The following is a 57,303-nucleotide window of genomic DNA, read 5'->3' on the forward strand; positions in this document are numbered from 1 at the left end:
TAAAATCTATTATTCGGTATGATTTGTATCTAAAATATGAAGCCATCGCGTGAGCATCCGGGTACACCCCGACGGTCCGGACGCAGTCTGCCGCCGTCCGGTTGGACGCAACGGCGGCGGCCCCGGCACAATGCTGAGTCGTGCACCACGCTGCGCCGCGCCCGGTCGAAATCGACTCACGCGCTTTTTCGTCTTACTTTTTCGTCTTACCTTTGCGATCTGACTTCGGACGGAACTTCATGTCTCATTTCAAGCCTGCCGCGCCATTCGAAACCGAAACGGGCGATCCGATTCTTCTGACCCCCGGCCCGCTGACCACCTCGCGCTCCGTCAAGGCAGCGATGCTGCACGACTGGGGCTCGCGCGACGCGAACTTCGTCGCAACGAACAAGGCCGTGCTCGCGCAGCTCTGCGAGATAGCAAATGGCGGCGAGGATTTCGTGACGGTGCCGATGCAGGGCTCCGGCACCTTCGCCGTCGAGGCCATGCTGACGAGCCTCGTGCCGCGCAAGGGCAAGGTGCTTGTCCTCGTGAACGGCGCGTATGGCCTGCGCGCGAAACGCATTCTCGATATCGCCGCGCGCAAGACGGTCGTGCACCAGACCGCCGAAGACGCCCCGCCGGACCTGAAGAAGATCGAGGCGATCCTGAAGCGCACGCCCTCCATCACACACATCTTCGCGGTGCATTGCGAGACGACCTCGGGCATTCTCAACCCGGTCGAGGAGATCGGCGCCCTCGCCGCGAAATACGGAAAGGGCTATCTGATCGACTCGATGAGCGCCTTCGGCGCCCTGCCGCTCGATGCCCGCGCGGTGCATGCCGATGCGGTCGCGGCTTCGTCGAACAAGTGCATCGAGGGCGTGCCGGGCCTCGGCTTCGTGATTTGCCGGCGCGACGTGCTCGCCGCTTCGCAGGGCAACGCGACGACGCTCGTGCTCGACCTGCACGACCAGTGGTCGAATTTCGGGAAGACGGGGCAGTACCGCTTCACGCCGCCGACGCACGTGATCGTCGCGCTGCATCAGGCGCTCAGGGAGTTCGCGGCGGAGGGCGGGGTGAGCGGCCGCGGCGGGCGCTACCGCGAGAATTGCCGCATCCTGCTCGACGGCATGACGGCGCTTGGATTCAGGCCCTTGCTGCCGGAAGCCTTGCAGGCGCCGATCATCGTGACGTTCCACATGCTCGACGATCCGCGCTTTGATTTTCAGCGTTTCTACGACGGCCTGAAGGAGCGCGGCTTCGTCATCTATCCGGGCAAGCTGACGGTCGCCGACTCGTTCCGCATGGGATGCATCGGGCGGATCGGCGAGCGCGAGATGCGCGGCGCGCTCGATGCCGTGCGCGAGATGCTCGAAGTGATGGGCGTGGAGGCGGTTCCGGCGCAGGCGTGAGTGTTCGGCGGTGCGCGGAGCGGCTTTGGGGCACGCTCCGCGAGTTGCATCGATGCTTTCTTTGGCAGGGCTGCCGGACGTGGGTCTGCCGCTGCTCTTGCGCCCGGCTGCTGTGTGTGCAACGCGCAGCCCGTCAGTCGATCAGCCGCCGGACGCCTGAATCACGCTCCGTTCACCGCGGGCCTGCCTGCGCAGATCTTCCGTCGTTTCGCTCGCACCGTCCGCGCGCCAGCCGGGCGGCCGAAGCACGTAGGAAACCGCCGAGGAGACATCTTTGGCCGACGCGACGTCGCGTGCCAGGCTCACCCAGTGCTCGAATTCGACCACGAGCGGATTGTGCGAGCGCGTCGGGGTGACGAGGCCGTAGCGGCACGGCTCTTCGGCGCGTTCCTCCAGGTAGGTGCCGAACAGGCGGTCGAATACGATCAGCACGCCGCCGTAGTTCGCGTCCAGATAATTCACATTCGACGCGTGATGCACCCGGTGCGCGGACGGCGTGTTGAACACGTACTCGAGCCAGCCGAGCTTGGGCATCCACGTGTTGTGCAGCCAGAATTGATACAGCAGGTTGATCGAGAGTGTCGCGAGCACGACTTCCGGGCGCAGGCCGAGCCACACGAGCGGTGCGAAGAACATCGCGCTGCCGGTCAGCTTGCCCGTCCAGCCGAGCCGGTACGCGGAAGCGAGCGTCAGCTGGTTCGGCGAGTGGTGGACTGCGTGCGTCGCCCAGAAGAAGCGGATGCGGTGCGACGCGCGGTGGTACCAGTAGTAGAAGAACTCCTGGCCGATGAAGAGCAGGAACACGGCCAGCGCGCTGTCGATCGTGACCGTATGGATGCGATGTTCCCAGGCGAACGCGAAGATCGGCGTCGCGAGCGAGAGCGGCAGGAGCGCGAGCAGCTTGCGCCCGGCCATATCGGCGAGCGAGAGCCACACTTCGTGCCAGTCGAAGGGCGTGGCGCTGTTCCGGTTTTTCCGGCTGAGCACCCATGCCTCGATCAGCGAGGCACCCACGACGAACAACGATGCGTAGAGCGCGATTCTGGTTAAGGATTCCATGATGAGGAGATGACCGGTTGGTTGCGGGACGCATCGTGTCCGGCGAAGGGTGCCGTCGCGTTGCATGAACCCACTTTAACGAGCGGCCCTGTTAATAAATATGTGGAAGTTATGTCGCGATGTTTCATCGCGGCGCGGCGTGGCGTGGTGCGGCGGGTAACATGGCGGGTCGGCACGTCTGGAAGCACGCAGCATTCTCCAGGCTTCATCAAACAGGAAAACAGGTGCAAATGAAGTCCGCGCGATGGCCCGGGGTGTTCTTTTTATTGGTGACTGCAACCGGCTGGGCCCTCAACTGGCCCGCGATGAAAATCCTGCTGCGGGAGTGGCCCCCGCTGTTCTCGCGCGGCGTGGCGGGTGTGGCGGCCTCGATGCTGCTCGCGGTCATCGCCGTCTGCGCCGGCGAACAGACGCGCGTTCCGCGTCAGCTGATGCCGCGCATGCTCCTCTCCGCCTGCACGAATGTCTTCGCGTGGATGGGCTTCTCGACGCTGTCGATGAAGTGGCTGAGCGTGAGCGAAGGCGCATTGCTCGTCTACACGATGCCCATCTGGGCGATGCTGCTCGCCTGGCCCGTGCTGTCGCGACGCCCGTCCGCGGCGGGTTTCATCGCGTTGCTTCTGGGGCTTGCCGGCGTGGTCGTTCTGCTTGGCGGCCGTGGATTCGCGTTCGATGCCGGGAAGCTCACGGGCATCCTGTTCGCCTTGCTGGCGGCCGTGCTCTTTGCACTCGGGACCGTCATCCAGACGCCGGTTCCCGTATCGCCGATCACGCTCGTGGCGTGGCAGGTGGGGCTGGGATGCGTGCCGATGGTGGTCGCGGGCCTGCTGATCGAACACCCGGATTTCGGCGCACTGAAGGCGGACGGCTGGGCCGTCCTCGTCTACATGACCGTGGTCCCGATGGGCGTCTGCTACCTCGCGTGGTTCGCGACCTTGCGCTATCTCGCGCCGGAGATCGCGTCCATCGGCATGCTGCTCGTGCCGATCATGGGCATCGTCGCTGCGGCGCTCGCGCTGGGTGAGCCGCTCGGCCTTCAGGAGATCGCTGCGATGGCGCTGACGCTGAGCGGCGTCGCGCTTGCCCTGCGGCGCAAGGGCGAGAGCAAAACGGCGGGATAGAGGCTGCCCCGGCGGGACGAATGGCGCCGCTCGCCTTCACTTCGGACGAATGAGCCGGGGTGACGCCGGAAGCGATGTGAAGGCGCCTTCACCGACCCTGTGCGCGATCGAACGCGGGTATGCTGAGAAATCTTTCATTTATCTTTCAAATACGGTTTAATGCACGTTCATTCACATTTTGTCAGGTCCCCATGTCTCCGTTCATGCAAAGCGTGGCAACGCTCGGTGGTTGTGTCGGCATCTTTACGCTGGTCGTCAGCCTGATCGAAGTAATCGGCTGAACGCCCTTCGACGCGCGGGCGGCGCCGCCCGCGCGAGTACCCCCATCGCTTCCGACATGACGGAGAAGAACGAGGATCGCCGATGAGGCGCCGCCTCCCCGCTGACACCTCGAAGCGACGCAACGGCCACGTGTTTTCACGACACCTTCGCGCCGTTCCAATCCGATTGCGGAGCGCGATCGACGAACGCCTTCAGCTAATCGGTTTCCGCATCCGTCTCCCGCGTCCCGACAAAATCTGCCCGGCGATGCTCTTTTTGCCGGGCCGCACTAGCGTGACTGGCATTCGGTCCGCAGGGCGGACGTCGTCCGCGCGCGGCCATCGCGCCCGATAAGGCAATACCACGTTGAGCCGCCATTGATAAAGCGGCTGAAGCACAGCGCGTCCCGCCGACCTTGGGCGCAAGCGGCATTTCTTCGACGGGCACCCTGCCGCGAACCCTTCAAGAAGCAGTCCGCAGAGCATCCGTCCCGCTTGACGGACGAACCCGTTTCGCTCCGCCCGATAGCCAAACCTCGCAGAACGCCTCATCTCAGCTTCCGAATCTTAATGCAATGTTATATCATTTCAGAAAATTCTGATTGTGCCCTTTGCGCTTTCGTGCTCGACGGGCGAACTCAGGTCTCTCCCGTCCATAAGAACTCCAACTTCGGCTGCCAACTGTGATCTCGTCGATCAACGTCCCACGACTTTCCTCCGCCTTTCGACTACTCCCCATTCCGCTCGCGCTCGTTACCGCACTGGCTCACGGCGAGACCAGCCAGACCCCGGACGCCGCCACGAGAACCCTGATACCGGGCGCCGCACTCGAACCCGTGTTCGTGACGGCCAATCCCTTGCGTGACAACGAACTCTTCGCCCCTGCCACCGCGCTGTATGGCGACGCACTCGCGCTTCGCGGCGCCGATTCGCTGGGCGCCACCCTCAACGGGCTGCCGGGCGTGTCGACCACGACCTACGGCCCAATGGTCGGACGCCCCATCATTCGCGGGATGGATGGCGACAGAATCCGCTTGCTGCAAAACGGTGTCGCTTCTTTCGACGCATCGTCGCTTTCCTACGATCACGCCGTCCCGCAGGATCCGCTGTCGATCGAGCGCGTCGAGATCGTGCGGGGACCCGCCGCGTTGCTTTATGGCGGCAATGCAATCGGCGGCGTGGTCAACACGATCGACAACCGCATTCCGCGTGAGCCGATCAAGGGCGTGACGGGCACCGTCGATGCGAACTATGGCGGCGCAAACGACGCCCGCGCCGGTGCGGCCCAGGTCGAAGGGGGAAATGGTCAGTTCGCTTTTCACGTCGACGCCTTCGACCGCGAAACGAGCAAGCTTCGTGTGCCCGGATTCGTGCGCTCCGACCGCCAGCGCGCGCTCGACGGACCTGACGCTCCCCAGCCCGTCGGCAGCATTCCCAATAGCGACGGCCGCTGGCACGGCGGCGCGGTGGGCACGTCGTACACGTGGGCCGACGGCTATGCAGGCGTGTCGTACAACGGCTACGAGGCGAACTACGGGTCCGTCGCCGAAGACGATGTCCGCTTGAGGATGCATCAGGACCACGTGGCCGTCGCGTCCGAAGTCCGCAATCTGCAGGGCCCGTTCAGCCAGCTCGATTTCGATTTCGGCTACACGGACTATGAGCACAGGGAAATCGATAACGGCGAAACCGGCACCACCTTCCGCAATCACGGCTATGAGGCGCGTCTCGAGGCACGTCACAGGAAGCTCGGGCCGCTCGACGGCGCGCTCGGCGTGCAGGTCAGCCAGAACACGTTCTCGGCGCTGGGGGACGAAGCACTCGTGCCTACCTCTCAAACGACGAACGTGGCGCTCTTCGGCCTGGAAGAATGGGCCGTCAACGATGCGCTGAAGCTGAGTGCAGGTGCCCGTTACGAGTACGTGAAACTGGAGCCCACTGCTGGCGGCAACGAGAAGTTCGCGGGCGCGCCCGAGCGCGACTTCAATGCCGGCAGCGTTTCCGCGGGCGCGCGTTACAGGCTCGACCCCGCATGGTCGATCGTGGGCAATGTGGCCTACACGGAACGCGCGCCGACGTTCTACGAACTCTATTCGAACGGGCCACACGACGCGACCGGCCAGTACCTCATCGGCAACCCCGACGCGCAGAAGGAGAAGGCCGTCTCGACCGATCTGTCGCTGCGCTTTGCGAGCGGGCCGAACAAGGGCAGTGTCGGCGTGTTCTACAGCCGGTTCAGCAATTACCTCACCGAGTTCAACACGGGCCGCCTCGTCGATGACAACGACCACGAGGTCCCGGCGGGCACCGATGACGCGCTCAACGAGGCGGTCTACCGGGGCGTGCGCGCGGAATTCTATGGCGTGGAAGCGGACGGCAAGTGGCGGATCTTCGAGAAGGGCGCGCATCTCGTGGACGTCGAACTCGTTGCCGACTACACGCATGCCCGCAACGTCGATACCGGGGAAGCACTCCCGCGCATTTCTCCGTTGCGCACGACCGTGGCCGCCGATTACGGCTACGGCCCGTTCGGCGCCCGCGCGGAAATGGTCCATGCCTGGGCGCAGCACCGCGTCCCGGAAAACGATCTGCCGACCGGAAGCTACACCACGCTCGGCCTGACCCTGACCTACGCATTTCACGCCGGTGCCTCGCACTGGCTCGCCTATGTGCGAGGCGAGAATCTGACCAACCAGGAAGTGCGGTACGCGAGTTCCGTCGTGCGCGATATCGCGCCGGAGGGCGGTCGCAGCGTCATGGTCGGTTTGCGCACCACCTTTTGAGGAGAGTTTCCATGGACAAGCTGCCAGTCACCGTTTTATCCGGCTTTCTCGGCGCGGGAAAGACGACGCTGCTCAATCACGTGCTGAACAACCGCGAGGGCCGGCGCGTCGCGGTGATCGTGAACGACATGAGCGAAGTCAATATCGACGCCCGTCTCGTGCGCGATGGCGGCGCCGAGCTTTCACGCTCGGAGGAGCGCCTCGTCGAGATGAGCAATGGCTGCATCTGCTGCACGCTGCGCGAGGACCTGCTCGTCGAAATCCGGCGCCTGGCGGGCGAGCGGCGTTTCGACTATCTACTGATCGAATCGACGGGCATTTCCGAGCCTTTGCCGGTCGCGGAGACCTTCACGTTCCGCGACGAGCAGGGCCAGAGCCTTTCCGATGTGGCACGCCTCGACACCATGGTTACGGTCGTCGATGCGCACAACTTCGTGCTCGATTTCGGATCTCATGACCATCTGGCCGACCGCGGCGAAACGATGGGCAGCGAGGATCGGCGCACCGTGGTCGATCTGCTGACCGAGCAGGTCGAATTCGCGGATGTCATCGTGCTCAACAAGGCCGATCTCGTAAGCGGGGAGGCGCTGGGAAATCTCAAGGGGATCGTCCGGGGCCTGAACGCGAGCGCGAAGATCATCGAGACGGCATTCGGAGAGGTGCCGCTCGGCGAAGTGCTCGATACGGGCCGCTTCGATCTGGAGGCCGCATCGCAGGCGCCCGGCTAGTTGAGGGAGATGCGCGGTGAACGCATTCCGGAAAGCCAGGAATACGGCATCACGAGCTTTGTCTACCGGGCCCGGCGCCCGTTTCATCCGGCCCGGTACGGGGCATGGATCCAGCAGGAATGGACCGGCGTGGTTCGCTCGAAAGGATACTTCTGGCTGGCGTCGCGGCACGACCGTGTCGGCGGCTGGTCACAGGCGGGCGCCATCTCCCGGCATGGGCTGGCAGGTGTCTGGTGGGCGGCCGTCGATGCACGTCAGCGGCCGAAGGACCCCGAGAGCCGGGCCATGATCGAATCGCGCTGGGAGGAGCCGTATGGTGATCGTCAGCAGGAGCTGGTGTTGATCGGCATAGGGATGGACGAGGCCGCGCTTCGCCGCGGCTTTGACCACTGCCTGCTCACCGATGAGGAAATGCGCGCCGGGCCATCGGCCTGGAAGAATTACGACGATCCGTTTCCCGAATGGAGAACGATTGAAGCGGAAGCTGAATCCGACTAGCGGCGCCGCGCTTCATCGCTAACGGCGTTCCTCGTCAATCGACGTTTGAGGGATCATTCGGGGGCCGGCGCGCGCGCACCGGCCCGCTTTCCTTATTCCGCCGCCGTTTTCTGCGGCCACAGCGTGCGGCCGAGGAAAGTCAGCGTGCGGTCCCACGCGAGCTGCGCCCAGACGGGATCGAACTGCGTGCCCGCAATGCGGCCCGGCCCGACGGCGGTCTCGTTGGCAAACGCATGGTGGGCGAGGTAGCGATGGAATTCCGCATCGACGTTCGCCTCGCGCAGCTTGGCCTCGAGCGCATCGACCGTGGCAGCCGGAAAGAACGCATCCTGCGTGGCCCAGTGACCAAGCAGCGGCGCCTTGATCTTCGTGGCGTCGATGTACTCCAGCGGAGGGCACCCGTACCACACCACGCCCGCCGACACGCCGGGGTCCTGGCTCAGCGCCAGCAGCGTGAGCGCGCCGCCCATGCAGAAGCCGGTCACGCCGACGCGTTCCGTGCGCTGCTTCAGGTATTGCACGGCGCCGCGAATGTCCTGACTGGCAGCGTCGCCGAAGTCGAGCCCGGTCATCAGATGGTGCGCCTCTTCTTCTTCGGCCGTCGCCTTTCCCCGGTAGAGATCGGGGACCAGCGCCAGATAACCGGACTGTGCGAGCCGGTCCGCCACCCCGAGAATCTGGTCGTTGAGCCCCCACCATTCCTGAATGACGACGATGGCAGGCGCGCCTTCGGCATTGTGCGGCGTGGCGAGATAGCCGCTGACTTCCTGGCCGTCAGGGCGGCGAAAGGTGATCATCGATCCGGGTGTCGGTTTCATGAGAGGGTCCTTGAATAGACGGAAGCAGTAGCATAGCGCCACTGAGACGCGCACGCTGAAGCGCGGCATCGCGCAGGATGCGCGCTCGAAAACATCGCGGCGTTCATGCGCGACGCATCACTGGATGCCGGGCGTGCGCGTCGGTGTGCAATACCGTATGCGCTTCGTCAGAACGGTTCCTTGAATGGACGCAGATCGATTTCCTGCGTCCATGCGCTGCGATGCTGAACGTGGAGTTGCCAGTACGTTTCGGCGATGGCATCGGCTTGCAGCAGACCGTCGTCGCCCATCTGCTGCACGCGCTGCGGTGCGGCCTGACGCAGCCGCTCGCCATCGATCCCTCCGTCGATCACGATATGCGCGACGTGTATGCCTTCTCGCCCGAACTCGCGCGCGAAGCTCTGCGCGAGCGAACGCAGCGCCGCCTTGGCTGCGGCGAACGCGGCGAACGGCGGGCGGCCGCGCAACGCTGCGGTCGCTCCGGTGAATAACAGCGTGCCGCGGCCGTCCGGCGCAGCCGCGTCGCGGCCGTTTTCGAACATGGCGCGCAGCGCGGCCTGCCCGAACAGGAAGCCGCCGATCGCATTGGTGCGAAGCGCCTGTTCAAGTTGATCCGCGGTCAGTTCGAGCGCCGGAGCACGGACGGCGTTGCCCGCATTAAAGATGGCGGCCCGAAGCGTGCCAATCTCGCGAATGCGCGCGGCAAGGCTGGCGATTGACGTTTCATCGGACACGTCACCCGGCAGCGCGTGAGCCGTGCCGCCCGCTGCGCGGATTTCCGAGGCAAGCGCTTCGATGCGTGCCGCGGTGCGCCCGGTGAGCGCGACTGCGAAGCCGCCTTGTGCAAAGCGGCGCGCGAGCGCGGCGCCCAGGCCCGCGCTCGCGCCGACGCCGGCGATCCACACGATGGGGGAGGAGGAATCAGAAGGGGAATTCATGAGGTAATCCTGGAGCGGGCAGACGGCCCATTCGCAACATGATAGGCAATAAGCAGGTTGGCGTCGCGCGCCCTCACAGACGCTTCACCCGGCAGGCAGCGCGGTCTGCCGCAGGCGCTCGCCGAGAAACTTCACGAAGGTGCGTAATTTTGCCGAAAGCCTGTGACGTTCGAGATAGATCGCGTGAATGTCGGCGTTGGGTTGAGCCCAGTTGCCGAGCAGTGCGACGAGCGAGCCGTCGGCGAGATGCTTCGCCGTCTCCCACTGCGAGCGCACGGCGATGCCGCGGCCTTTCAGCGCCCATGACAGAACGGTGCTTCCGTCATTGCTGCTGAGCGGACCGTCGACCTTCACCGTTTCCGCCTTTTTCCAATGTGTATTCGCGCACCAGGTCGGCGGCCGATAGGGGAGCCGCATTGATGGCGCGGCTGACTTCCCGCAAGACAGTGTTCGTGAGAAGTACGACCGCGGTTCCCGCCGCAGCGGGACCAAAGTGTCCGGCACCGCACAAGACGCCGACTGCCACCGAACACCAGAGCGTGGCAGCCGTGTTGATGCCTTGTATCGAGCCCTTGTCGCGCATGATGACGCCGCCGCCGAGGAAGCCCACGCCCGACACGACGTAAGACGCAATCTGCGTCAGCCCCGTTGTTCCGTTTCCCGTCAGTACACCCAGAGTGACGAACAGGCAGGCGCCGCTAGCCACGAGAGTAATGGTCCGCAGTCCCGCCGTGCGTTGACGCATCTGGCGTTCAAGACCGATGACCACGCCACAGGAAAATGCGGCGAGCAGCCGTAGAACAGACTCCACCATCATTTTTGGCTCTTCGTTTCGTGTAACGGATAATCCTGCTTGTGGTCGGTGCACATTAGGTTCATGCCAGTCCGCCCCATCTGCAAAGGGCGGGCACTGACAAAGGGATGGCGCGCATCCACATAGCGCAAATGGCACCTACCGATTTGACTGAGGGCATGTGCGCATTGCTCTTGAGCGAACAGCCGGAAAGTACCGACCGCGCCGGCGTATGAGCTATCCAAGGAACGTCATCTGCACGACCTTCACGATAACCAGCGCTACAGCCACCAGCAGATAGCCGCGCAACACGCCCATCCAGACACGCTTGGTCAGCGTGAGGTTCGGAGGAGGCAGTTCGCCTAGCGGTGGCATGCGCCACGTGTCGCGCGCGAATTTCGGATACGTCCGTACTTCGTTATCCGCCGTCTCACCTCGAAGCTTGCGAATCCCAGCTGTTGTGGCATAACCAGCGACGGCGAGCAATGTGCCTCCGGCAAGCACCTCGAGAATCGATTTGCCCTCGATGTCCGGGTACATCACCGAAGCAGTCAGGATGACAGACAGCATCACCAGCACCCAGACCACCGCACCTGTGAACAGATTGAGCTTCTTCGAGTTGACCCACGGACCAAGCACGGCCTTGTCGTTGCACAGCAGCAGCAAAAATACGGTAGCGCTGGGAAGCAGTACGCCTGCAAGTGTTTGTACCGCTTCGGTTAGCAGACCAAGCGGGCTACCTGGAATCAATACCAGAGCTGCTGCAGTGGCGATAATGCCGAAGTACACTAGATAGAAGCCTTTCGCATCCGTCACACTGCGGTGGAGCGAGTGACGCATCCCGAACACATCGCCAATGGCATACGCGGTGGCCAGCGACACCGCAGCGGCACCGATAATGCACGCGTCGAGCAGCGCCACGGCGAAGAGAACGGCTGGCGTGCGGCCCGCATACTTCTCCAGGCCGGCGATGACGCCGCCCGCGTCCGTGAAATTGCCGAACTCGGGTTTCCCTGCGTAAAGCGCGGCACAGAGTGAAATCATCGCCACCGCGCCAATCATCACGAACACAATGCCAATCAGCAGGTCAGCCCTTTCATACTTCATGAAGCGCGGGGTGATGCGTTTATCGACGATGTAGCTTTGCTGGAAAAACAGCTGCCACGGTGCGACGGTGGTGCCGACGATGCCGATGACGAGCAGCATCACGTCGCTGAGCTTCGAGTGTGCAGGCCAGTTGGGAATCAGGAAGTTGTGTGCCATCTGGCCAACCGGCGGGTGAATAGACACCAGCACGGGCACAAGCAATAGGCTCAGTAGACAAAGCACCACGGCGAATCGTTCGAAGCGCCTGAAATTTCCTGTACTGACTGCGGCCATGGTCAGAGCCGCTGCAATGCAGACCCCCAGGACCTTGGAGACACCGAAGAAGTCGAGGACGAACGTGATGCCGATGAACTCGGTCACGATGGTCAACGCGTTGAGAATGAACAAATCGACAACGCTGAACGCACCCCAGAATTTGCCGAATCGTTCAAAAATGAGGCGCGCGTGGCCGACGCCGGTCACGGCACCCAACCGCAGCACCATCTCCTGATTGACGAAGAGGACAGGTACCAGCAGCATCAAGGTCCATAGCAATGTGGTTCCATAGTTCTGCCCCGCCTGGGTGTAGGTACCGAAGGCGCCAGCATCGTTGTCGCCGACCATCACGATGAGGCCGGGGCCGAGGATGGCCAGCATCGTCCGAAAGCGCGCCCACCAGTTGGTGCGCGGTGCGGTGTCGTGGTGGGCGATGGTGCCGAGAGCGCCCTTGATGTCGCCGATGTGTGCCGAGTCAAGAACGGCACTCCGCTTTGATGAGACTTGCGTTGGAATAGACATTTCGCTTTCTTCTCTAGTCCGGCTTTTGAAAGGAAAATGCGCACCTCCGTCATACGTAAGCGCATGTGCCGTCGGATGACGGTGTCGCTTGCATATGGTGGAAAGAGGGCGCGATTATGAAAAGAGAATCTTGAGGCGCTGCCAGAACGCTGCGAATTTGTGTGGTTCGTGGGCGTGCAGCGCGAGCATGCCGTCGTAGTGGACGCGCGATTCACGGACGCGAGGCAGTTGGGACAGGAGGAGACCAAAGGTCATGATATTTCTCCGGGGCGTCTGGCTTGACGCGGTTCGCGGGAAGCCAGCAGACACGGAGCGCGGGCGCATCATGCGCGCAGCGACGAAGGTCTACGCGCTTCCCTCAGGCACAGGTAAAGGTGAACGGCGTATGGGATGACTGTCACTGTCTGGCATGGCGGCTCCTTATCGGCGTTTGCTACGAACGTGTTCAATCCACGCGTCGGCGCACGCCCATCATCCGAAAGGGCGCGCGAACGGACGCAGCAGCGAGCTGACGCTCGCGACGAGGTGCCATACGGACGCACGCAATCGTGTGTCCGTATGGCGCTGATCAAGGTGCACGAAGAGAGTTACTACGGCGCGCACCGTCTGCCTGCTGGCAAGACGGCGGCTGAGAGAAGATAGCGCGGACGTCCTGCGGTCAGGCAGCGAAACTATTCGAAGGTCGACTACTGCAGGTATCCAAGGCATCAGCCCGTTTTGTGGTGACGGGCGAATTTTAGGCACTCCCTGAATAGGAAGTCAACATGCTTCTTAAGCAGAGCAAATATAAGTTTCAAGCCGTGCGTCGAGTTGCATGGCCAGCGCCAGAGCGCAAGCGTCTTTCAGAATGACAGGAAGGAAAGGCGGATGAAGGGCGTCGATACGGCTGGGAAAGTGAAGCAGGTTTCGTTTGCCCGCTGACATCGTCAGGCGATTCGGTGTGCGATATCTTTTATGCTTTATTTACTTGCCGTTTGTCACGCATGCCGAATACAATCCGCCCGTCTCATCAAACGGAGTCCCTTGTGGACACATGCTCTAGTAGCGGAAGTCTGATGCCGGCCTGCGCCGGCGACATAACCGCGAGATAGCCGCCGCAGGACCACTCCTTCGCCGCTAACTCGCTTGGTTCGGGTTAGCGCGCTTCATTACTGACTGGTTTTCTACCGGTCTGTCAGTAGCACGCTCCCTCTGCTTGACCGCCCCTTCGCAGATCCATTTGCGAGGCGCAGTCACGTCTTCATACGTCGCCCGAATTCGTCGGGCTGGACGGGAGTGGGCTTATGGTCGTCAAAGCTTTTGCTACGTCTTTCGGTGGCGCGGTGCAGGCGTCACGCCCGATGGCTCCTGCAACCCGGGCGCCGTCGTCGCCCATTGCCGGGAGAGCCGGGCGGTGCGAGTTGCCGCATGTGCGGACGAAACGCATTTTCTTGTCGCGCAATCTGATGGTCGCGCGAGGTGCTGCGAGTTCCCTATGTGGCTGGTCGATTAACGCCAGCCGGCTACGCCATTCCGACGATTGCGGTCGCCGCGATGTTATTCACCTCGTCGGTCGATAGTGAACTGAGCCAAGCCTTGCGGTTGAGCCGGGGACTTCACTGAACCGGGACCGGTTTATGGTCCGGACCACCTTTCACGCCCCACTTCCGACTGGGCGGCCGCCTGGCATGCCAGCAATTTGGTTATCTAATAACGTAGGCCCCGTACGTCATGAAGAAAAACCTGCAGACCAAGCTGCTGATGTCCAGTGCTCCCATCAGCCTGGTGTTTCTGTTTTCTCTCGGCGTCGTGCCCCCTGCTCTCGCTCAAGGGGTGCCTGCCGCCACTCCGGCTCAAACTGCGCCGTCAACGTCGCCGGTCGGGACAGACAATGCGGCGGAGGCAAATCAGACGCCTGCTGCACCGACTGAGCTCTGGAACCGTTCGAACCTGTTCGGCGACATGGCGGGAATACGTCCCTGGCTCGCCAACTATGGTGTAACGGTTAGCCTGCAGGAAACCAGCGAGTATCTGAACAACCTGTCTGGCGGAGTGAAACGCGGTGGCGCATACGATGGAGTGACCCAGTTCGGTCTGGTCGTTGATACAGAAAAGGCGTTCGGGCTGTCAGGCGGCACGTTCAACGCGTCGGGGCTGCAGATTCACGGTAGTAGTTTGAGTCAACGAAACCTGCTGACCCTGCAGAGTGTGAGCGGCATCGAAGCCGACGACACGACGCGACTGTGGGAACTCTGGTATCAGCAATCCCTTCCCGGTGGGAAGATGGATGTGAAGGTCGGACAGCAAAGTCTCGACCAGGAGTTCATGGTGAGCCAGTATGCGAACCTGTTCATGAACGCGACCTTCGGATGGTCTGTCCTCCCATCGATTGACCTGCCGGCGGGTGGCCCTGCGTATCCGCTCTCATCCCTCGGCGTGCGCGTCCGCACGAGGATCTCGGATGCGTTGACCGTGCTGGCTGGCGTGTTCGACGGCAATCCGGCAGGCAGTGATGGGGGCGACCCGCAGAAACAGAACGCCCACGGTACGAATTTCAACCTGCACAATGGCGCGCTGTTCATCGGCGAGGTCCAGTATGCAATCAATCAGCCGCCGGCCACTCGGTCGGATGCGCAACCGGCCGGCTTACCCGGAACATACAAACTGGGCGTCTGGTACAACACGCAACGATTTGCGGACCAGCGGTTCGACAACACCGGCCTGTCGCTCGCGAATCCAGCGAGCACGGGCATCGCGCAGAGCCACACTGGCAATTACAGTTTCTATGCCGTTGCCGACCAGATGGTCTGGCGACCGGGAGCAGAGAGTCCGAAATCGCTTGGCGTGTTTGCAAGAGTCATGGGCGCGCCGGGCGACCGTAACCTCATCGACCTTGGCGTGAACGCAGGTGTCACGTTAAAGGCCCCATTGAAGGGCCGCGACAATGACGTGGTCGGGGTGGCGGTCGGTTACGCGAAGATTGGCTCGCATGCGCGAGGACTCGACGGCGACACTGGCACTTTCACCACGCCTGGGTTTCCGGTGCGCAGCGCTGAGACCATTCTCGAGGCAACGTACCAGTATCAGGTCGCGCCGTGGTGGCAGTTGCAGGCCGATTTCCAGTACGTCTTCCATCCGGCCGGCGGCATTCCGAATCCGAATGACCCGTCCGAGCGCGTGCGCAATGAAGCCGTCGTTGGCGTGCGAACCAATATCACGTTCTGAGCACTCTGCTTCCCTAAACACGATACGCAGTGTCCGCTTTGACGAGTTCGAGCGCGTGCCCATTCTTTAAGCGCGTGCCACTCGTTCTCGTTGAGGCCATCCTCTCGGCATCTTGGGCTTCCCATGAAGCCGATTGCAGTCTTGCTTTGTCTCTGGGACGACCACACCCGGTCCGGCACAGAGGTCAAAAACGTCTTGCGAATTAGCATATTGCCGATTTGAACCTGCGCATTCAGGAACTGACGGACAAACAGTCGCGTCTTGTGACGGAGTGGTTTCTGCGTCGCCTTGAGATGAATTTCTTCAGTCCCGAGGCCGGGCGCTGTATTTCCGGCCGCGGCATCAGTCGGCTGCCGTAAGCTCGACTCGTCCCGGGTCCAGCTCAATATGTCATGGCCAGTAACCGGAACCCACTGACCCGGTTCTGTCACAGTATGTAATCCCTTCCATGACACTGTGATTCAGGGCGCCGGGCCGCATCGCCGCCAAGCCTTCGAATTATCTCTACCATTGGGGTCGCGGTCAGGTCGGCACGCCTTGTGCGTGCGCGCCTTCGGGTACCTCGTAATTCGTGTTCAGATACCGAATCCACGAGTCGCAAAGGCACGAATCGAAAAAACGACAAACCATGGCATCGGAAAATGAACTCGAGGACTGGCGTCGCGACGCATTGAGGATGGAGGACGCGGTCGCGACGGCGGTCATTGGTCAAACAGAAACCATACATCTCATCAATGTAGCCCTCTTTGCCCGGGGACATGTCCTTCTTGAAGGCGGCGTCGGAGTCGGCAAGACGACTTTGCTGAGGGCGTTCGCACGCTCAACTGGTGGCGATTTCGAACGGGTTGAAGGGACCATCGACCTGATGCCCGGCGATCTCGTCTATCACACGTTCGTTGACGCTGACGGCAAACCGAGAATCGACGCTGGTCCTCTGCTGCGTCATGGCGAACGACTGACCACGTTCTTCTTTAATGAAATAAATCGTTCTCGCCCTCAAGTCCAGTCGCTGCTGCTTCGCGCGATGGCCGAGCGCACGGTCTACGCTTTCGACCGCGAATACCGCTTTCCGCACATGACAGTATTCGCGGACAGAAACAAGGTCGAAAAGGAAGAGACCTTCGAACTTGCTTCCGCCGCGCGTGACCGATTCCTGTTCGAATTGAACATGCCCACACCGGCCGCTTCAGAGGTTCGCCGCGCGCTGGTTTTCGACCCAATGTTCCACGACGTAGAAACGCTTCTCGACAGGGTTCCGTCGGCAATACTCGACCCAACCCGCTTGAATGCGATTGGGGCTGAGATTCAGCGAAGTGTTACGGTGAGTCCGAGCATCGAAACCTATATTTTGAAGATTTGGGAAGCCACCGGGGCGCCTCAGCGCTTCGGCATCGAACTAGACGATGTCGACATGGAGCGACTCATTCTCGTGGGTGCAAGCCCCCGTGGCATGAGTGCGTTGGTACGAGCAGTCCGTGTAATTGCATGGCTTGACGGACGTCTGCACGTAGTACCAGAAGACGTTCACCTCGCGCTTTTTCCGGCACTCGGCCACCGGATTTTCTTCACGCCAGTCTATGAATTGCGCAGACATGAACTCGCAGAGGCGCTGACCACAATGATTGTCCGGAAGATATCCGTACCCTGACATCATGAGACCGCCGGTCGAATTCCATTATCGACTACCGACGCGCGCTCGCGGATTTCGGCACGGCTCGCATCCAGGCGCAAGCTTCGGCGCTGGCCAGGAATTCGCGCTACATGCGCGTCTGTTCGACCATCCTGACCCACGGCGGCTGGATTTGCGCGCAAGTCAGTGTGCGGTGCCGCCAGAGTGGCTAGTGCGACTCCACTTGCAGCGTGTAGCCGTGCCCGTCTATGTCGTGGTGGATGTGTCCGCATCAATGCTCTTCGGAGGGGAACGACCGAAGCTTCATCTCGCCGCAGATTTCGTCGAAGCATTGGGCTACAGCGCGTTTCGCGCGGGCGACCGGGTGGGGATGCTGGCTTTTGACTCTGAGGAACGGGGCGACCTCTTCGTTCCTGCACGGCATGGTCGCGGCGTCGGTGACGAGATGGCGACGATGCTCCGTCGATTCTCGAACACTTCCGGAATGACTGCAGGGATTGAAGGCCTGGAGCGGACGTTGTACAGGCTGGCAGGGCGCCACAGCCTGGTCTTTGTCGTTTCCGATTTTCATTGGCCGCTTGGTCGGCTGGGCTCAGCTCTCGAAACCCTGGTTAATGCCCAAGTTGTGCCGATGGTCGTGTGGGATCGTGCGGAAATCGAGCCACCGAGTGCCGGCACGATGCTCGTGGTCAGCGACGTTGAGACAGGCAAAGCGCGGAGATTGTGGCTGCGCCGCAGGTTGCTTGAACAATGGCGGGATAACGTCGCGCGTCGGCGTCGCGAATTGGCTGAGCTCTTCGGCAAGCGCGGCATCAAGCCTTTTTACGTCGAAGGGACATTCGATGCCGAATCGTTGTCGCGCTATTTTCTGGAAGCTGTCGTATGAGGCGATGCACTGTTCGCGCGAGTTCGATGGCGGTGCGTCCGAACGGTAGAGCCTTCGCGTTCCTGGCTGCCATAGCCCTCGCTTGTTCGTGCTCGGTCCACGCGGAACAATCGGTGACAGCGACTGTGGAACAACCACGGGCATTCGGTCATGTTCTGGGCGACGTGCTGAGTCAACGAGTTCTGCTGGAAATCAATGGCCGCGACGCAGGAGAGGTCACACCTCCGTCGAACGGCCGTATCAACGTCTGGTTCGAGCGCCGCAAGCCTCACGTAGAAATAGACGGCGAGGGTCGTCGCTGGATGGTCATCGACTATCAAATAGCCAACGCATCTGAAACGCTCACGGAAATCAGATTACCCTCGCTCAGACTGACGTCCGAGGCAGGCGCGTCGTTGCAAGTTGCCGAGTGGCCAATCAGCCTCGGACCGCTGACACCGCGCACCGCGTTCGACGCAGGCGACTTGCGGGCACTCAGGCCAGACCGATTGGTCTCGTCTCCACAATTGGCATCAACTGAACGTCGACTGTTTTCAATGCTCGCTCTTTTGACGGCGACTCTGCTGGCTTGGGTCGGCTGGTGGTTTTGGAGTAATCGTCGCGACGCACGCCGGCTTCCATTCGCAATCGCCTGGCGGAAAATACAGAGCCTGAAAACGCCTGAAGTCGATGCGAACGCTGATGCCTGGCTCTGCGTGCATCTAGCGCTAAATGAAACCGCAGGTCAGGTCGTGCATGCCGGTTCGCTGTCCGCTCTGTTGGCCCGTGCCCCTTACCTCGAGCCATTGCGGCCGCTGCTCGAGAATTTCTACATGAAGTCGCGAGAGCGCTTTTTCAGCGCTGACGGGGTCCGGGAGAGCTTTGCATTGCGTGATTTCAGCCGAGCGCTCTATCGTGCCGAAAGGCGGCAGCGATGACCATGTCGGTTGATCTTGTCAGACCCTGGCTACTCCTGATGCTCCCACTGGCGTTGCTGCCGCTGATACCTCGGCGGAGTGAGGCGCTCAGTTTTTCGTTTGTCGACTGGCTACCAATCGATTCTGTCGGCACAGGTGTCGAATACTTCGGGCGCGGCTGCGCAGTGCTGGCGATCTTAGCTATCGTCCTGGGCCTGGCTGGGCCTGGCCGCTCTCACCTACAGGCCATGCGTGCCAGCACCGGCGCCGAAATCGTGATTTTGATGGACCGCAGTTCCAGCATGGATGACGTCATGGGAAAGTCGCCCGTTATCGAACCGGGAGGCATGTCCAAGAACGAGGTGGCCCGTCGCTCGCTTGGGCGTTTCATCAGCGCGCGCCCTGATGACCGTCTAGCATTTTTAATGTTCGGCATCAGCCCCGTGCTCGTCGTGCCTTTCACCCGCAATCAACGGATTATTCAGGATGCTATCGAAGGCACGTCGGTCGGTCGCGGGATGCCGGATACGCGGCTTGACCGGGGGCTCCTCGCTGCAATCAGACAGTTCGACGGGCAGCCCTATGCGGGGCGGCGCGCCATTGTGCTGGTCTCCGATGGAGGCGCGAGACTTAACGCCAAGGCACGCGGGGACATCAGGGCAGGTCTTGCACGAAACGCGATTTCGCTTTACTTCATCTATCTACGAACCAGCGACTACACCAGTCCCGACTTGACCGACATTGCGCCTTCTTACCAGTCCTCGGCCGAGGCTGAACTGCATCATTACTTCGAGACCCTGGAAACATCGTATCGACTGTATCAAGCAAACGACGCCACGGCGATGGCAGCTGCCATGGCCGAGATTGATAAACAGCAAAAGTCTTCCATCTCGTTCGTGGAACATCTGCCGCGACAAGATTGCAGCGTCCTTTGTTTCGCTGTGGCGTTGGCATGTTGCGCGTGCTTGCTGGGATTGCGCCTCATCCACGTGCGGAGCTGGTCATGAGGCGAGCGTTTCTTCATCTGGCATTTGGAACCTTGGCTTTCAGCTTCGCCGGAATAGCGATGTATGACTGGTCAACGCTGAGATATGAACGCTCTGTGGCGCAGGCAGTCGCCGTCGCGGCAGTTGCGGGGGGAAACAAGCCAGAAATGAAGGGAAAAGTCGATGGTGCGGCCGAGGTGCGGCTTGCTCGCGCGGTGTCCATGTCGAAGGCGGGCGACTATGTCGGGGCTCAGAGACTCTACGACGGGCTGGTAACGGACGATAACGACAAGACAATACAGACAGCGGCGCTGTTTGACCTTGGCAACATGCATCTCCGCGAGGCGACTCGCAGCGGCGCGCCAACATCAATTCAGTCCCTGCCGATGCTTGAGCAGGCCAAAGAACGTTATCGGTCGGTATTGCGGATTGCACCCGAGGACTGGGACGCCCGATACAACCTCGAACGGGCGCTATGGCTAGCACCTGAGGCGGCGACGGACTCGAACGAGCCCGACATCAAGAAGCAGAGGAATGTTAAGGTGCGCGGAGCCCAGAGTGAGGACCTGCCATGAATTTCGCGGCTCTGACGCTCGGTTTATTTGAGCGGCGCAATTGGGCGACTGTTGCGGCAGTGCCGTTGCTGGCCGCTGCTGTTTGGATGCCGGGCTTGACGCTGCAACGGAGCGTGTTCAGTTACATCGTCACCTTCGATATCACGCAGAGTATGGACGTCGAGGACGTCAGCCTGGGCGCCGCACCGATAAGCCGACTAAACTTTGCGCGGGCGGTGATGCGCGACAGTCTGGAGCGATTACCCTGCGGCTCGAAAATCGGCTGGAGCGTTTTCACTGGGCAGAGCACGCTGCTCCTGCTGCCTCCCATTGAGGTTTGCAGCAACTATGACGCGCTACTCGCTTCTCTTGACAGCATTGATGGCCAGATGCGTTGGACCAACTGGAGCCGGATTGCCGAGGGCGGCGTCTATTCGGCTGTCCGCACAGCCCAGAGTGTGGGGCACGACACTGCGGTCATTTTTTTCACGGATGGACAGGAAGCGCCACCTGTGTTGCCTTCCGACGAACGGGTGCATGACATTGCTCGCGGTCAGGTGAAGGGCTGGTTGATTGGCGTGGGCGGCGACCAACCCGCTGTCATCCCGCGAACCGATGAGAACGGCAATCGCATCGGCTATTGGCGCGCCGAAGACGTGTTACAGGTCCCGCCGCAACGAGGTGCGAGCGTCTCCGTCGAAAGCCACGAAGAACTTTCCGAACTGCGCGGTCAATATCTGGCATCAGTTGCGAAGCGAATTGGCTTTGAGTATCGACGCATTGGTGTTCCGGAAGACGCGGTCGGAGCAGTGCTTGACGTGCGCCTCGCGCATCGAGAGTTCGTGCTGACCGATTTAAACTGGCTACCTGCCGCCGTGGCGCTGCTCCTCTTGACATGGCGCTTCCTGCCGGAACGCTGGGCAGCCCGTCGGCGTGTCTCGCAATTGCGCTCGCGTGTCTGATGCGGGCATCGGAATAGAAGGGATTCCTCGCCTCGATACTGTCGGCAATCGCCTTCTTTGTTGCTGTCCGGATAAGTCCCGCCGCATGGCTATTAGCGCGGCTTGATACCGTCGTGCTCGTTGACCAACACAGACAAATTCACTATGAAGATACGTGCAGCTCGAAGCGATGACCTGGATGTCATCAAGGCACTGCTCGCAGAGAACGAACTGCCGGGCACTGACGTCCGTGCTGCGTTGCTCAGCGACTTTCTGGTGGCCGAGGATGCCAGCGGTGCCGTCGTAGGCAGCGTAGGACTTGAACGGTTCGGACAAAGTGCGCTGCTTCGTTCACTCTGCGTCGCACGACATGTTCGTAACGCCGGCCTGGGTACGACTCTGCTGTCCTGCGCGGAAGCGACCGCTCGCTCAGCAGGGGTGTTTGAGCTTTGGCTGCTGACAACATCGGCCGCCGGCTTCTTCCGGTCGATGGAGTACGTGGAGGTCGACCGATGCAGTGCACCGGCCGAAGTTCGGCAGACCCGTCAATTTGCGCAGTTGTGTCCAGCGAACGCGAGTTGTCTGAAGAAGCAGCTTTAGGTATCTGTTCGCCGGGTTATTGGCGGTGGCGAAATCCAGCTATTGCTGCACATCCACGAGTTCCGCACACGCTGCTTGCACATCACGTGCAAACAATGCCGATTCTCAGCGCGCAGCGTCTCGTAGCCGATTATCGTTTCTTGCTCACGTCTCCAACCGCGGTCCCAATCGGATTCGAAGTCGTGCGGTTGTCCAAGTTGAGCTTTCACCGTTGCCTTGTATTCAGAAACGTCGGCCGGAGTAAAGCCACAGAACCTGCTCCCGAATCGCTCACGAGACCCCGCAGGGGCGTGTCAGCGTCCCTCGTCTGGGAATCGTGGGGCTCGTGCCGCCCGCCGGGAAGCCGATTACGGTGGTAGGCATGCTTAACGCGTCAAATAGCGCTCGGTACTTCATCATCCATCGCAACTCTAAGTGGTGCCACCCAAGGTCAGCCTTGGCACCGAATTAGAATCGACGGCACCTGATACAGAGCGCTCCGGCTACCGTGACGAGGCCTCAGATGCGCGAGACGACCGTTGCGGTAGGTTGCAGCGTTGATGAAGGCATGAGCCGCTGCCGCAATAGCACCGGACGCAGCAGCGATAGCGGGTGCCGGTCGAGCGTAAGGCCGGTCGACTTTTAGTCGCTCACGATGCTTTTCGGCTTCGGACGGTGCGGTCCAGACCCGTGTTGCTGTGGATTGTCGATTTCCACGGGGAATCAACAGACAGTTTTTGCGCAAGCAAGAGCTATGCACACCCAACGCCGCTTCATTTGCGGCTGCCTATCGAAGAAGGCGGGCGGCACCGAAATCTGTGGTCTTCCTCCACGCCTTGTGTTGGCGATTTGCAGTCTGTGAAGCTCGGGCATCGACGACAAACCGCCTCATTCTCAAACCTGGTAGAGGCTGGCGCGAGGCCGGCAGTTACGGAAGACTGTAACTGCCGGTCTTCGTGCCAACAAAATTGAATGAGCCCTTCTCTGCAGGGAGGGTAAGCACTTGCTGCCAGTCAACTTGCCCCTCTATGCCCTTGTATTTGCCGGTACCCCAGCCTAGCGTCCCTTTTCCCGCTGACGCCCCCTTGGGGTGGCTAGTGGCTTCGACGAACCTGTCGCCATCTTTGTCGGTGAACACGCAGTACCCATTTCCAGGACCTGCATTGAAGCCGGCTTCGACGCAGTGCGCCTCAAAGCCTTGGTTTCAAAGCCCGAGCCTGCTGGTGATCATCGCGTCCCCGCGCTGCCGATCGAATGCGCACAGTTTGGGACGCACGCGAGGCGGAGTCGCTGCACGCTGCCGGCTCATCCCCGCGCCGCCGCGCTGAGACGGCATCAGCACACAAACCCCACTTCAGTAGTCGCTGCTTAAAGAGTAGTCTCCGCACTTGCGTCGCATCAACCGATTGCAAACTGGAGGAGACACCGATGGAGATCGAAACTCGTACCATGACGCGCGTGATGGTCAGGCTCGTGCCGTTCCTGATCCTCTGCTATTTCGTTGCTTACCTCGACCGTGTCAACGTTGGCTTTGCTGCATTGCAAATGAATCAGGCGCTCGGCTTTTCCGCGAGCGCGTACGGCTTCGGCGCCGGCATTTTCTTCATCGCCTATTTCTTCTTCGAAGTCCCGTCCAATCTGCTGCTCGAACGCTTCGGCGCACGACGATGGATCGCTCGCATCATGTTCACGTGGGGCATCCTCGCTGGCGCGATGGCGTATATCCCGCACATTTCCCAATATACGGGCATGTCCGCCGCGCACGTCTTTTACGGCCTGCGGATACTGCTGGGCATTGCCGAGGCGGGCTTCTTTCCCGGCATCATCTTTCTGCTGACGCTGTGGTTTCCCGCCGCATATCGCGGGCGCGTCGTCGGCTATTTCATGGCGGCCATTCCGCTTTCCACGGTGATCGGCGGACCGATCTCCGGAGCGCTTCTCTCGATGGACGGCATGGCCGGAATGGCCGGCTGGCAATGGCTGTACCTCATTGAAGCGCTGCCGGCGCTGCTGCTCGCGTTCGTGGTGTATTTCTACCTGACCGACAAACCCGCCGATGCACACTGGCTCGCGCCCGAAGAGCGCAAATGGCTGGTCGCGCGCCAGGCGCACGAGCGCGAGCATCGCGAAGCGGTGCACACGTTCAGCGTGAAGGAAGCGCTGTTCAACCGTCGCGTGCTTGCGATCGCGCTGATCTATTTCGGCGCCAATGCTACGAACTACGGGCTGAGCTTCTTCCTGCCGCAGATCGTGAAGGCATTCGGCCTGACCAACGTGCAGACGGGATTCGTGACGTCGTTGCCCTACATCGTCGGCGTGATCAGCATGGTGGTGTGGGGGCGTCATTCGGACCGCAAGCTCGAACGCAGATGGCATGTCGCGATCGCGCTGCTCGTCGCGGCCGGTGGCATCGCGGCGGCGGCCGCACTCGATCAGCCGGTGCTCAAGATGATCGCGCTGTCGATTGCGGGCTTCGGCATCTTCGGCTGCCTCCCCGTGATCTGGACGCTTCCCGCGTCGTTCCTGTCCGGTGCGGCCGCAGCGGGCGGGATCGCCGCGATCAATTCGCTGGGCAACCTCGCCGGGTTCTTCGGACCGTACGCGATGGGCTGGATCAAGGACAGCACGGGCGGCTTCGGAGCCGGGTTGCTGTGCCTTGCGGGAGCCGGTCTGGTCGGCGTCGCGGCCGTGCTTCTGCTGCACCACGATCCGGCGCTGGAAGCTTCGTCGAGTCCACGCGATCTGGATGTGGCCGATCACGGGAACGCCGTAAGCTCGTAGCGGATTTCGCGTCTGGCTCCTCTCCGGTCTGTCACGGCAGGCCGGAGACGGGCGCGCCAGTCGCTTCCTGCCCGATGTGCGCCGCGAAGCCGGACTGCTCCGGAGAAACGTCAGGCCGCAGCGTGAGCGCGGGAATCTCGTAGGCGCCGGCATTCTGCGGGCGAAACGGTATCGGCGGCGTCTTCCACAGGTCATCGAGACGTCGTCCGAGCGCGTCGCAAATCCCCGAGAATCGGGCTTCGTCGATCCGGCTCGTCCGATAGATCACGAAGGGTGGCAGGACGTCGAAGCCGGGGTAGTAAAGAATGCCGTGCTGGATCGGAAACAGCACGTCATCGATCGGCCCGTTGATGCCTCGCGGGCCGTAGTGGGACTCCCATCCGCCCGCGGTCACGACGAGCATCGCCCGCTTGCCTGCGAGCGTGCCTTCTCCGTAGCGGTCGCCCCAGCGTGCATCGGAATGTTCCCCGACGCCGTAGGCGAAGCCATACGCGTAGACGCGCTCCACCCAGCCTTTCAGGATCGCCGGCATGGAGAACCACCAGAGAGGAAACTGGAGGATGAGCGCATCGGCCCACAGCAGCTTGTCCTGTTCGAGTGCGATATCCCTGCTTTGCAGGCCGCTTTCGAACGCACGCCGGGAGTCGAGCGAAGGATCGAAGCGGGCATCGGCTTGCCGGGCCGTGCTGTCGCCGGCATCGAGCGATGCCTTCCACTTCATCGCATACAGGTCCGATACGCGGACGACGTGTCCTGCACCTTCGAGGCGCCCGACCGAAAAATTCCTGAGCGAGCCATTCAGCGACCTGGGCTCGGGATGGGCATAGACGAGAAGAACATGCATTGGCGGGCCTCCGTGACTGGAAGGGATCAGCGTAGGCCCCTGTGAGCTATATTGAAAATGAATATCCAATATCACAGGTATACCGATGAATAATCTCAGGCGGCTGGACCTCAACCTGCTCTTGACGCTCGATGTGCTTCTCTCGGAGCACAACGTGACCCGCGCAGCGGAGCGGCTGAACTTCTCGCAGCCATCGGTGAGCGTCCATCTTGCGAAGCTGAGGGATATTTTCGGAGACCCGCTGCTGTTGCCGGGGCCGCGCGGCATGCGGCCGACCGCGAGGGCCGAGGCGTTGCGCGAGCCCTTGCGGCAGGCGCTCGATGCGCTCGAACGGGCGGTGTCGCCGGCGAGTCCCTTCGATCCGTCGAAAGCGAGCCACACGTGGCGCGTTGCCGCTGCCGACTACGGCGAATCGACGGTCCTCTTGCCCGCTCTGGCCGGCTTGCGCTCGGCGGCGCCCGGCGCGCGGCTGGCGGTGCTGCAGCTCGCGCCGTCGCGCATCGTCAGGCAGGCGGAGCAGGGGGAGATCGATCTGGCGTTCCATACCAGCGAGGAGTCGCCTTCCGCGCTGCATCGGCGCACGCTCTTCACGGAGCGGTATGTCCTCGCGGGCCGTGCGGGTCATCCGCGCCTGAAGCGGCGTCCGACACTTGCGCAATTCGCGGCGCTCGATCACGTGATCGTTTCCCCGGAGGGTGGCGGGTTTCGCGGCATCACGGATGAAGCGCTTGCCGGGGCCGGGCTGGCGCGCCGGGTGGTGCTATCCGTTCCGCACTTCCGGTTCGTGATGTCGGTCCTGGAGACCACCGACCTCGTGGCGATGCTGCCTTCTCGCCTGGTTCGCGACTGTGCTGCGCTGCGGGTTGTCGAGGCGCCCGTCGATGTTCCCGGGTTCGAGATGGCCATGCTCTGGCACGAGCGCTCGCATCGCGACCCCGCGCACCGATGGCTGCGCGAGCACATCGCCGCTTCGGTGTGAGCCGTCGAGCGCGTTCGGCCTCCCGGCTTGACGGCGCACTGACCGCGGGAGTAGCCGGATGATCCGGCACCGTTTACCTGCGCATTCCCTTCCTTCCTGAATCTCCTCGCAACCCGTCACGGCGCGTTAGAAAACGATTAACTCATTTCGGCCGAAATCTCCCATGCCACACAGGGAAAATACGCATATGGTCCGTCCAATAACCACTAGCGAAGGCGGATAAAAATCTCTATCCTTGGAAAAACGTTTTCCTAAACCGGCTGGTTTCTCGCGTTGCGCGCCATTGCGGCTGCGCAGAAAGTCAGGCCACGGCGCTCGTCGCCATCAGTGAACAGAATGCGCGGCGCGACGAGCGACGCCGCGCAACGGAGACATTCATGCAATCTGCCGTCGCTGGCGTCGTGGGCGCCGCTAGCCGCTACCGCTGGACGGTCTGCGCGCTGCTCTTTTTCGCGACCGTCATCAACTACATGGACCGGCAGATTCTCGGTCTGCTCGCGCCGGTGCTGCAGCACGACATCGGCTGGACTCAGGTGCAGTACGGCCGCATCGTGATCGCCTTCTCGGCGTTTTACGCGATCGGGCTGCTGTGCTTCGGCCGTATCGTCGACTGGCTCGGCACGCGCCTCTCCTACGGGCTCGCGATGCTGGTGTGGAGCATCGCCGCCATGCTGCACGCGGCGGTCGGCTCGGTGGCCGGCTTCGCGGTCGTGCGCGCGCTGCTCGGCGTGGGCGAGGGCGGCAACTTCCCGGCCGCGATCAAGACGACGGCGGAATGGTTTCCGCGCCGCGAGCGCGCACTCGCGACCGGCATCTTCAATTCGGGCGCGAACATCGGCGCCGTGTTCGCGCCGGCCATCATCCCGCCGCTCGCGGTGGCGTTCGGCTGGCGCGCGGCGTTCGTGATCGTGGGCGCGATCGGCATTGTCTGGCTGGCCGTGTGGTTCGCGATGTACCGGTCGCCCGATGCGCGCTCGCGGGACGATGACCTCGACGACGCCGCGGACGAAGTCGAAGCACTCGACGCCGCCAATGTGAATGCCCGCGCGCCCGGCTGGGGCGTGCTGCTCAAGAAGCGCCAGACGTGGGCGTTCCTGATCGGCAAGTTTCTGACCGACCCGGTCTGGTGGTTCTATCTGTTCTGGCTGCCGAAGTGGCTCAACGAGTCCCGCGGCATGGACATGCAGCACATCGGCCTGCCGCTCGTGTGCATCTATGCGATGACGACCGTCGGCAGCATCGGTGGCGGCTGGCTCTCGTCGGCGCTCCTGCGCGCCGGCTGGAGCGTGAACGCCGCGCGCAAGACCGCGATGCTGATCTGCGCATGCTGCGTGCTGCCGATCGCGTTCGTCTCGCAAGTGGACAACCTGTGGGGCGCGGTCGCGATCGTCGGGCTGGCGGCTGCGGCGCACCAGGGCTGGTCGGCGAACCTCTTCACCACGGCGTCGGATCTCTTCCCGAAGCGTGCGCTCGGCGCGGTCGTGGGTATCGGCGGGATGGCCGGCTCGCTCGGCGGCGTGCTGTTCTCGGAAGTGATCGGCCAGGTGCTGCAGCGCACCGGACACTACTGGGTGCTGTTCGCCATCGGCGCGCTCGCCTATCTGGTTGCGTTCGCCGTCATGCACCTGCTGACGCCGCGCATGAGCCCCGCGAAGCTCGATGCATGAGCAAGCTGGAAAGCAAGCGGGAAGCGGCGCGGCGGCGCGCCTCAGTGGCTCGCGGCGGCGGTCGAGTCGCGGACGATGAGGCGCGGCTCGAACATCGAGTGACCGATCTCCGCGTGGCCTGCGAGTGCGTCGATGAGCTTCTGCATCGCGAGCTCGCCCATCTTCTCGCTCTGGATGTCGACGGTGGTCAGCGCCGGGGCCGCGTACTCGCCGTAGGGCACGTTGTCTACGCCCGTCACCGAGACGTCTTGCGGCACCCTGATGCCGAGCGAGGCCGCTTCCTTCATGAAGCCGAGCGCGATCAGGTCGTTGTAGCAGATCACCGCCTGCGGGCGGCGCGGACCGAGCATCACGCGCGAGCACGCATGCTCGCCGGCATGCGCGGTCGGTGCATGCGCGTCATGCACGTCGAGCGCGAGTCCGACCTCGTCGAGACACTCGCGTGCGCCGCGGATGCGCTCGTCGTTGATGCGCGCCTGCCCGAAGCCGAGGTAGGCGATGTGACGGTGCCCGAGGTTCAGCAGATGCCGCGCGAGCATGTAGGCGGCAAGCCGGTTGTCGATGCCGACGCTCGGAATCGGCAGCCCCTCGCTGCGCCGCAGGAGCACGAGCGGCTTGTCGAGATCGAGCATCCATTGCGACTCCTCGTCGGGCATGCGCGAACTGACGATCAGGCCGTCGACGCGCTGCGCGAGCGCTTCGATCAGCGGCCGCTCGCGCGCCTGGTTCTCGTCGGTATCGACGAGCAGCAGCGTGTAGTCGTGCCGCAGCGCGATGCGGTTGGCGCCCTTCACGACGTTCGTGAAGTGCGGGTTGCTGATGTCCAGGATGGTCAGCCCGATGGTGCGTGTGCGCCCGGTGATCATCGAGCGCGCGAGCGGGTTCGAGCGATAGCCGAGTTCGGCGATGGCCGCCTTCAGCTTTGCCTCGACCGGCGCGGAGAAGCGCTGCGCGCCGTTCATGTACTTGGACACCGTGGCAACCGAGACTCCGGCGGCGGCGGCGACGTCGCGAATCGTCGGGGAAATTTTTTTCATCCGAAGGGTAACGTTTTCTTAACTTGTTAACGGATTCTCGCAGAAAACATGAATCCGCGGTTAGACGCCGCGCGATCATTCTGCTCATTTTCCCTCAGAAAATGGGTGATTGGCGTTGCGCAAGGTCTTTCGCTACAGCGAAAAAACGTTTTCCTGAATTTCGTATCCAAGAGGAGCTTTTATGAATCAGCCATCCACGGCGTCGCGCAAACCGTTCCGCCGCCTGCTGCTGACCGGCGCGGCCGGCAACCTGGGCCGCCAGCTGCGCGGCGCGCTCGCCGACTGGGCCGACATCGTGCGCGTGAGCGACATCGCCGCGCTCGGCGAACCGGCGCCGCACGAGGAAACGAGCGTCGTCGACCTCGCGGACCGTCAGGCCGTGACGCACCTCGTCGAAGGCGTCGATGCGATCGTGCACCTCGGCGGCATTTCGATCGATGCGCCGTTCGACGATCTGCTCGAGGCGAACATCCGCGGCACCTACAACGTGTACGAGGCGGCCCGCAGGCACGGCGTGCGGCGCGTCGTGTTCGCGAGCTCCAATCACGCGATCGGCTTTCATCCGGTCACCGAGGTGCTCGATGCGGACGCGCCGCAGCGCCCGGACAGCCTGTACGGCGTGACGAAGTGCTTCGGCGAGGCGATTTCCCGCTACTACTACGATCGCTTCGGCATCGAGACCGTGTGTTTGCGCATCGGCTCGTCGTTCGAGGAGCCCAAAAATCCGCGCATGCTCGTCACGTTCCTGAGCTACCGCGACTTCATCGAACTGGTGCGCTGCTCGCTTTTCACGAACCGCGTCGGCCACGCGATCGCCTACGGCGCGTCGAACAACCCGGTCAAGTGGTGGGACAACACAAAGGCCGGCTTCCTCGGCTTCAACCCGCGCGACAGCTCCGTGCAGTTCGCGGAACGCTTCCAGGCTAGTGCGCCGAGCGCCACGCGCGACGATCCCGCAGAGCGGTTCCAGGGCGGCGTGTTCGTGCTCGGCGAACCGATGGAGCGCGGCCGATGAACGGCGCGGTGCACGTGGAGCGGCTCGACGCAGCCGGCCGCGCGGCGGTCGGCGAATGCCCGGTGTGGCATGAGGAACAGCAGGCGCTCTACTGGGTCGACATTCCGGCGCGACGCATCGTGAGCCTGCATGTTGCGAGCGCGCGCCGCAGCGAGTGGGCATTGCCGGAGCAGGTCGCCTGCATCGCATTCGACCGGGCCGGCACTGTGCTCGCCGGGCTCGAGAGCGGGCTCTTCGCGGTGACGCTCGACGAGGCGGCGCAGCACCGCGATGGCGGTCCGCATGACAATGCTTCCGCCTCGGGCGGCGCGCTGGCGCGTCGTCTCGCGGCGCCGGCGTTTACCGCCGGCGGCATGCGTTTCAACGACGGCCGCTGCGACCGTCAGGGCCGCTTCTGGGCGGGCACGATGGTGCAGGACATGTCGCTCGCGAGCCCGGCGGGGGCGCTGTATCGCTTCGACGAGAAGGGCGTGCTGTCGGCGCCCGTCGTCGAGGGGCTGATCACGCAGAACGGTCTCGCCTGGTCGCCGGACGGGAGGACGATGTATCTGTCGGACTCGCATCCGCAGCGCCGTCTGATCTGGGCGTTCGACTTCGATACCGGCACGGGCACGCCGCACGGCCGTCGTGTATTCGCCGACCTGCATCACTACACGGGACGGCCCGACGGCGCGGCAGTCGACGCCGACGGCTGCTACTGGACCTGCGCCAACGACGCCGGCCGGCTGTTGCGCTTCACGCCGCAAGGCCGGCTCGATCGCGAAGTCAGCGTTCCGGCGAGCAAGCCTTCGATGTGCGCATTCGGCGGCGATGGTCTCGACACGCTGTTCGTCACCTCGATTCGTCCGTCCGCGAATGCAGGTGACGACGATGGATACGTATTCGCACTGAGGCCAGGGGTGAAGGGATTGGCCGAGCCGCGCTATGCGGGCGTGTTACCCGTCGCATAGTGGCGGGCGCGCCCCGTCAGTCCAGGCGATGCGCCAGTGCGCGCTGGCAATCATCGTAGATGCGTCTGACTAGCGCCGAGTCGTAGTTGAGATCGTCGCCGTTCACGATCTCTTCGACAGCGTCGCGCACCCACTCGCAGTCGACCACCTCGCGGTGGAGTTGCGCGAGTTGCACCGCAGTGGCCGCGAGTTTCGCCGTTGTCAGCCAGTCGGCGTAACGCCGGTGGCGGTCGAGCCATTTGCGCGCGGCCCGGACGTGAAACGCGGGGCCGGGCCACGTGCCGTCCAGGTAGTACGCACCCAGGCAGCCGCATGTCAGCCAGCACAGCAACTGGGCGCAATCCTGCCGATCCATCGACTGGTTAGCCTCGTCCATGACTGTCCTCGCCGCAGCCGGTGCACGTGACAATAAGATCAAGATAGCACGGCACCGCGCGTTTTCAAGGCGCGGCTGGGTGGCGGCCGTCGTCCGTAGTCGGTTGCCGTCGTCACCCGGAACACGTGACGGCCGTTCACATCGCACCGGAGCGCGCGTTCAGCGTCATGTCGATAAACATATTAGATACCTTCGCTAGCACTTTGTGGACGTCGCTTCGTGTGCCCGGCCATAGAATGCACTCATCGGGATTCCACTCGAAAGGAAGGTATCTATGGCATCGGATCGTTCAATGCTGGTGGTCAGCGCGCACAGCGCCGACTTCGTCTGGCGCGCGGGTGGCGCGATCGCGCTTCATAAGAAGAATGGCTACCGGGTGAAGGTGGTCTGTCTCTCGTTCGGCGAGCGCGGCGAGTCGGCCAGGCTCTGGCGCAAGGGCGAGATGACGCTCGGGAAGGTGAAGGAAGCGCGCCGGGAGGAAGCGCTGCGCGCCGCAGACGTGCTCGGCGCGGAAGTGGATTTCTTCGATCTCGGCGACTACCCGTTGCGCGTCTCCGACGAGGCGCTCCTTCGGCTCGTGGACGTGTACCGCGACGTTCAGCCGGCGTTCGTGCTGAGCCACTCGCTCAAGGACCCGTACAACTTCGATCACCCGCTTGCCATGCACGTCGCGCAGGAGGCGCGGATCATCGCGCAGGCCGAGGGTCACAACCCCGGGCAGACGGTTGTCGGCGCGCCACCCGTCTATGCGTTCGAACCGCACCAGACGGAGCAGTGCGAATGGACGCCCAACACGTTCCTCGACATTACGGACGTGTGGGACGTCAAGCGCCGCGCGATCGAATGCATGGCCGGTCAGGAGCACCTGTGGGAATACTACACGCGCGTTGCATTGCAGCGGGGCGTGCAGGCGAAACGCAACATCGGCATCACGGCCGCGCGCGACATCAGGTACGCGGAAGGCTATCAGCGGATCACGCCCGCTGTCGTCGGAGATCTGGCATGAAGCGCGGCGTGGTGGTGACCCATATCGCGCGGGCGGATGCGGCGAACGTGGCCGTGCTGCGGGAGGCAGGCGTCGCGACCGTCCACGAGGCGCAGAGCCGGCTTGGTCTTCTCGCGTGCTACATGCGGCCGATCTATCCGGGCGCGGCCATTGCCGGACCGGCCGTGACCGTGCTCGTGCCGCCTTCGGACAACTGGATGCTGCATGTGGCGGTCGAACAGTGCCGGGCAGGCGACGTGCTGGTGGTGGCGCCCACGTCTGCCTGCGAGGACGGGTATTTCGGGGAACTGCTTGCCACGTCGCTCGCGAAGCGCGGCGTACAGGGCCTGATCATCGATGCGGGCTGCCGGGATGTGCGCGCGCTCAAGGCAATGGATTTTCCCGTGTGGTCGAAGGCCGTCTCCGCGCAGGGCACGGTCAAGGAGACGCTCGGCTCGGTCAATGTGCCGGTCGTATGCGCGCAGCAGATCGTGCATCCGGGAGACGTGATCGTGGCCGATGACGACGGCATCGTCGTGGTGCCGCTCGCCACCGTCGAGGCGGTAGCGAAGGCCGCGCAGGCGCGCCTGGAGAAGGAAGAGAAGACGCGTGCGGTGCTCGCAAGCGGCACGCTCGGCCTCGACTACTACGCGATGCGTGACAGGCTCGCGGAAAGAGGCTTGCGCTACGTCGATTCGGCCTCTGAACTTTGAAGGGGAGATGGCGATGGCTTCAAGTCGCAGGCAAATGCGCATTCCGTGTCTGATGATGCGCGGCGGCACGTCGAAAGGCGCGTACTTTCTTGCTTCGGATCTGCCGCTCGAACCCGCGGCCCGAGACCGGGTACTGCTCGCGGTGATGGGGTCGCCGGACCCCCGCCAGATCGACGGCATCGGCGGCGCCGATCCGCTGACGAGCAAGGTCGCGATCATCTCGCGCTCCATGCGTGAAGACGCCGACATCGACTATCTGTTCGCGCAGGTCGTCGTGAACGAGGCGCGGGTCGATTACGGGCAGAACTGCGGCAACATTCTGGCGGGCGTGGGACCGTTTGCGATCGAGCGGGGCCTCGTCGTCCCGCGTGAAGGCAGCACGGAAGTCGCCATCCACATGGTGAATACCGGGCAGATCGCGGTGGCGACGGTGGCGACCCCCGGGGGCTACGTCACCTATGAGGGCGATGCGGGAATCGACGGCGTGCCGGGTGTCGCGGCCGCGATAACGCTCGAATTCAGGGATACGGCCGGTGCCACGTGCGGCGCGCTCTTTCCGACGGGCTGTGCGCGAGACACCATCGACGGGATCGACGTGACGTGCATCGACAACGGCATGCCGCTCGTGCTCATGCGCGCACGCGATCTGAACCGCACAGGCTACGAAACGCGCGAAGCGCTCGACGCCGACACGGCGCTCAAGGCGCGCATCGAATCGATCCGGCTCGCGGCGGGACCGCTGATGAACCTGGGCGATGTCAGCGGACGGACGGTGCCCAAAATGTGCCTGGTCGCCGAGCCGCGCGAGGGCGGCTCGATCGCGACGCGCAGCTTCATTCCACACCGCTGTCATGCATCGATCGGCGTGCTCGGCGCCGTGAGCGTGGCGACTGCGGCCGTGTTGCCGGGCACTGTCTGCGAGGGCATTGCGCAGGTTCGCGAGGAGAGCGGCCGCAAGCGGCTTTCGGTCGAGCACCCGACAGGCGAATTCACGGTCGAACTCACGCTGGGCGGCCCAAGCGCCGCACCGGAAGTGACGAGCGCGGCACTGCTGCGTACCGCGCGCTGGCTGTTCGACGGAGCCGTCGGCATTCCTGCTGCCGTGTGGCAGGAGGCGACGTGAGCGGCGAACTTGAAAGGATCACGCGAGTCGCCTTTGTCGGCTTCGGCGAGGCGGGCGGCATTCTCGGCGCGGCGCTTGCCGCGAAGGGCGTGCGGGTTTCAATGTACGACGTGTGCATCGGCGCACTGCGCGAGAAGGCAGCCCGCTCGGGCGTGCAGGCGGCGGACACGCTCGCACAGGCTATCGAGGGGGCGCAGCTCATCGTTTCCGCGGTGACGGCGCAGGCCGATATCGAAGTGGCCGAAGCTGTTGCGCGCGTCATCGCGCCGGGGCAGGTCTATTTCGACATCAACTCGGTCTCGCCCCGGACCAAGCGGCATGCGCAGTCGGTCATCGAGGCGGCGCGCGCGCACTACGTGGAGGCCGCCGTGATGGCGCCCGTGCCGCCGTACGGCATCGCCGTGCCGATGCTGCTCGGTGGCATGCAGGCGCAACGCACAGGTGCCGCGTTGAACGAACTCGGCTTCGCCTCGCGCACGGTCTCGACGAAGATCGGCGTGGCTTCGGCGGCGAAGATGTCGCGCAGCGTGATGATCAAGGGCATCGAGGCGCTGACGGTGGAATGCCTGCGCGCCGCGCGTCATTACGACGCCGAGTTCATCGTGCTCGAGTCGCTGCGCGAGACGTTCGTCAAGATGCAGCACGACGCCGACCTGCCCGGTTATCTCGTGAGCCGGGTGGCGGAGCACGGGCGCCGGCGTGCCGCCGAGATGCGCGAAGTCGCGCAAACCCTGCGCGACGCGGACATCGAGCCGTTCATGAGCGAGGCGTGCGCGCGGCTGCAGGACGGTGTCGCCGATGCGATGGAGCAGCGAGCGCTCGACTACGCTTCCTTTTCCGCGCCCTTCGACTGGCGCAATTTATTCGATCGCCTCGGCCGCGAGGGCTCGTGACGCCGTCTAGCGCCGCACGACCCGCGTCGTGCGTGCGACCTTGTCCACGGCAAGGCGTATCGCGTCGATGAGCGCACGCGCGGCGGGCGACGGCGTGCCGCCCGCGCGCACGATGAGCCCGATGTCCCTGCGCGTGTTCTGCATGGCGATGTCGAGCGCGACGAGCTGGGCCGACTCGCGCTCGTAATACAGCTGCTGAGCGGACACTGCCGCGAGCATGTCGGATTGCAGCAGCACGCCGCGAATGATCGCGAGGTCGGCGGTTTCGACGCTCGGCATCGGGGCCTTCAGCCGCGCTCGCTTGAAGAGCGCTTCGAACAGGCCGCGCGCGGGCGAGTGGCTGCGCGGCAGAATCCATTGGGCCGACGCGATGTCCCTGAGCGCGAGTGCGCGCACGCTCGCGAGCGGGTGATCGCGGCGAGCGAGCACGACGAGGTCATCCGACATGAGCCGCTCGTTTACGAGGCCGCTTGCCGCATCGTTCGCGCGCAGCGCGCCGAGGACGAAATCGATGTCGCCTGCACGCAATCCGGCGACCAGCGTTTCATAGGCGCTTTCGTCCGTCACGATCCGCACGCCCGGATATTGCGCCGCGACGCGCGCGACGGCCTCCGGCAACAGCAATGTCCGCCCGAGCGGAAGGGCACCCACCGTCACATGACCCTGAATGCTGCCGCGCAGTGCGGCGATGTCGTCGGGAATATGACGCAACTCGTTCAGTGCGCGTCGCACGTGCAGCAGGAACGTCTCGCCTTCGCTCGTGAGCAGCAGGCCGCGCGGGCTCCGGTAGAAAAGCTGCATGCCCGCGCCGCTTTCCATGATGCGGATCGCGCTGCTCACCGCAGGCTGGCTGATCCCGAGCGTTTGCGCGGCACTGGGCATGTGCCGGTGCCGCGCAAGCGCAGAAAACAGCTGCAGCCGCCGTGTGTTCAGCAGATAGGCGGGCAGCGTGCCTTCGGCGACGGAGCGCCTGCGCGACTGGCGCGCTGCGCACCATTGCGCCAGTTCTTCCAGCTCGGCGAAGATGCGCTCGCAGCGCTCGATCACGACGCGCCCCGCAGGCGTCGGAAGCATGCCCGAGGAGCGGCGTTCGAACAGGGTTTCGCCGACGGCTGTCTCAAGCTCCTGGAGGGAGCGCGTGACCGCCGACTGCGCGCGATACAGCGCTGAAGCCGCGCGCGTCGCGCTGCCGGTCTGCGCCACCAGCCTGAATGCGCGCAGGTAGGCGAGGTTGAGCAGTTCGGGATTACCCATTCAAAGTCTCCATGGCGTCACGCCGCGCCCGCGATCAGATGCAGCGCGTATTGGTGGCTATGGGCGAAGACCTGCAGCACGAACGGGCGCTGTATTCGAGGCTTCGCCGAAGGCGGGAGCGACCGTTGGCCGGGTGGTTTCATTCATCGCGAGTCGTCTGGATCTGCGTCCGAGTATAGCGGCCCGAGGCGGCTCGGGAAAGCTCGAAGGCCCTTCATGCGATGTCGTTCTTCGGCCATCGAATCCATTTATCGGCATGTGTGAGGGAAGTGCTCATGACGGCGCCCCGCGAGGCATGTGCCGGCTGCCGTCAGCGCCTTGATGCGTCGAGCCGGAAGCGCCCTCAACAACTATTCGTTGCGCAGATTACGACCGATTAGCCTGCCTTATCGGGTTTTGTACGAGCAAACCGTGCTATTGCCAAACTTGCCCATTCCGGTAATTTGCTATTCAGAGACGGCCGGGGCGCCATCTGATTTGCAGGCGCTTCTCGCAACGCACATTGATACGCAAGGGACTGACATGGCAAGAATCATCGGTGGCATCGGCACCTCTCACGTGCCGACAATAGGCGCGGCCTACGACAACGAGAAGCAGAACGACCCTGCATGGGCGCCTCTCTTCAAAGGATACGAACCGGTCGCCGAATGGCTGGCCGAGAAGCAGCCGGACGTGATGGTGATGTTCTACAACGACCATGCGAACAGCTTCTTCTTCGATTGCTATCCCACGTTCGCGCTCGGTGTGTCGCCGAATCACGAATTCGCGGACGAGGGCGCGGGCAAGCGTCCGCTGCCCGGCATCGCCGGTCATCCGGAACTCGCGATTCACATCGGCGAGCAGATGATCTCCGACGAGTTCGACCTGACGATCTTTCAGGAGCGCCCGCTCGACCACGGCTGCAATTCGCCGCTTTCCCTGATGCTGCCTCATGCGGGCGGCTGGCCGCTCGCGCTCGTTCCGATGGAAGTGAACGTGCTGCAATACCCGCTGCCGACGGCAAACCGCTGCTATCGGCTTGGTCAGTCGCTGCGCCGTGCGGTGGAGTCGTATCCCGAGGATCTGAAGGTGGTGGTGGTCGGCACGGGCGGGCTGTCTCACCAGGTACACGGAGAGCGCAGCGGCTTCAACAATACCGATTGGGACACCGAGTTCCTGGATCTCATCGTGCGCGACCCGCAGCGGCTCGCCGCAATGAAGCATGTGGACTACGTGCGGCTCGGCGGCGCCGAGAATGTCGAGACGATCATGTGGCTCGCGATGCGCGGCGCACTCGCGCCGAACATCAGGGAACTCCATCGCAACTATTATCTGGCGACGAGCACGGCGATGGCCGTGACGCTTTACGAGGACGAGGTGCCGCAATGAATCCCCAACTGACGGGCATCGAGGAGCTGACGGGGACCTACCCGTTCGACATTCGCCAAAGCATCAAGGCGCTGCGCCTGAACCGCTTCTTCTGGCAGATGCGCGAGCACGAGGCGCGTGAGCGCTGGCTGAATGAGCGCAGCAGCGCCTACGACGCGGCAGGCCTGACCGGCGAGGAGCGCGCGCTGGTGGACAACACCGACTGGCTCGGGCTCGTGCGCTACGGCGTGTCCTTCTTCGTGCTCGAGAAGTTCGCGCGTGTCGTGAAGATCAGCAATCTCGGCATGTACGCATCGATGCGCGGCGAGACCCTCGAAGCGTTTCTCAGGACGCGCAACGTGCCGGGCGCGGCCTAGCGTCCCGCGTGCCCGGCGCGGAAGCTCACATCCGGGCGTGATCGCACACTGGCGCGCAATCAATCAATCGCGCCCTGTCAGTCTGAACGGCTTTATGGAGATTTTTCGATGCTGGACGCAAAGGTCCTCGCAGTGCTCGACATCTATCACGCAAGGATGTCGGAAGAACGCAAAACCCGGCCCGCGAACCCCTCGGCCGCCGCCCTCGACGACCGGCTGCTCGCGGTCGGACCGGATACCGGTCAACTGCTCAACATCCTGGCGAAAAGCCAGAAGGCGCCGGCCATCCTGGAGCTAGGCACCTCCTACGGCTATTCCGCGATATGGCTGGCAGACGCGGCCCGCGCGGCCGGCGGCCGCCTCGTCACGATGGAGCTGCACGACTACAAGTCCGACTATGCGCGGCAAATGTCGGTATAGGCGGGCCTTGCCGGCCATGTCGATTTCGAGGTGGGCGATGCCGTGAGCATGATCGCCGGCCTGCCTCACGGTATCGACTTCGTGCTGGTCGATCTCTGGAAAGACCTGTATGTGCCGTGTCTCGAAGCGCTCTATCCGAAGCTCAACGCGGGCGCGATCATCGTCGCGGACAACATGATTCTTCCCGGCGGCGAAGCGGTTAACCGGTACGCCCGGGCCGTGCGTTCGAAGCCCGGGATGTCGGGCATACGGGTGCCGGTCGGATCGGGCCTCGAGATAAGCCGCTTTGGCGGCGACTGAGCGCGGGCTGGAGCGGCGCATTCCGCCAGCGTCAGCAGCCGCAGCCGCGAACGAGGCCGTAGGCAGCTCCGTCCCGCCGGCTTGCACTCATCCGGCGTAGACGGGGTCACGCATGCGGCTTCCCGGGCAGGCGCTGCCCGAGGTGCTTGCGCGCCGCGGGGCTGAGCACCCCGCCGAAGAACAGATCCAGCGCCTTCTCCAATGCCTCGCGCGGCGCGAGGTGCGTTCTTGCGAGCAGCGCCGGATCGTGGACGCCTCGCGCCACCTGCAGCCAGTATTCCGCAAGGAAGGTCACGTCGATATCCGCGCGGATCATCCCCTGCTCGATGCCGAGCTGCATCACGCGGCCGAACACGGTCGGAATATTGCGTTCCTTGATGGCCTGGATCTCGTCGAAAAGCTGCGGCGCGAAGCGGTTCAGGTCCCGCAGAAAGTCGGGGGACATGACGCCCACATGATCGGCGACCGTGCGCAGCAGGCGTTCGAGCTTTTCGGGGAACCGCCCGGGGCCGTCCAGTATGGCCGAGACCTGACGGCGGATGGAAACGCCCGTTGCCGCGATGATCGCGGCAACCATCGCGTCCTTCGACGGGAAGTGCACGTAGAGCGTCTTTTTGCTCATGCCGAGCGCGAGCGCCAGCCGGTCCATCGTCAGGCCACTATAGTGATCCCGAAACAGTATTTCGCGTGCGGCGGCGAGGATGGTACCGGCCGGCCCTTCGTCGAAGTCGACAGGAGGGAAAGATAACGGCGATGTTGCGATTTTGGTTTCCTCGCATGGGCAAGAGTTCGGGGGCGCATCCTGCATTCACGGTCGGCCCGCCAGCGACGCCGCATCCAGGCCGCCGCCCAGCGCCTGAAAGAGCGCGGCTGTATCGGTGAGCCGGTCGGCATGTGCGCGGGTTCGATCGAGTGCCGTCTGGAGGACCTGCCGCTGCGCGTCGAGCAAGCCGAACTGGCTGACGCCGCCCGCCGCATACTGCGCCCGAGCGATCTCGAAGCTGGCTTGCGCCTGTTGCGCCGCGTCGTCGCGTGCGTGGAGTTCGCGGGCGTCGTTCTGAAGCGCGGTCAGCGTGTCCGCCACCTGTTGAAGCGACTGAAGCACGGTTTGCTGATAGCCCGCCAGGGAGGCATCGTAAGCCGCCTCCGCGGAGCGCTTCCTCGCGCGCAGTTCTCCACCGTGGAAAAGCGGCTGCGTGAGATTCAGCCCGATGTTCCAGATGTTCAGTCCGTTCACCACGTCCTGGATGCTCGTGCGCTGGGAGCCGATTCCCGCGGATAGCGAAAACTGCGGATACAGGTTGGCCGTCGCGACGCCGACATTCGCGCTCGCCTGATGCAGCAATGCCTCGGATGCGCGTATGTCCGGGCGTTCGCGCGCGAGCGTCGATGGCAAGGTGAGCGGAATGTGTTCGGGCAGATGAAGCGATGCGAGCGTGAGTTCATCGAAGTTCGCCTGCGACGGCGCGCGCCCGAGGAGAATGGCCAGCTGATGATCGGCCTGAGCGAGCTGGGTTGCAAGCGGCGGCAGCGAGGCGCGTGTTTGCGCGAACAGGGTCCGCTGGCTGCGTACGTCGAGTTCCGATACGCCGCCCGCCGCATGACGCGCTTCCATGATGGACAACTGTTGCGCCTGGGCGTCGGCGAGACGCCGCGTCAGCGCAATCTGCTCCTGAAGCGATGCGCGCCGCACGGCGCCCGACACGACGTTTCCTGCGATCGACAGGCGGGCCGCGTCGAACTGGAACCCTTCATAGTCGACTTGCGCCATCGCTGCTTCGAGCGCGCGCCGGTTACCGCCGAAGATGTCGAACGTATAGGACACGCTGACCGAAGCGTTGAAGAGCGAGAACGGTCCGGGGTTCGGCACGTCGGGCACGCCGAACGCTGCGGGGTCCACTCGCTGCCGCGAGCCCGATATCGCTGCGTCGACACTCGGGAACCGTGTGGCGCCGGCCTGCGCGTTGTAGGTCTCGCGCGCTTCGATCAGTTTCGCGCGGGCTTGCGCAAGCGTCGGGCTTTGCCGCAGGGCTTCGTCCACGAGACGGTCGAGCGCGTCGGAGCGAAACTGCGTCCACCACATCGGCGTGGCGTGCCCGGCGGCGGTGAATGTCTGCGCCGAACCGCCCGCGCCATCGGCCGCCGCGGTGGCGTGGGGCGCGGCGTCGCGGGTGTAGGTCGGGGTTTCGGGCGCGGCTGGTGTGTGGAAGTCGGGGCCGACCGCGCACCCGGACAGGGCGACGATCGACAGAAGCGCGAGGTGTTTCATGGCGGCGTATTCCTAGTCGAGCGTGCGCCGATAAAAGCGCAGCGCGATGCCCATGACGATGACCGTGAAGAGCGCCATCGGCCAGACCGACGGCCACAGGTCTTCCCAGCCGTTGCCCTTGAGCACGATGCCTCGAATCAGCCGGTTGAAGTAGGTGAGCGGCAGCAGATTGCCGATGAACTGCGCCCACGCCGGCATGCCGGAGAACGGAAACATGAACCCGGAGAGCAGGATGTTGGGCAGGAAGTAGAACACGGTCAGCTGCATCGCCTGCAGCTGGTTCCGGGCGAGCGAGGACAGCGTGATGCCGACCGTGAGATTCGCCGCGATGAACAGCAGCGCGGAGAGATAGATCGCGATTGCGCTGCCGACAAACGGAACGTGAAAGACGAAGCGCGTTGCGACAAGAATGATCGATGCCTGGATCAGGCCGATGATCACGTAGGGCACGATCTTGCCGGTCATGACTTCCACGGGGAGCACGGGCGTTGCGAGCAGGTTTTCCATCGTGCCGCGCTCGCGTTCCCGCGTGATCGCAAGGCCGGTCATCATCACGAGCGTCATCGTCAGTATCACGCCCATCAGGCCGGGCACGACGTTGTACTGTGTGATTCCCTCGGGGTTGTACAGGTTGTGAACCTTCACGTCGAATGCGGCCGGGGCGCCGTTCAGATGCGCGAGCGCGCCGGTGAGGTCCTTGTCGGCGACAGGCTGCACGAGGCCGGACAGCGCGGCGACGGCGGTGTTCGTGGCGGTCGGGTCCGTGGCGTCTGCCTCCACGAGCAGCGATGGACGTTCGCCGCGGATCAGCTTCTTCGAGAAGTCGACGGGCACGTTCAGCACAAACTGCACGCGTCCCTGAGCGAGCGCGCGACGGCCCGCTTGCTCGTCAGGCAGCGTCTCGACAAAGTTGAAATAGGCGGAGTTCTTCATCGCGGCGATGAAGCTGCGCGAAAAGGCGCTGTTGTCGCCGATGATGACGGCCGTCGGCATGTGCTTCGGGTCGGTATTGATCGCGAAGCCGAACAGGGCGAGCTGGATGATGGGCAGCCCCACGATCATGCCGAACGTGACGCGGTCGCGTCGCAACTGAAGGAACTCCTTGAGGACGATGCTCCACCAGCGCGTTGCCGAGAACATGACGCGTTCGGTCACGATGATGCTCCGAAGTTGTCCTTCGAGTGGCTCATCAGATAGATGAACACGTCTTCGAGTCCGGTGGCGATGCGTTCGATGCGCAGCGGCGTGCCGTCCGTCGCCTGTCTGACCGCGCGTTCGAGCGCGGCATGATCGCTGCCGCTCACGTGCAGCGCCGAGCCGAACACGACGGTCTGATCGATGCCGGGCGTCTTGCGCAGTTGTTCGGACAGCGTGCTCAGGTGTTCGCCGTGGATCGCCCAGGTTTCGAGGTCTTGCGATTCGATCACCTCGCTCGCCGTCCCCTTGGCGAGCAGCTTGCCGTATGCGATATAGGCGAGCTTGTGGCAGCGTTCGGCTTCGTCCATGTAATGCGTGCTGACGAGCACGGAAATGCCGCTCGCCGCGAGCCGGTGAAGTTCTTCCCAGAAGTCGCGCCGCGCCGTCGGATCGACGCCGGCGGTCGGTTCGTCGAGCAGCAGCAGCCTGGGTTCGTGCAGCATGCATGCAGCCAGTGCAAGCCGCTGTTTCCAGCCTCCGGACAGCGAACCGGTGAGCTGGCTCGCGCGGGTCTCAAGGCCGAGCGCTTCGAGCGACCGGTCGACGGCTTCCCGGCGATTGCGCATCTGATAGATGCGCGCGACGAAGTCGAGATTCTCCCGGATGGTCAGGTCTTCCCAATACGAGAAGCGCTGCGTCATGTAGCCGACATTGCGCTTGATCTGCGCACTCTCGCGGCGGATGTCGTACCCGAGGCACGTGCCCGTGCCCGAATCGGGAGTGAGCAGGCCGCACATCAGGCGGATGGATGTCGTCTTGCCGCTGCCGTTCGGGCCGAGAAAACCGAATATCTCGCCGCGGCCGACCTGAAGGGAGACATCGTTGACGACGTGCTTGTCGCCGAAATGCTTGTTCAGGTTCTGCACGTCGATGACGTATTCCTGTGTGGACGCATTCATTGCAGTGTCACCGTGACGGGCTGGCCCGGATGAAGACTCGGTGCATCGGCGATCGACGGATGCGCCTCGACCATGAAGACCAGCTTCGAGCGGCTTTCGTTGCTGTAGATGACGGGCGGCGTGTATTCGGCCTTGTTCGACACATACGTGATCTTCGCGGGCACGTCGCGCGCGCAGCCATCGCAGTGCACGGTCAGCGACTGGCCGGCGGCGATGCGCCCGACAATCGCCTCGGGCACGAAGAGCCGCACTTTGACGTTCTGCGGCGGCAGCATCTCGACGACCGGGCTGCCCGCCTTCACCCATTCCCCCACGCGATACAGCGTGTCGTAGACGAGCCCCTGAGCCGGCGCGGCAACCCGTTTCTGATCGAGTTTCCATTGCGCTTGCGTGACAACCGCCTGCGCGGCCGCAACCTGCGCGCTCTGCGCTGCGAGTTGCTGCGAGCGGCCCGGCAGGCGCGCCACTTCCACCTGATTCGTCAGTTCGCGAACCTGGGCCGAGGTTGCGTCGGCGTTGGCGCGCGAATCGTCGAGTTGCGCCTTCGGGATGCCGCCTGCGGCGAACTGCGCCTGGTCGCGTGTCAGTTGCAGCGATGCCTTGCGGGCGTTGGCTACGGCCTCGGCGAGCTGCGCGCGAACGACATTGACTTCCGGTGTCCGCTTGCCTGTTTCGATGTCCGCCAGTTGAGCGCGTGCCGTGGCGAGTTGCTGTTGTGCCTGCCGCAGGGCGGCGGTTTCATCGACCGATTCCAGTTCGAAGAGCGGCGTGTCCGCCTGCACGGTCTGTCCGCGTGCGACGGCCAGTTGCGTGAGTTCGCCCGATTGCGATGACGAGAGATACACGAACTCGCCCTCGACGTAGCCTTGAAACGCGTTCGGGTCCTGACGGGAGCAACCCGCCAGCAAGGCGACGCAAAGCGGGAAGGCGATCGCGGCGTACGGCAGGCGGCTCATGACGTGCTCCGCGGCGCCGGTAACGCGTCGGCATCGTGATCGAGGTACTGGGCAGGATGAGCGGTACACATGGGAACCCGTGTTGAGAGTTGCGATCGCCAATCTCATGCAGAGGGACGGCGCTGCCACCCCGCTTCCGGCCTCAACCGGGCGCCTTCGATCGATGGAAACTATTTTCCTTTCTTTAGTTTCCTTGGTCAATGGGGAATGGGTATACCCCGACGACGGAAGTGGACGCCCGACCAGATTGATGTGACAAGAATCAGGCACGCGCCTCGACGGCGAACGCTCGGGAGTGCGGACCGGGCGCGGCGCTATACTGTAAGCAGACCATCCACCGCAACATGAGCCGGCGTGGCGCTGCGTCGTAACGGACCTCCCGTACGCCTGACGACACTGACCGCCTGCCGGCGTCAAGACCCAAAAAATTGGCTGAACACAATCTGGAAAGGCTGAGAATCGAGAGGCCGTCGGTTGGCACGGTGCCGCGGCGGCGGCGCGCCTGGGTTCGCTACGTGCTGATCGCGCTCGTCATCGCCGCGGCGCTCGGCATTGCCGCGAGGCTGACCGGCCCGCAGGCGGTGGAAACCGTGACCGTGACGTCCGCTTACCCCTCGCAGGACTACACGCTGCTCAACGCCACCGGTTATGTCGTGCCGCAGCGCAAGGCCGCGGTGGCGTCCAAGGCGCAGGGCCGTCTCGAGTGGCTCGGGGTGCTGGAAGGCACGCACGTGAAAAAGGACGAGGTGATTGCCCGGATCGAGAGCAGGGACGTCGAGGCGGCGCTCGCTCAGGCGCAGGCGCAGGTGAACGTCGCGAAGGCCAATCTCGACCTCCAGGTCGCCGAACTGAAGAACGCCGAAATCAACTTGCGCCGCTCCGCGATCCTCGTGCCGAAAGGTGCGATGCCCGCGACGCAGTACGACGCCGATCTCGCGCGCTACGACAAGGCCAGGGCCTCGATCAACAACAGCCGGGCCGCCATCGTATCGGCGCAGGCGAATGCACGTGCGGCTCAGGTCGCCGTGGACCAGACCGTGATCCGTTCGCCATTCGACGGCGTGGTGATCGAAAAGCACGCGAACGTGGGCGACAACATCACGCCGTTCTCGCAGGCGTCCGACAGCAAGGGCGCAGTCCTGACCATTGCCGACATGGAAACACTCGAGGTCGAAGCGGACGTGGCGGAATCCAGCATCGGCAAGATCAAGGCGGGCCAGCCTTGCGAAATACAGCTCGACGCGCTGCCCGACCTGAGAATGACAGGACAGGTCTCGCGCATCGTGCCGACCGTGGACCGCTCGAAAGCAACGGTGCTGGTGAAGGTGCGTTTTGTCGACCGTGACGCGCGCGTGCTGCCGGACATGAGCGCGAAGATCGCGTTCCTGTCGAAGCCGGTTTCGGCACAGGAACGAGACCCGGTGGTCGCGGTGCAGCCCGGCGCGATCGTCGAGCGGAGCGGGAGGAAGGTGGTCTATGCGGTCAGGGGCGACACCGTGCACGAGGTGGCGGTCACGACAGGCGCACGGATCGGCGATCTCGTCGCAGTCAACGGCGTCCGCCCGGGCGAGATGCTCGTGCTGGCACCGGGCGGGAAGCTCGCGGACGGCGCCAGGGTCAGCCTGGCGAAGAAGTGACGTGAGCACAAAGCCGCTCGTCGAAATCCGCCATGTCGCGAAGTCGTACCGTCGCGGCGTGCAGACCGTGCCCGTCCTCGCCGACATCACGCTCGGGATCGGCGAGGGCGACTTCATCGCGCTGATGGGTCCGTCGGGATCGGGCAAGAGCACGCTGCTCAATCTCATTGCCGGCATCGACAGACCCGACAGCGGCGAACTGCGGGTCGGCGGGCTCGACATCACGCGGCTACCGGAGGCGGCGCTCGCCGACTGGCGCGCGGCCAACGTCGGCTTCATCTTCCAGTTCTACAACCTGATGCCCGTGCTGACCGCGTTCGAGAATATCGAGTTGCCGCTGATGCTGACGCGCCTGACCCGCAAGGAGCGGCGCGAACGCGTCGGGCTGGTGCTGGAGATGGTCAATCTCGCCGACCGGATGCACCATTTCCCTTCGGAGCTTTCGGGCGGACAGCAGCAGCGCGTCGCCATCGCACGCGCGCTCATCACCGATCCGACGCTCATCGTCGCGGACGAACCGACCGGGGATCTCGACCGCGCGTCGGCGGAGGACATCCTCTCAATGATGCAGCGGCTCAACAGCGAGCTTGGCAAGACCATCATCATGGTGACGCACGACGCTCACGCCGCGGGTGCCGCGAAGGCGCTCGTGCATCTGGACAAGGGGGAGCTGATCGATGGCAAGATCGATTGAACGGTGTTGCGGTCGCGCGCCATGTACCTGCTCAAGCTGATCGCGAGAAACGCGCTGCGCCACAAGCTGCGCACCCTGCTGACCGTGGTGGGACTCACCATCGCGGTGCTGGCCTACGGGCTGCTGCATACGGTGGTCGATGCCTGGTATGCGGGGGCCGCCGCGGCCTCGAATGCGCGGCTCGTGACACGCAACGCCATCTCGCTCGTTTTTCCCTTGCCGCTCAGCTACGAGAACCGCATCCGGGGCGTCGACGGCGTGACGCTGGTCGCCCGTTCCAACTGGTTCGGAGGCATCTATCGGGAGCCGAAGAATTTCTTTGCGCAGTTCGCGGTATCGGACAACTATCTCGACCTGTACCCCGAGTTCATCCTGCCGGCGCAGCAGCGCTCGGATTTCATGCGCGACCGCAAAGGGTGCCTCGTGGGACGTCAGCTCGCGACCCAGTTCGGGTTCAAGGTGGGCGACGTGATACCGATCAAGGGCACGATCTATCCCGGCACCTGGGAGTTCGTTGTGCGCGGCATCATGGACGGACGGGACGAATCCACCATCACGCGCCAGTTGCTGTTCCACTGGGACTACCTGAACGAAAGCGTGCGAAAGACGTCGACCCGGCGGGCCAATCAGGTTGGCGTCTACGTTCTGGGCATCTCGAACCCCGATGACGCCGCGGCGATCTCGCGCCGCGTCGACAGTGTGTTCAGAAATTCGCTCGCGGAGACGCTCACCGAAACCGAGCAGGCGTTTCAGCTCGGTTTCGTCGCCATGTCGAACCAGATCATTGCGGCGATCCGCGTCGTGTCGTATGTGGTGATCGTGATCATCATGGCGGTCATGGCGAACGCGATGGCCATGAGCGCGCGCGAGCGGACCGTCGAGTACGCGACGCTCAAGGCGCTCGGCTTCAGGCCCGCGTTTCTCGCGCTGCTGGTGTTCGGCGAGTCCATGGTCATCTGCGCGATCGGCGGCGGCCTCGGGATTCTCGTGACGCCGCCTGCGGCCAGCCTCTTCAAGCAGGCGACCGGCGGCGTGTTTCCCGTCTTCAGCGTATCCGCCGAAACGATCAGGCTACAGGCAGCCTGCGCGCTCGCGATCGCACTTGCCGCCGCCATCGTTCCCGCGCTGCATGCGGCGCGGGTTCGCATCGTGGAAGGCCTGCGGGCCATAGGCTAGAGACACCATGGCGATTCCGCTTGCCTACATCGCGCGCAATCTGTGGACACGCCGCCTGACCACGGCGCTCACGGCCGGCGGCCTGGCGCTCGTGGTGTTCGTGTTCGCCACGGTGCTGATGCTCGACGCCGGCCTCAAGAAAACGCTCGTCTCCACCGGCGAACACGACAACGTGGTGGTGATTCGCAAGGGCGCGGCAACCGAGGTGCAGAGCGCGATAGACCGCAACCAGGCAAGCATCATGGAAATGCATCCATCGGTGACCGTCGGCGCCGACGGGCGGCCGCTGGCGTCAAAGGAAACCGTGGTGCTCATCTCGCTCCCGAAAAGGGGCTCGGAGACGCCGTCGAATGTGGTCATTCGCGGCGTTTCGCCGGCGGGGCCGCGCCTGCATCCCCAGGTCAGGCTGATCGCGGGGCGCATGTTCAGGGCGGGATCGTCGGAGATCATCGTGGGCAGCAGCATTGCCGATCGCTTCAGCGGGACGCGGATCGGCGAGCACTTGCGGTTCGCCCAACGCGAATGGACGGTCGTCGGCACCTTCGACGCGGCGGGCAGCGGCTTCGATTCGGAAATCTGGGGTGACGCGGACCAGCTGATGCAGGCGTTTCGCCGCACCAGCTTTTCGTCGATGGTGGTGCGCGTCGCGCAAAGTGATCTCTTCGACCGGTTCCGCGCGGACATCGATGTCGACCCGCGGCTCGCTCATGAAGCCAAGCGAGAACAGGCGTTCTATGACGATCAGTCGAAGGCGCTGTCGACTTTCCTCAACATCCTGGGCTTCACGCTGTCGATAATATTTTCGATCGCGGCCATGATCGGCGCGATGATCACGATGTACGCATCGGTGGCCACCCGGGTGGCGGAAATCGGCACGCTGCGCGCGCTCGGTTTCAAGCGCGTGAACGTGCTCACCGCGTTTCTGCTCGAGGCCATGCTGCTCGGCCTCGCGGGCGGCGTGGCGGGACTCGGCTGCGCGGCCCTGATGCAGTTCGCTTCGTTTTCCACCACCAACTTCCAGACGTTCGCCGATCTGTCCTTTCGCTTCATTCTCACGCCGGCAATCGTGGCGCAGACACTTGCGTTCTCGATCACGATGGGCCTGATCGGAGGATTCCTGCCAGCGATGCGCGCGGCGCGCATGGATATCGTCGATGCGCTGCGCACGCGTTGATCATCGCGCCATGCCTGCGGGGCCCGGCGCGTTCCCCGCTTTCAGACGATCGGCGATTGAAGGGAAGTCGAGTCCCGATTCAGCATCGAACCGATAAACGCACCCGCGGATGCCAGCGAACGGCGTCCGGCATCCAGTTGCTGATAGAACAGCGTCCACGCGTGAATCATGTCGGGCCACGCTTCCAGCGTGACGCGCACGTTCGCCTCGGCTGCCTGACGGGCGAGGCGGATCGAATCGTCCAGCAGCGTTTCGGCCGTGCCGGCTTGCACCAGCATCGGGGGGAGGCCTGCCAGGTCGGCATAGAGCGGCGAGGCAAGCGGCGTGCGCGCATCTGCGCCGTGCAGATAGGCCGCAGCGGCTTCGAGCAGGTAAGGCTTCTGGATGAGCGGGTCGACGGACGCCTTCGTCGTCATGGTCTGCCCGGACATTTCCAGATCGGTCCATGGCGAACTGCACCAGATGCAGGCGGGCAGCTCGACGCCCATGTCGCGCAGCGACACCAGGGCGGCGAGCGCGAGGCCGCCGCCGGCACTTTCACCCGCGAGCGCGATGTGCGCCGGCTCGTAGCCGCGCGAGAGCAGAAAGCGATATCCGGCGACCGCGTCTTCCAGCGCCGCGGGAAACGGGTGCTCCGGAGCGAGCCGGTAGTCGAGGGCCAGCGTGCGGGCCCTTGCCTCCCGGCCCACCTGCGCGACGAGGTGCCGATGGCTGACGAGCGATCCGGAGATATACGCGCCACCGTGCAGGAACATGACGACCCGGGTCGGATCGGCCTCGGGCGTGATCGTCCATTCGGCGGCAACGCCATTGGCCACCTCGGAATCGATCTGCACGTCGGCTGGCACGGTGTACCGGGTACCGAAGGCATCGAGACGCTCGCGCCGCTCGGCAAGCGCGGCCGGGCGAGGGCGGGAGGCAAGCAAGCTGCGGATGATCTCGATCTGCGGGTCGGCCATGTTCGTCTCCTGCGCCGGGACAAAAGGCGTCTTCAACGTTGGATCGTACAACCGGTTGAAGGTCAGCGGGCGGGAGTTTTGAAGCGTGGCGAAACGAGAGCGTTACAGCGTCTGTTGCGGCGGCGAGAGGCGATGTTCATGAACCGATGCCCGGGGTCGCTCCGGAGCCGGCTCCCGCTCGCCGTGATCCGGAGGCGACTCTGGCGCGACGGCGTTTGTGCGGAGTCGATCCGCGCATCGCCATCGATCTTCATCGCCCGATGCCAGGCGGCATCGTTACTCTTTGTCGTCCTTCAGTTGCGGCAGCGCGGAAGAATCGCCCGGCGTCAGCAGGCCAACCTGCGCATAGACGCGCAGCTTCTCGCGCGTATCGGTGATGTCGAGATTGCGCATGGTCAGCTGGCCGATGCGATCGCGCGGCGAGAACGTCGACGCAACCTTCTCCATCGAAAGCCGCTCCGGCTGATACGTCAGATTCGGCGACTTCGTGCTGACGATCGAGTAGTCGTTGCCGCGCCGGAGTTCGACCGTTACTTCGCCGGTGATCGCACGCGCGACCCAGCGCTGAGCGGTTTCGCGCAGCATGATCGCCTGCGGATCGAACCAGCGGCCCTGATAGAGCAGACGGCCGAGACGGCGGCCGTTCTCGCGGTACTGCTCGATGGTGTCCTCGTTGTGGATGCCCGTGACGAGCCGCTCATACGCGATGTGGAGCAGCGCAAGCCCCGGCGCTTCGTAGATCCCGCGGCTCTTCGCCTCGATGATCCGGTTTTCGATCTGGTCGCTCATTCCGAGGCCGTGGCGCCCGCCGATGCGGTTTGCCTCCAGCAGCAGCTCCACCGCATCCGGATACTCGACGCCGTTCAGCGCGGTCGGACGGCCTTCGTCGAAGCGGATGGTCACCTGTTCGCGCGCGATCTGCACGTCGTCGCGCCAGAAGGCGACGCCCATGATCGGGTTCACGATCTGGATGCCGCTTTCGAGGCTCTCGAGGTCCTTCGCTTCGTGCGTCGCGCCGAGCAGGTTCGAGTCGGTGGAATAGGCCTTTTCGGCCGACATCTTGTACTCGAAGCCCGACTGGCGCATGAACTCGGACATTTCCGTGCGGCCGCCCAGTTCGTCGATGAACGTCTGGTCGAGCCACGGCTTGTAGATCTTCAGATCCGGGTTCACCAGGAGGCCGTAGCGGTAGAAGCGCTCGATGTCGTTGCCCTTGTACGTGCTGCCGTCGCCCCAGATGTTGACGCCGTCCTGCTTCATTGCCGCGACGAGCATCGTGCCCGTCACCGCGCGGCCGATCGGTGTCGTGTTGAAATAGGTCACGCCTGCGGTGGAGATGTGGAACGCGCCGCACTGCAGGGCTGCGATGCCCTCCGCGACGAGCTGCGCGCGGCAGTCGATCAGCCGCGCCCCTTCCGCGCCGTACTGCTTCGCCCGGCGCGGGATCTGCTCGTAGTCGTCCTCGTCGGGCTGGCCCAGGTTGGCCGTGTATGCGTAAGGAATTGCACCTTTGATCCGCATCCAATGCAGCGCGGCGCTGGTGTCGAGGCCGCCGGAGAATGCGATGCCAACCTTCTGGCCAGCGGGAAGACTTTCGAGAATCGTGGTCATGAGCAGCAACCGTTAAATTGAGGTCTGAATAAAAATGCGCGAAGTCGCGAAACGACGAAAGGAAACAATCGGACGGGCGCCCAGCCTGAGCGCGAGTCGGCGAAGCCGCGGATTTGAAATCGAATCGTACACGAATCGGGGCGGCCCGGGTCCGCGGGCGGGCTGGCCATGCCAGGTCTTGTATAAGAACGGTCGTTCTTAATGATCTCGTTTTGGGGCTGGATTTCTGTCGCCGAGGGCTCTGGTGGAGCCTGCTGCAGGGACCGTCAGGGGCGGTTTGGGCTTCTGGTTTTGGTTTTGGTGGGGCGACCCGGTTCACGCTTTGTCCGTGGCATTGAAGCCGATCAGGGCGAGTTCGAGTCGGGCGGGCGCGTGGGTTCGCGTTTGCGGTTGGACAGGGTGTGTTTACATCGTTTGATGCGCTTGCGCTCCTATGAAACTTGTTTTGCTATTGGTCTATTAGCTTCGCCCCGCACAGGGGCGAGCTAATAGACCGCGAACAAAGCAAGTTCCATAGAAGCACAAGCGCATCAAACGGTTCAACAAACACCCACCCCGAGCGCCAGCGGCCCACCTTGCCGCGCAGGGGCGAAATTAATAGACCGATAAGAAAACAAGTTTCACGGGAGCACAGGCGCATCAGACGGTTCAAAAACCCCCAACCCCAAGCGCCAGCGACCACCCTACCCGAGGGTGAAGCGCTCGCGCGTCGTCACGTAGTCGCTTGCACCGAAGCGACCCACGGGGAAATAGTGCTGAAGGCGCACGCGCCACGCCGCAGTGTCGATCAGTTCATCGCGTGCATGGAGCCTCAGCACCTTGCCGATGAAAATCTGGCGGCTCGCGGTTTCCAGCGTCTCCCACAGCGTGCACTCGAACGCCACCGGCGCCTCGGCGATGCGCGGCGGCGCAACGCTCGTGCTCGCAGCCGGCGTCAATCCGACGTGGGCCAGTTCGCTGACGTCCGGCGGCAGACGTTCGCCGCAGCGATGCATCTTGTCCGCCATCGCTTCGTCGCAGAGATGCACGACGAACTCGCCCGCACGCGCGATGTTCACCGCCGTGTCCTTCAGCGCGCCGTCGGTCACGCGGTTGATGCTGATCATCAGGATGGGCGGTTCCTCGCCCAGCATGTTGAACATCGAGAAGGGAGCGGCGTTGACCGTGCCGTCCGCGCCGAGCGTGGTGACGAGCGCGATCGGACGCGGCACGATCAGACTCGCCATCAGCTTGTAGCGCTGATATTCGGTGATGGATTCGAAGTCGATTTCCATATGATCCGCCTATGTGTCCTTGATGCCGAGCAGCGCGCCCAGGCTCTTTTCGCCCGGCATGCGCGACGTGTCGATGCGCGCTTCGAGAGCGCGAAGATGCGCGTCCATGTGCGCGACGGCTCCTGCGGCGTCGCGCGCCTCCATGCAGTCCAGGATCGCCGCGTGTTCGTCGTGCTCGCAGGGGGCGTTGCCCGTCGATTCGTACACGCCCACGATCAGCGAGCAGCGCGGGACCAGTTCGGTGAGATAGTTGCGCAGGATCGAGTTGCCCGCCAGCGCCCCGATGCGAAGATGAAAGCCGCTCGCGAGCCGCGCCCACGAAGGCTGGTCGAAGCGATGCATCGCTTCGTGCTCGTCGGCAAGCTGTTCGCGCAGTGCGGTGATGTCGGCGGCGCTCGCGCGCTGCACGGCAAGCTCCACCAGCGCGCGTTCCACCGAGCGGCGCGCTTCGAAAATCTCGCGCGTTTCCTCCCGCGTGGGTTGGGCGATCACGGCGCCCTTGTTCGGCCGCAACACGACGATGCCGTCGTAGGCGAGCTTTTCGAGCACGCGCCGCACGACCGCGCGCCCGACGCCGAACAGCTGGCACAGTTCGGGCTCCGGCAGCTTCGTTCCCGGTGTCAGGCGGCGCGACAGGACGCCGTCGAAGATGGATTGATAGATGCGGGCGTCGACGTCCACATTGGTCCTCGCCTGAAATGTCGCTATGCCGCTGCCGAAGCGGCGATCATTCTTGCGGATGCTGCATCGGCACCGCTTCGTCCACGAACTGCGCGATCGCGCCGGGCGTCGTCATCCAGACGTCGCCGTTGCGGCGCGCCGCCGCGATATGCGCGAGCGCCCGCCGCAGGTGCCGCAGCCGGTATGGCTGCCCGACGATGTACGGATGCAGCGCAATGCCCATCACGAGTGCTTGCGGCGCGCTGCCGCGGTTGGCCTGCCCCAGCATTTCGTCGAACTGGTCGACGATCATGTCGGCGAACGCGCACGCGTCCATTTGCCTGCCGATGATCATCGGCAGATCGTTGAGCTCCTGCGGATACGGAATCGACCATAACGCACCGCCGCGTGTCGCCATGCGCACGGGGCGGTCGTCGTGGCACCAGTTCAGTGTGTAGCGATAGCCGGTCTGCGCGAGCAGGTCGGGCGTCAGGTGCGACTCGGAGATCCACGGCGAAAGCCAGCCCGCGGGCGCCGCGCCCGAATGCGCGGCGATCCGCTCGCGGCAGTGAAGAAGCAGTGAGCGTTCGCCGTCTTCATCGAAGTCGCTCTGCCGTTCGGCGTTGGTGTGTCCATGCGCGATCAGTTCGTCGCCGCGCGCCACGCACGCGTCGATGAGCTGCGGGCAGTGGTCGTAGAGCGCGGTATTGATCAGCGTGCCCGACGGCAGGTCGAGGTCGTCGAACAGGTCGAGGCATCGCCATGCCCCGACGCGGTTGCCGTATTCGCGCCAGCTGTAGTTGAGCACGTCGGGCTGCGGAGAAACCGGGCCGAGCGCGGCGCCAAGCCCCTCGCCGAAGGCAAAGTGTTCGATATTGAAGCCGAGATAGACCGCAAGGCCGCTGCCGTTGGGCCACCGGAAACCGTCGGTGTCGACGATGGGGCGGTAGGGAAAGCGGCCATGCGTCGCGGGCGGGCCGAAACTGGCCAGCCTGGCGGCGCGCACACTGCGTGAGTCGTTCATGGTGAGAAGGCGTTGGTGGTTGTCGATGCGCATGAACCGGTTTGGCACGCACATGCCCCAATGCGGACGGGATTCGCACCGCCATCGAACAAGGAAGGCAACTTGAATCGCTGACGATCGGGGCCACGGATCGTGTGCAATATGCGCGCCAGTTCGTAGACACAAGGCTTCGCTACCGGCGCTCGCGTGTACGGCGAGCGCCCGGCGTGCAGTGGCATATGTCTTGCAATTGCTTGCGACCGCACGCATACGGAACACGTATAGAGCGCGTATCGAGCGCATTCCCAAGGCCACAAGGACACTTTCTCCATGGTTCAGCCGGCTTCAACAGTGCTGCAGACATCCGCCGCCGACATCGAACTGGTGCACGTCTCCAAGCAATACGGCGACGCGCTGGCCGTCGACGCCATCGACTTGAGAATTCCGGGTGGCGCGTACTGCTGCCTGCTCGGGCCGTCGGGATGCGGCAAGACGTCCACGTTGCGGATGATCGCGGGTCACGAGTCGGTCTCCGACGGCGACATCCTTATCGGCGGGCGCAACGTCACACGCGAGGAACCCGCCTCGCGCGGCACGGCGATGGTCTTCCAGAGCTACGCGCTGTTCCCGCACCTGAGCGCGCTGGATAACGTCGCGTTCAGCTTAAAGATGCGCGGTGTCGCGAAGGAAGCGCGGCGCAAGCGAGCGGGCGAGCTGCTCGAACTCGTCGCGATGTCCGCATACGCGGCCCGCAAGCCCGCGCAACTGTCCGGCGGGCAGCAGCAGCGGGTCGCACTCGCGCGCGCGTTGCTGAACCAGCCGCGCTGCCTCCTGCTCGACGAACCGCTCTCCGCACTCGATCCGTTCCTGCGCGTGCAGATGCGCGCCGAGCTCAAGCGCTGGCAGAAGGAACTCGGCATTACCTTCGTGCACGTCACGCATTCGCAGGAAGAGGCGATGGCGCTCGCGGACCTTGTCGTCGTGATGAGCCACGGTCACGTCGAGCAAAGCGGGACGCCGCATGAAGTCTTCAACCGCCCGCGCACGGAGTTCGTTGCGCGCTTTCTCGGCGGACACAACGTGCTTGGAGCGAACGGGCGCCTCTTCACCGTGCGCGCGGACCATCTGCGCATTGCGCCGCATGGCGTGACGCCTGTCCAGGCGTCATCGGGCGAAGGCGGCGTGAGCCGCTTCGGCGGCGTCGCCTGCACAGTGCGGGAAGCCGAATATCAGGGCACTCATTTGCGCATGACGCTCGATCCGCTCGACGGCTCGCCCGAGCTCGTATCGGTCCTGCGCGATGCGGACTACGATCCGCAGCGTTTCGGCCCCGACGCCCGCGTGACGGTCTGGTGGGACGAACAGGACGCGCACCCGCTCGCGGCCTGAGCCCGGGCGCGGCGTCGCACGGAACGCCGCAGCACACCAACAACTTCAACCGAGGAGAAGCGAGAATGAGCGAATCGAACGAGAGCCCGGCAGCCACCGCATCCGGGACGACGGAGAAGGGCCTGTCGCGCCGCACGTTTATCAAGGGCGCGGCGGCCGTGGCGGGCATTGCCGGCTTTCCGTATGTGCACGCGCAGGAAAAGATCGTGCTGCGCTATCTGGGCACGGCGGTGAACCAGAGCCCGGAGATCGCGAAGAAGTTCAAGGAAGATACCGGCATCGAGATCCAGTACATTCCTGTCACCACCGACGACGTCGCGAAGCGCATCATCACGCAGCCCAACTCGTTCGACATCGTCGATACCGAATACTTCGCGCTGAAGAAGCTCGTGCCCGCGGGCACGCTCGCCGGTATGGACGCGAAGAGGATCAAGCTCGCCGACAAGATCACGCCCGTGCTGACGAGGGGTGAGGTCAACGGGAAGAAGATCGGCGACCAGGGCACCGCGCCCAAGAAGGTCATGTTCCTGAAGGGCGCGCGCTCAACGGAATTCTCGGCGACGCCGACCGAATGGATGACGCTGATCCCGACCACCTACAACGCCGACACGCTCGGCATCCGGCCGGACCTCATCAAGCGCCCCGTGACGACCTGGGCCGATCTGCTCGATCCGCAGTTCAAGGGCAAGGCGGCGCTGCTGAACATTCCCGCGATCGGCATCATGGATTCGGCGATGGCGATCGAGGCCATGGGCCGCGTCAAGTACGGCGACAAGGGCAACATGACGAAGGCGGAGATCGACCAGACCATCAAGATCCTCATCGAGGCGAAGCGCGCGGGGCAGTTCCGCGCGTTCTGGAAGGACTTCAACGAGAGCGTGAACCTCATGGCGTCGGGCGAAGTGGTGATCCAGTCGATGTGGTCGCCCGCCGTCACGAAGGTGCGCACGATGGGTGTCGCATGCACGTTTCAGCCGCTGAAGGAGGGCTATCGCTCGTGGGCCTCGGGCTTCGGCTTTCCGCGCTCGCTGCAGGGCAGAAAGCTCGACGCCGCGTATGAGTTCGTCAACTGGTTCCAGGGCGGATGGGCGGGCGCCTATCTGATGCGGCAAGGCTACTACCCGGGCGTGCTCGAAACCGCGCGCACGCACATGCAGCCCTACGAGTGGGACTACTGGATCGAAGGCAAGCCGGCCGCGCAGGACATCAAGGCGCCCGACGGGCAGTTGCTGGAGAAGGCCGGGACGGTGCGCGACGGCGGCTCGTACAACCAGCGCATGGGCGCAATCGCGTGCTGGAACGCGGTGATGGACGAGAACATCTACATGGTTCAGAAGTGGAACGAGTTCATCGCCGCCTGAGGCGCATTCGACCTACGGTGCGACACGCGGC

49 protein-coding genes and 3 pseudogenes are annotated in these 57,303 nt (G+C 63.7%); 31 read left to right on the forward strand and 21 right to left on the reverse strand.

Annotation, left to right across the window (positions count from 1 at the left end; translation table 11 throughout):
- The first annotated feature begins 239 nt into the window (after positions 1-239).
- Complete coding sequence (locus BG61_RS17845; RefSeq protein ID WP_051672615.1) at positions 240-1,394, forward strand: 2-aminoethylphosphonate--pyruvate transaminase; 1,155 nt, start codon at positions 240-242, stop codon at positions 1,392-1,394.
- Positions 1,395-1,535: 141 nt separating this feature from the next.
- Here BG61_RS17845 and BG61_RS17850 read toward each other — a convergent pair whose 3' ends face one another.
- A complete protein-coding gene (locus tag BG61_RS17850) occupies positions 1,536-2,453 on the reverse strand; it encodes a sterol desaturase family protein (RefSeq protein WP_035934802.1) in 918 nt (305 codons plus the stop codon).
- 230 nt (positions 2,454-2,683) lie between these two features.
- Here BG61_RS17850 and BG61_RS17855 point away from each other — a divergent pair, with 230 nt between their 5' ends.
- The 3 genes and pseudogenes from BG61_RS17855 (at position 2,684) to zigA (ending at position 7,843) form a co-directional block, all read left to right on the forward strand.
- The gene (locus tag BG61_RS17855) at positions 2,684-3,574 is read left to right on the forward strand and encodes a DMT family transporter (RefSeq protein WP_035934800.1); all 891 of its coding nucleotides are present in this window, start codon (positions 2,684-2,686) and stop codon (positions 3,572-3,574) included.
- Between the two features lie 943 nt (positions 3,575-4,517).
- Entirely contained in the window at positions 4,518-6,617 is a 2,100-nt protein-coding gene (locus tag BG61_RS17860) for a TonB-dependent receptor (RefSeq protein WP_232256311.1), read from the forward strand.
- 11 nt (positions 6,618-6,628) lie between these two features.
- Positions 6,629-7,843 (forward strand): annotated as a pseudogene (gene zigA, locus BG61_RS17865) (zinc metallochaperone GTPase ZigA).
- 92 nt (positions 7,844-7,935) lie between these two features.
- On the opposite strand, the gene BG61_RS17870 reads toward zigA, so the two are convergent.
- The 6 genes and pseudogenes from BG61_RS17870 to BG61_RS43295 form a co-directional block, all read right to left on the reverse strand.
- Complete coding sequence (locus tag BG61_RS17870) at positions 7,936-8,661, reverse strand: dienelactone hydrolase family protein (protein WP_035934798.1); 726 nt, start codon at positions 8,659-8,661, stop codon at positions 7,936-7,938.
- A gap of 167 nt (positions 8,662-8,828) precedes the next feature.
- Complete coding sequence (locus BG61_RS17875; RefSeq protein WP_035934797.1) at positions 8,829-9,599, reverse strand: SDR family NAD(P)-dependent oxidoreductase; 771 nt, start codon at positions 9,597-9,599, stop codon at positions 8,829-8,831.
- Between the two features lie 84 nt (positions 9,600-9,683).
- Positions 9,684-9,968: pseudogene (locus BG61_RS44980) on the reverse strand (LysR substrate-binding domain-containing protein); the annotation flags it as partial.
- 1 nt (position 9,969) lies between these two features.
- Positions 9,970-10,416: pseudogene (locus BG61_RS44985) on the reverse strand (MgtC/SapB family protein); the annotation flags it as partial.
- A 213-nt stretch (positions 10,417-10,629) separates the two neighbouring features.
- Entirely contained in the window at positions 10,630-12,276 is a 1,647-nt protein-coding gene (locus BG61_RS17890) for an NRAMP family divalent metal transporter (protein WP_035934795.1), read from the reverse strand.
- A 114-nt stretch (positions 12,277-12,390) separates the two neighbouring features.
- Positions 12,391-12,531, reverse strand: coding sequence for a hypothetical protein (locus BG61_RS43295; RefSeq protein WP_169743310.1), 141 nt, complete (start codon positions 12,529-12,531; stop codon positions 12,391-12,393).
- 1,455 nt (positions 12,532-13,986) lie between these two features.
- Here BG61_RS43295 and BG61_RS17895 point away from each other — a divergent pair.
- The 9 genes from BG61_RS17895 (at position 13,987) to BG61_RS17940 (ending at position 24,733) form a co-directional block, all read left to right on the forward strand.
- Positions 13,987-15,480 carry a carbohydrate porin gene (locus BG61_RS17895; protein ID WP_051672616.1) on the forward strand — a complete coding sequence of 498 codons (1,494 nt, stop codon included), beginning with the start codon at positions 13,987-13,989 and terminating at the stop codon, positions 15,478-15,480.
- 628 nt (positions 15,481-16,108) lie between these two features.
- Positions 16,109-17,128 carry an AAA family ATPase gene (locus BG61_RS17900; RefSeq protein ID WP_035934792.1) on the forward strand — a complete coding sequence of 340 codons (1,020 nt, stop codon included), beginning with the start codon at positions 16,109-16,111 and terminating at the stop codon, positions 17,126-17,128.
- A 4-nt stretch (positions 17,129-17,132) separates the two neighbouring features.
- Positions 17,133-17,996, forward strand: a complete 864-nt coding sequence (locus BG61_RS17905) for a DUF58 domain-containing protein (protein ID WP_035934790.1) — start codon at positions 17,133-17,135, stop codon at positions 17,994-17,996.
- 113 nt (positions 17,997-18,109) lie between these two features.
- Positions 18,110-18,913: a hypothetical protein gene (locus BG61_RS17910; RefSeq protein WP_232256310.1), complete on the forward strand. Its 804-nt coding sequence runs from the start codon at positions 18,110-18,112 to the stop codon at positions 18,911-18,913.
- On the forward strand, positions 18,910-19,899 hold the full coding sequence (locus tag BG61_RS17915; RefSeq protein WP_035934789.1) for a vWA domain-containing protein: 990 nt from the start codon (positions 18,910-18,912) through the stop codon (positions 19,897-19,899). The genes BG61_RS17910 and BG61_RS17915 overlap by 4 nt, the downstream gene beginning before the upstream one ends.
- Complete coding sequence (locus BG61_RS17920; protein ID WP_035934787.1) at positions 19,896-20,453, forward strand: hypothetical protein; 558 nt, start codon at positions 19,896-19,898, stop codon at positions 20,451-20,453. The genes BG61_RS17915 and BG61_RS17920 overlap by 4 nt, the downstream gene beginning before the upstream one ends.
- Entirely contained in the window at positions 20,450-21,394 is a 945-nt protein-coding gene (locus BG61_RS17925; protein WP_035934784.1) for a vWA domain-containing protein, read from the forward strand. The genes BG61_RS17920 and BG61_RS17925 overlap by 4 nt, the downstream gene beginning before the upstream one ends.
- A gap of 144 nt (positions 21,395-21,538) precedes the next feature.
- Positions 21,539-21,973, forward strand: coding sequence for an arsenic resistance N-acetyltransferase ArsN2 (arsN2, locus tag BG61_RS17930; RefSeq protein WP_035934782.1), 435 nt, complete (start codon positions 21,539-21,541; stop codon positions 21,971-21,973).
- A 1,407-nt stretch (positions 21,974-23,380) separates the two neighbouring features.
- Positions 23,381-24,733: an MFS transporter gene (locus BG61_RS17940; protein ID WP_035934780.1), complete on the forward strand. Its 1,353-nt coding sequence runs from the start codon at positions 23,381-23,383 to the stop codon at positions 24,731-24,733.
- A gap of 31 nt (positions 24,734-24,764) precedes the next feature.
- On the opposite strand, the gene BG61_RS17945 is transcribed toward BG61_RS17940, so the two are convergent.
- Positions 24,765-25,577, reverse strand: coding sequence for an NAD(P)H-dependent oxidoreductase (locus BG61_RS17945; RefSeq protein ID WP_035934778.1), 813 nt, complete (start codon positions 25,575-25,577; stop codon positions 24,765-24,767).
- A gap of 85 nt (positions 25,578-25,662) precedes the next feature.
- On the opposite strand from BG61_RS17945, the gene BG61_RS17950 reads away from it, so the two are divergent.
- On the forward strand, positions 25,663-26,556 hold the full coding sequence (locus tag BG61_RS17950; RefSeq protein WP_035934776.1) for a LysR family transcriptional regulator: 894 nt from the start codon (positions 25,663-25,665) through the stop codon (positions 26,554-26,556).
- A 377-nt stretch (positions 26,557-26,933) separates the two neighbouring features.
- Positions 26,934-28,223 carry an MFS transporter gene (locus BG61_RS17955; RefSeq protein ID WP_035934774.1) on the forward strand — a complete coding sequence of 430 codons (1,290 nt, stop codon included), beginning with the start codon at positions 26,934-26,936 and terminating at the stop codon, positions 28,221-28,223.
- 41 nt (positions 28,224-28,264) lie between these two features.
- Here BG61_RS17955 and BG61_RS17960 read toward each other — a convergent pair whose 3' ends face one another.
- Positions 28,265-29,260: a LacI family DNA-binding transcriptional regulator gene (locus BG61_RS17960; protein ID WP_035934772.1), complete on the reverse strand. Its 996-nt coding sequence runs from the start codon at positions 29,258-29,260 to the stop codon at positions 28,265-28,267.
- Between the two features lie 181 nt (positions 29,261-29,441).
- Between BG61_RS17960 and BG61_RS17965 the strand changes: the two genes are divergently transcribed.
- Both BG61_RS17965 and BG61_RS17970 read left to right on the forward strand, forming a co-directional pair.
- Positions 29,442-30,275 carry an NAD-dependent epimerase/dehydratase family protein gene (locus tag BG61_RS17965; protein ID WP_035934770.1) on the forward strand — a complete coding sequence of 278 codons (834 nt, stop codon included), beginning with the start codon at positions 29,442-29,444 and terminating at the stop codon, positions 30,273-30,275.
- Positions 30,272-31,225: an SMP-30/gluconolactonase/LRE family protein gene (locus BG61_RS17970; RefSeq protein WP_035934768.1), complete on the forward strand. Its 954-nt coding sequence runs from the start codon at positions 30,272-30,274 to the stop codon at positions 31,223-31,225. Before BG61_RS17965 ends, BG61_RS17970 begins: the two co-directional genes overlap by 4 nt.
- A gap of 16 nt (positions 31,226-31,241) precedes the next feature.
- On the opposite strand, the gene BG61_RS17975 is transcribed toward BG61_RS17970, so the two are convergent.
- Positions 31,242-31,601: a hypothetical protein gene (locus BG61_RS17975; protein ID WP_035934766.1), complete on the reverse strand. Its 360-nt coding sequence runs from the start codon at positions 31,599-31,601 to the stop codon at positions 31,242-31,244.
- A gap of 274 nt (positions 31,602-31,875) precedes the next feature.
- Between BG61_RS17975 and BG61_RS17980 the strand changes: the two genes are divergently transcribed.
- From BG61_RS17980 to BG61_RS17995, 4 genes are read left to right on the forward strand one after another with little or no spacing between them, the layout of a single operon-like run.
- Complete coding sequence (locus tag BG61_RS17980) at positions 31,876-32,607, forward strand: PIG-L deacetylase family protein (protein WP_035934764.1); 732 nt, start codon at positions 31,876-31,878, stop codon at positions 32,605-32,607.
- A complete protein-coding gene (locus BG61_RS17985) occupies positions 32,604-33,299 on the forward strand; it encodes a 4-carboxy-4-hydroxy-2-oxoadipate aldolase/oxaloacetate decarboxylase (RefSeq protein ID WP_035934763.1) in 696 nt (231 codons plus the stop codon). The genes BG61_RS17980 and BG61_RS17985 overlap by 4 nt, the downstream gene beginning before the upstream one ends.
- 13 nt (positions 33,300-33,312) lie before the next feature.
- Positions 33,313-34,422: a 4-oxalomesaconate tautomerase gene (locus tag BG61_RS17990; protein ID WP_035934837.1), complete on the forward strand. Its 1,110-nt coding sequence runs from the start codon at positions 33,313-33,315 to the stop codon at positions 34,420-34,422.
- Positions 34,419-35,315, forward strand: a complete 897-nt coding sequence (locus BG61_RS17995) for an NAD(P)-dependent oxidoreductase (protein WP_206540602.1) — start codon at positions 34,419-34,421, stop codon at positions 35,313-35,315. The genes BG61_RS17990 and BG61_RS17995 overlap by 4 nt, the downstream gene beginning before the upstream one ends.
- Positions 35,316-35,321: 6 nt before the next feature.
- Here the strand turns inward: BG61_RS17995 and BG61_RS18000 are convergent, their stop codons facing one another.
- A complete protein-coding gene (locus tag BG61_RS18000) occupies positions 35,322-36,569 on the reverse strand; it encodes a LysR family transcriptional regulator (protein WP_035934761.1) in 1,248 nt (415 codons plus the stop codon).
- A 522-nt stretch (positions 36,570-37,091) separates the two neighbouring features.
- Between BG61_RS18000 and BG61_RS18005 the strand changes: the two genes are divergently transcribed.
- The 4 genes from BG61_RS18005 to BG61_RS44025 all read left to right on the forward strand — a co-directional run bounded on the left by BG61_RS18005 (position 37,092) and on the right by BG61_RS44025 (position 39,013).
- Positions 37,092-37,937 carry a gallate dioxygenase gene (locus BG61_RS18005; protein ID WP_035934759.1) on the forward strand — a complete coding sequence of 282 codons (846 nt, stop codon included), beginning with the start codon at positions 37,092-37,094 and terminating at the stop codon, positions 37,935-37,937.
- Positions 37,934-38,293 carry a protocatechuate 3,4-dioxygenase gene (locus BG61_RS18010; RefSeq protein ID WP_035934757.1) on the forward strand — a complete coding sequence of 120 codons (360 nt, stop codon included), beginning with the start codon at positions 37,934-37,936 and terminating at the stop codon, positions 38,291-38,293. Before BG61_RS18005 ends, BG61_RS18010 begins: the two co-directional genes overlap by 4 nt.
- A gap of 108 nt (positions 38,294-38,401) precedes the next feature.
- The gene (locus BG61_RS44020; protein WP_232256309.1) at positions 38,402-38,713 is read left to right on the forward strand and encodes an O-methyltransferase; all 312 of its coding nucleotides are present in this window, start codon (positions 38,402-38,404) and stop codon (positions 38,711-38,713) included.
- 42 nt (positions 38,714-38,755) lie between these two features.
- Positions 38,756-39,013: an O-methyltransferase gene (locus tag BG61_RS44025; protein ID WP_232256308.1), complete on the forward strand. Its 258-nt coding sequence runs from the start codon at positions 38,756-38,758 to the stop codon at positions 39,011-39,013.
- Positions 39,014-39,119: 106 nt separating this feature from the next.
- Here BG61_RS44025 and BG61_RS39320 read toward each other — a convergent pair whose 3' ends face one another.
- From BG61_RS39320 to BG61_RS18040, 5 genes are read right to left on the reverse strand one after another with little or no spacing between them, the layout of a single operon-like run.
- Entirely contained in the window at positions 39,120-39,821 is a 702-nt protein-coding gene (locus tag BG61_RS39320) for a TetR/AcrR family transcriptional regulator (RefSeq protein WP_075584177.1), read from the reverse strand.
- Positions 39,822-41,282 carry an efflux transporter outer membrane subunit gene (locus tag BG61_RS18025; protein ID WP_035934755.1) on the reverse strand — a complete coding sequence of 487 codons (1,461 nt, stop codon included), beginning with the start codon at positions 41,280-41,282 and terminating at the stop codon, positions 39,822-39,824.
- A gap of 12 nt (positions 41,283-41,294) precedes the next feature.
- Complete coding sequence (locus BG61_RS18030) at positions 41,295-42,422, reverse strand: ABC transporter permease (protein ID WP_035934831.1); 1,128 nt, start codon at positions 42,420-42,422, stop codon at positions 41,295-41,297.
- A gap of 11 nt (positions 42,423-42,433) precedes the next feature.
- Positions 42,434-43,378: an ABC transporter ATP-binding protein gene (locus BG61_RS18035; protein ID WP_035934753.1), complete on the reverse strand. Its 945-nt coding sequence runs from the start codon at positions 43,376-43,378 to the stop codon at positions 42,434-42,436.
- On the reverse strand, positions 43,375-44,334 hold the full coding sequence (locus tag BG61_RS18040) for an HlyD family secretion protein (RefSeq protein ID WP_035934752.1): 960 nt from the start codon (positions 44,332-44,334) through the stop codon (positions 43,375-43,377). Before BG61_RS18040 ends, BG61_RS18035 begins: the two co-directional genes overlap by 4 nt.
- 428 nt (positions 44,335-44,762) lie before the next feature.
- On the opposite strand from BG61_RS18040, the gene BG61_RS18045 reads away from it, so the two are divergent.
- From BG61_RS18045 to BG61_RS18060, 4 genes are read left to right on the forward strand one after another with little or no spacing between them, the layout of a single operon-like run.
- Positions 44,763-45,971 (forward strand): efflux RND transporter periplasmic adaptor subunit, encoded by a 1,209-nt coding sequence (locus tag BG61_RS18045; RefSeq protein WP_035934750.1) that lies wholly within the window; start codon positions 44,763-44,765, stop codon positions 45,969-45,971.
- Position 45,972: 1 nt separating this feature from the next.
- Entirely contained in the window at positions 45,973-46,665 is a 693-nt protein-coding gene (locus BG61_RS18050) for an ABC transporter ATP-binding protein (RefSeq protein WP_035934749.1), read from the forward strand.
- 21 nt (positions 46,666-46,686) lie between these two features.
- Positions 46,687-47,841, forward strand: a complete 1,155-nt coding sequence (locus BG61_RS18055; protein WP_035934746.1) for an ABC transporter permease — start codon at positions 46,687-46,689, stop codon at positions 47,839-47,841.
- Positions 47,842-47,848: 7 nt separating this feature from the next.
- Complete coding sequence (locus tag BG61_RS18060) at positions 47,849-49,015, forward strand: ABC transporter permease (RefSeq protein ID WP_035934745.1); 1,167 nt, start codon at positions 47,849-47,851, stop codon at positions 49,013-49,015.
- Between the two features lie 41 nt (positions 49,016-49,056).
- Here the strand turns inward: BG61_RS18060 and BG61_RS18065 are convergent, their stop codons facing one another.
- The 5 genes from BG61_RS18065 to BG61_RS18085 all read right to left on the reverse strand — a co-directional run bounded on the left by BG61_RS18065 (position 49,057) and on the right by BG61_RS18085 (position 54,543).
- On the reverse strand, positions 49,057-49,974 hold the full coding sequence (locus BG61_RS18065) for an alpha/beta hydrolase (RefSeq protein ID WP_035934830.1): 918 nt from the start codon (positions 49,972-49,974) through the stop codon (positions 49,057-49,059).
- 276 nt (positions 49,975-50,250) lie between these two features.
- Complete coding sequence (argG, locus tag BG61_RS18070; protein WP_035934828.1) at positions 50,251-51,585, reverse strand: argininosuccinate synthase; 1,335 nt, start codon at positions 51,583-51,585, stop codon at positions 50,251-50,253.
- Between the two features lie 683 nt (positions 51,586-52,268).
- The gene (locus BG61_RS18075; RefSeq protein ID WP_035934743.1) at positions 52,269-52,859 is read right to left on the reverse strand and encodes a flavin reductase family protein; all 591 of its coding nucleotides are present in this window, start codon (positions 52,857-52,859) and stop codon (positions 52,269-52,271) included.
- Between the two features lie 9 nt (positions 52,860-52,868).
- On the reverse strand, positions 52,869-53,540 hold the full coding sequence (locus BG61_RS18080) for a GntR family transcriptional regulator (protein ID WP_232256306.1): 672 nt from the start codon (positions 53,538-53,540) through the stop codon (positions 52,869-52,871).
- A 46-nt stretch (positions 53,541-53,586) separates the two neighbouring features.
- A complete protein-coding gene (locus tag BG61_RS18085; protein WP_035934826.1) occupies positions 53,587-54,543 on the reverse strand; it encodes a polysaccharide deacetylase family protein in 957 nt (318 codons plus the stop codon).
- Positions 54,544-54,852: 309 nt separating this feature from the next.
- Between BG61_RS18085 and BG61_RS18090 the strand changes: the two genes are divergently transcribed.
- Positions 54,853-55,911: an ABC transporter ATP-binding protein gene (locus BG61_RS18090; RefSeq protein WP_035934740.1), complete on the forward strand. Its 1,059-nt coding sequence runs from the start codon at positions 54,853-54,855 to the stop codon at positions 55,909-55,911.
- Positions 55,912-55,976: 65 nt separating this feature from the next.
- Positions 55,977-57,272, forward strand: a complete 1,296-nt coding sequence (locus BG61_RS18095) for an ABC transporter substrate-binding protein (RefSeq protein ID WP_035934738.1) — start codon at positions 55,977-55,979, stop codon at positions 57,270-57,272.
- Positions 57,273-57,303 lie beyond the last annotated feature (31 nt).

Source organism: Caballeronia glathei, assembly GCF_000698595.1.
Lineage (GTDB): Bacteria > Pseudomonadota > Gammaproteobacteria > Burkholderiales > Burkholderiaceae > Caballeronia > Caballeronia glathei.

Bases quoted from the DNA above. Each gene is read 5' to 3' on its own strand.
- BG61_RS17845 (WP_051672615.1), top strand. From the start codon at position 240: ATGTCTCATTTCAAGCCTGCCGCGCCATTCGAAACCGAAACGGGCGAT.
- BG61_RS17850 (WP_035934802.1), bottom strand. From the start codon at position 2,453: ATGGAATCCTTAACCAGAATCGCGCTCTACGCATCGTTGTTCGTCGTG.
- BG61_RS17855 (WP_035934800.1), top strand. From the start codon at position 2,684: ATGAAGTCCGCGCGATGGCCCGGGGTGTTCTTTTTATTGGTGACTGCA.
- BG61_RS17870 (WP_035934798.1), bottom strand. From the start codon at position 8,661: ATGAAACCGACACCCGGATCGATGATCACCTTTCGCCGCCCTGACGGC.
- BG61_RS17875 (WP_035934797.1), bottom strand. From the start codon at position 9,599: ATGAATTCCCCTTCTGATTCCTCCTCCCCCATCGTGTGGATCGCCGGC.
- BG61_RS17890 (WP_035934795.1), bottom strand. From the start codon at position 12,276: ATGTCTATTCCAACGCAAGTCTCATCAAAGCGGAGTGCCGTTCTTGAC.
- BG61_RS43295 (WP_169743310.1), bottom strand. From the start codon at position 12,531: ATGACCTTTGGTCTCCTCCTGTCCCAACTGCCTCGCGTCCGTGAATCG.
- BG61_RS17895 (WP_051672616.1), top strand. From the start codon at position 13,987: ATGAAGAAAAACCTGCAGACCAAGCTGCTGATGTCCAGTGCTCCCATC.
- BG61_RS17900 (WP_035934792.1), top strand. From the start codon at position 16,109: ATGGCATCGGAAAATGAACTCGAGGACTGGCGTCGCGACGCATTGAGG.
- BG61_RS17905 (WP_035934790.1), top strand. From the start codon at position 17,133: ATGAGACCGCCGGTCGAATTCCATTATCGACTACCGACGCGCGCTCGC.
- BG61_RS17915 (WP_035934789.1), top strand. From the start codon at position 18,910: ATGACCATGTCGGTTGATCTTGTCAGACCCTGGCTACTCCTGATGCTC.
- BG61_RS17920 (WP_035934787.1), top strand. From the start codon at position 19,896: ATGAGGCGAGCGTTTCTTCATCTGGCATTTGGAACCTTGGCTTTCAGC.
- BG61_RS17925 (WP_035934784.1), top strand. From the start codon at position 20,450: ATGAATTTCGCGGCTCTGACGCTCGGTTTATTTGAGCGGCGCAATTGG.
- arsN2 (WP_035934782.1), top strand. From the start codon at position 21,539: ATGAAGATACGTGCAGCTCGAAGCGATGACCTGGATGTCATCAAGGCA.
- BG61_RS17940 (WP_035934780.1), top strand. From the start codon at position 23,381: ATGGAGATCGAAACTCGTACCATGACGCGCGTGATGGTCAGGCTCGTG.
- BG61_RS17945 (WP_035934778.1), bottom strand. From the start codon at position 25,577: ATGCATGTTCTTCTCGTCTATGCCCATCCCGAGCCCAGGTCGCTGAAT.
- BG61_RS17950 (WP_035934776.1), top strand. From the start codon at position 25,663: ATGAATAATCTCAGGCGGCTGGACCTCAACCTGCTCTTGACGCTCGAT.
- BG61_RS17955 (WP_035934774.1), top strand. From the start codon at position 26,934: ATGCAATCTGCCGTCGCTGGCGTCGTGGGCGCCGCTAGCCGCTACCGC.
- BG61_RS17960 (WP_035934772.1), bottom strand. From the start codon at position 29,260: ATGAAAAAAATTTCCCCGACGATTCGCGACGTCGCCGCCGCCGCCGGA.
- BG61_RS17965 (WP_035934770.1), top strand. From the start codon at position 29,442: ATGAATCAGCCATCCACGGCGTCGCGCAAACCGTTCCGCCGCCTGCTG.
- BG61_RS17970 (WP_035934768.1), top strand. From the start codon at position 30,272: ATGAACGGCGCGGTGCACGTGGAGCGGCTCGACGCAGCCGGCCGCGCG.
- BG61_RS17975 (WP_035934766.1), bottom strand. From the start codon at position 31,601: ATGGACGAGGCTAACCAGTCGATGGATCGGCAGGATTGCGCCCAGTTG.
- BG61_RS17980 (WP_035934764.1), top strand. From the start codon at position 31,876: ATGGCATCGGATCGTTCAATGCTGGTGGTCAGCGCGCACAGCGCCGAC.
- BG61_RS17985 (WP_035934763.1), top strand. From the start codon at position 32,604: ATGAAGCGCGGCGTGGTGGTGACCCATATCGCGCGGGCGGATGCGGCG.
- BG61_RS17990 (WP_035934837.1), top strand. From the start codon at position 33,313: ATGGCTTCAAGTCGCAGGCAAATGCGCATTCCGTGTCTGATGATGCGC.
- BG61_RS18000 (WP_035934761.1), bottom strand. From the start codon at position 36,569: ATGGGTAATCCCGAACTGCTCAACCTCGCCTACCTGCGCGCATTCAGG.
- BG61_RS18005 (WP_035934759.1), top strand. From the start codon at position 37,092: ATGGCAAGAATCATCGGTGGCATCGGCACCTCTCACGTGCCGACAATA.
- BG61_RS18010 (WP_035934757.1), top strand. From the start codon at position 37,934: ATGAATCCCCAACTGACGGGCATCGAGGAGCTGACGGGGACCTACCCG.
- BG61_RS44020 (WP_232256309.1), top strand. From the start codon at position 38,402: ATGCTGGACGCAAAGGTCCTCGCAGTGCTCGACATCTATCACGCAAGG.
- BG61_RS39320 (WP_075584177.1), bottom strand. From the start codon at position 39,821: ATGCAGGATGCGCCCCCGAACTCTTGCCCATGCGAGGAAACCAAAATC.
- BG61_RS18025 (WP_035934755.1), bottom strand. From the start codon at position 41,282: ATGAAACACCTCGCGCTTCTGTCGATCGTCGCCCTGTCCGGGTGCGCG.
- BG61_RS18030 (WP_035934831.1), bottom strand. From the start codon at position 42,422: ATGTTCTCGGCAACGCGCTGGTGGAGCATCGTCCTCAAGGAGTTCCTT.
- BG61_RS18035 (WP_035934753.1), bottom strand. From the start codon at position 43,378: ATGAATGCGTCCACACAGGAATACGTCATCGACGTGCAGAACCTGAAC.
- BG61_RS18040 (WP_035934752.1), bottom strand. From the start codon at position 44,334: ATGAGCCGCCTGCCGTACGCCGCGATCGCCTTCCCGCTTTGCGTCGCC.
- BG61_RS18055 (WP_035934746.1), top strand. From the start codon at position 46,687: ATGTACCTGCTCAAGCTGATCGCGAGAAACGCGCTGCGCCACAAGCTG.
- BG61_RS18060 (WP_035934745.1), top strand. From the start codon at position 47,849: ATGGCGATTCCGCTTGCCTACATCGCGCGCAATCTGTGGACACGCCGC.
- BG61_RS18065 (WP_035934830.1), bottom strand. From the start codon at position 49,974: ATGGCCGACCCGCAGATCGAGATCATCCGCAGCTTGCTTGCCTCCCGC.
- argG (WP_035934828.1), bottom strand. From the start codon at position 51,585: ATGACCACGATTCTCGAAAGTCTTCCCGCTGGCCAGAAGGTTGGCATC.
- BG61_RS18075 (WP_035934743.1), bottom strand. From the start codon at position 52,859: ATGGAAATCGACTTCGAATCCATCACCGAATATCAGCGCTACAAGCTG.
- BG61_RS18085 (WP_035934826.1), bottom strand. From the start codon at position 54,543: ATGAACGACTCACGCAGTGTGCGCGCCGCCAGGCTGGCCAGTTTCGGC.
- BG61_RS18090 (WP_035934740.1), top strand. From the start codon at position 54,853: ATGGTTCAGCCGGCTTCAACAGTGCTGCAGACATCCGCCGCCGACATC.
- BG61_RS18095 (WP_035934738.1), top strand. From the start codon at position 55,977: ATGAGCGAATCGAACGAGAGCCCGGCAGCCACCGCATCCGGGACGACG.